Annotated in this window: 53 protein-coding genes and 1 pseudogene (1 of these 54 running past the window's edge); 11 read left to right on the top strand and 43 right to left on the bottom strand. The window is 40.6% G+C overall.

Features of this window, described 5'->3' with window-relative positions:
* A pseudogene (locus CSV68_RS12440) lies at window positions 1–772 on the top strand (tartrate dehydrogenase); it begins 305 nt to the left of the window's first position.
* A gap of 114 nt (window positions 773–886) precedes the next feature.
* On the opposite strand, the gene CSV68_RS12435 reads toward CSV68_RS12440, so the two are convergent.
* The 4 genes from CSV68_RS12435 to sda all read right to left on the bottom strand — a co-directional run bounded on the left by CSV68_RS12435 (window position 887) and on the right by sda (window position 4,333).
* Window positions 887–1,825: a magnesium transporter CorA family protein gene (locus tag CSV68_RS12435; protein WP_099662287.1), complete on the bottom strand. Its 939-nt coding sequence runs from the start codon at window positions 1,823–1,825 to the stop codon at window positions 887–889.
* A gap of 162 nt (window positions 1,826–1,987) precedes the next feature.
* Window positions 1,988–3,358: an MATE family efflux transporter gene (locus CSV68_RS12430; RefSeq protein ID WP_099662286.1), complete on the bottom strand. Its 1,371-nt coding sequence runs from the start codon at window positions 3,356–3,358 to the stop codon at window positions 1,988–1,990.
* A gap of 52 nt (window positions 3,359–3,410) precedes the next feature.
* Window positions 3,411–4,040 (bottom strand): helix-turn-helix transcriptional regulator, encoded by a 630-nt coding sequence (locus tag CSV68_RS12425; RefSeq protein WP_255407206.1) that lies wholly within the window; start codon window positions 4,038–4,040, stop codon window positions 3,411–3,413.
* Between the two features lie 176 nt (window positions 4,041–4,216).
* Window positions 4,217–4,333 (bottom strand): sporulation histidine kinase inhibitor Sda, encoded by a 117-nt coding sequence (gene sda / locus CSV68_RS12420; RefSeq protein WP_099634002.1) that lies wholly within the window; start codon window positions 4,331–4,333, stop codon window positions 4,217–4,219.
* 356 nt (window positions 4,334–4,689) lie between these two features.
* Between sda and CSV68_RS12415 the strand changes: the two genes are divergently transcribed.
* Window positions 4,690–5,949 (top strand): ATP-binding protein, encoded by a 1,260-nt coding sequence (locus CSV68_RS12415; RefSeq protein WP_158233523.1) that lies wholly within the window; start codon window positions 4,690–4,692, stop codon window positions 5,947–5,949.
* A gap of 96 nt (window positions 5,950–6,045) precedes the next feature.
* Here CSV68_RS12415 and CSV68_RS12410 read toward each other — a convergent pair whose 3' ends face one another.
* The 7 genes from CSV68_RS12410 to CSV68_RS12385 form a co-directional block, all read right to left on the bottom strand.
* Window positions 6,046–6,942 (bottom strand): AEC family transporter, encoded by an 897-nt coding sequence (locus tag CSV68_RS12410; RefSeq protein ID WP_099634000.1) that lies wholly within the window; start codon window positions 6,940–6,942, stop codon window positions 6,046–6,048.
* Window positions 6,943–7,164: 222 nt separating this feature from the next.
* Window positions 7,165–8,634, bottom strand: coding sequence for a methyl-accepting chemotaxis protein (locus tag CSV68_RS12405; RefSeq protein ID WP_099662283.1), 1,470 nt, complete (start codon window positions 8,632–8,634; stop codon window positions 7,165–7,167).
* Between the two features lie 151 nt (window positions 8,635–8,785).
* The gene (locus CSV68_RS17550; RefSeq protein WP_255397623.1) at window positions 8,786–8,917 is read right to left on the bottom strand and encodes a hypothetical protein; all 132 of its coding nucleotides are present in this window, start codon (window positions 8,915–8,917) and stop codon (window positions 8,786–8,788) included.
* Complete coding sequence (locus CSV68_RS12400; RefSeq protein WP_099662282.1) at window positions 8,914–9,384, bottom strand: hypothetical protein; 471 nt, start codon at window positions 9,382–9,384, stop codon at window positions 8,914–8,916. Before CSV68_RS12400 ends, CSV68_RS17550 begins: the two co-directional genes overlap by 4 nt.
* The gene (locus CSV68_RS12395; protein ID WP_158233522.1) at window positions 9,381–10,661 is read right to left on the bottom strand and encodes a replicative DNA helicase; all 1,281 of its coding nucleotides are present in this window, start codon (window positions 10,659–10,661) and stop codon (window positions 9,381–9,383) included. Before CSV68_RS12395 ends, CSV68_RS12400 begins: the two co-directional genes overlap by 4 nt.
* Window positions 10,642–11,448 (bottom strand): conserved phage C-terminal domain-containing protein, encoded by an 807-nt coding sequence (locus CSV68_RS12390; protein ID WP_158233521.1) that lies wholly within the window; start codon window positions 11,446–11,448, stop codon window positions 10,642–10,644. Before CSV68_RS12390 ends, CSV68_RS12395 begins: the two co-directional genes overlap by 20 nt.
* Before the next feature lie 205 nt (window positions 11,449–11,653).
* Window positions 11,654–12,409, bottom strand: a complete 756-nt coding sequence (locus tag CSV68_RS12385) for a helix-turn-helix domain-containing protein (protein WP_099633995.1) — start codon at window positions 12,407–12,409, stop codon at window positions 11,654–11,656.
* Between the two features lie 161 nt (window positions 12,410–12,570).
* Between CSV68_RS12385 and CSV68_RS12380 the strand changes: the two genes are divergently transcribed.
* Complete coding sequence (locus tag CSV68_RS12380; RefSeq protein WP_099633994.1) at window positions 12,571–13,680, top strand: class II histone deacetylase; 1,110 nt, start codon at window positions 12,571–12,573, stop codon at window positions 13,678–13,680.
* A 70-nt stretch (window positions 13,681–13,750) separates the two neighbouring features.
* On the opposite strand, the gene CSV68_RS12375 is transcribed toward CSV68_RS12380, so the two are convergent.
* From CSV68_RS12375 to CSV68_RS12265, 23 genes are all read right to left on the bottom strand, one after another.
* Complete coding sequence (locus CSV68_RS12375) at window positions 13,751–15,124, bottom strand: alkaline phosphatase (protein WP_369823507.1); 1,374 nt, start codon at window positions 15,122–15,124, stop codon at window positions 13,751–13,753.
* A 632-nt stretch (window positions 15,125–15,756) separates the two neighbouring features.
* Complete coding sequence (locus CSV68_RS12370; protein WP_099633993.1) at window positions 15,757–16,860, bottom strand: 2-keto-3-deoxygluconate permease; 1,104 nt, start codon at window positions 16,858–16,860, stop codon at window positions 15,757–15,759.
* 57 nt (window positions 16,861–16,917) lie between these two features.
* Window positions 16,918–18,075 carry a UxaA family hydrolase gene (locus CSV68_RS12365; protein ID WP_099633992.1) on the bottom strand — a complete coding sequence of 386 codons (1,158 nt, stop codon included), beginning with the start codon at window positions 18,073–18,075 and terminating at the stop codon, window positions 16,918–16,920.
* A 33-nt stretch (window positions 18,076–18,108) separates the two neighbouring features.
* Window positions 18,109–18,423, bottom strand: coding sequence for a UxaA family hydrolase (locus CSV68_RS12360; protein ID WP_099633991.1), 315 nt, complete (start codon window positions 18,421–18,423; stop codon window positions 18,109–18,111).
* A gap of 18 nt (window positions 18,424–18,441) precedes the next feature.
* Window positions 18,442–19,644, bottom strand: a complete 1,203-nt coding sequence (locus CSV68_RS12355; protein WP_099633990.1) for a UxaA family hydrolase — start codon at window positions 19,642–19,644, stop codon at window positions 18,442–18,444.
* 35 nt (window positions 19,645–19,679) lie between these two features.
* On the bottom strand, window positions 19,680–20,630 hold the full coding sequence (locus tag CSV68_RS12350) for a U32 family peptidase (RefSeq protein WP_085429064.1): 951 nt from the start codon (window positions 20,628–20,630) through the stop codon (window positions 19,680–19,682).
* Between the two features lie 45 nt (window positions 20,631–20,675).
* Entirely contained in the window at window positions 20,676–22,148 is a 1,473-nt protein-coding gene (gene gucD, locus CSV68_RS12345; RefSeq protein ID WP_085427971.1) for an alpha-ketoglutaric semialdehyde dehydrogenase GucD, read from the bottom strand.
* Window positions 22,149–22,168: 20 nt separating this feature from the next.
* Window positions 22,169–22,954 carry an IclR family transcriptional regulator gene (locus CSV68_RS12340; protein WP_099633988.1) on the bottom strand — a complete coding sequence of 262 codons (786 nt, stop codon included), beginning with the start codon at window positions 22,952–22,954 and terminating at the stop codon, window positions 22,169–22,171.
* Between the two features lie 198 nt (window positions 22,955–23,152).
* On the bottom strand, window positions 23,153–24,193 hold the full coding sequence (gene allD, locus CSV68_RS12335; RefSeq protein ID WP_099633987.1) for an ureidoglycolate dehydrogenase: 1,041 nt from the start codon (window positions 24,191–24,193) through the stop codon (window positions 23,153–23,155).
* Window positions 24,194–24,260: 67 nt separating this feature from the next.
* Window positions 24,261–25,220, bottom strand: coding sequence for a C-terminal binding protein (locus CSV68_RS12330; RefSeq protein WP_199168459.1), 960 nt, complete (start codon window positions 25,218–25,220; stop codon window positions 24,261–24,263).
* Between the two features lie 80 nt (window positions 25,221–25,300).
* Window positions 25,301–26,200 carry a dihydrodipicolinate synthase family protein gene (locus CSV68_RS12325; RefSeq protein WP_099662279.1) on the bottom strand — a complete coding sequence of 300 codons (900 nt, stop codon included), beginning with the start codon at window positions 26,198–26,200 and terminating at the stop codon, window positions 25,301–25,303.
* 19 nt (window positions 26,201–26,219) lie between these two features.
* Window positions 26,220–27,110, bottom strand: a complete 891-nt coding sequence (locus CSV68_RS12320; RefSeq protein WP_085427966.1) for a fumarylacetoacetate hydrolase family protein — start codon at window positions 27,108–27,110, stop codon at window positions 26,220–26,222.
* A 1-nt stretch (window position 27,111) separates the two neighbouring features.
* Entirely contained in the window at window positions 27,112–27,885 is a 774-nt protein-coding gene (locus tag CSV68_RS12315) for an IclR family transcriptional regulator (protein WP_099633985.1), read from the bottom strand.
* Between the two features lie 30 nt (window positions 27,886–27,915).
* Window positions 27,916–30,069, bottom strand: coding sequence for a dihydroxy-acid dehydratase domain-containing protein (locus CSV68_RS12310; protein ID WP_085427964.1), 2,154 nt, complete (start codon window positions 30,067–30,069; stop codon window positions 27,916–27,918).
* 21 nt (window positions 30,070–30,090) lie between these two features.
* Window positions 30,091–31,359, bottom strand: coding sequence for a TRAP transporter large permease (locus CSV68_RS12305; protein ID WP_085427963.1), 1,269 nt, complete (start codon window positions 31,357–31,359; stop codon window positions 30,091–30,093).
* A 13-nt stretch (window positions 31,360–31,372) separates the two neighbouring features.
* Window positions 31,373–31,885 carry a TRAP transporter small permease gene (locus CSV68_RS12300; RefSeq protein ID WP_085427962.1) on the bottom strand — a complete coding sequence of 171 codons (513 nt, stop codon included), beginning with the start codon at window positions 31,883–31,885 and terminating at the stop codon, window positions 31,373–31,375.
* An 80-nt stretch (window positions 31,886–31,965) separates the two neighbouring features.
* Window positions 31,966–33,006 carry a TRAP transporter substrate-binding protein gene (locus tag CSV68_RS12295; protein ID WP_233190419.1) on the bottom strand — a complete coding sequence of 347 codons (1,041 nt, stop codon included), beginning with the start codon at window positions 33,004–33,006 and terminating at the stop codon, window positions 31,966–31,968.
* A gap of 125 nt (window positions 33,007–33,131) precedes the next feature.
* On the bottom strand, window positions 33,132–33,800 hold the full coding sequence (rpiA, locus tag CSV68_RS12290) for a ribose 5-phosphate isomerase A (RefSeq protein WP_085427961.1): 669 nt from the start codon (window positions 33,798–33,800) through the stop codon (window positions 33,132–33,134).
* Window positions 33,794–34,942, bottom strand: a complete 1,149-nt coding sequence (dgoD, locus tag CSV68_RS12285) for a galactonate dehydratase (protein WP_099662278.1) — start codon at window positions 34,940–34,942, stop codon at window positions 33,794–33,796. Before dgoD ends, rpiA begins: the two co-directional genes overlap by 7 nt.
* A complete protein-coding gene (locus CSV68_RS12280) occupies window positions 34,924–35,583 on the bottom strand; it encodes a bifunctional 4-hydroxy-2-oxoglutarate aldolase/2-dehydro-3-deoxy-phosphogluconate aldolase (RefSeq protein WP_099633982.1) in 660 nt (219 codons plus the stop codon). The genes dgoD and CSV68_RS12280 overlap by 19 nt, the downstream gene beginning before the upstream one ends.
* Window positions 35,584–35,592: 9 nt before the next feature.
* Window positions 35,593–36,549: a sugar kinase gene (locus CSV68_RS12275; RefSeq protein WP_099633981.1), complete on the bottom strand. Its 957-nt coding sequence runs from the start codon at window positions 36,547–36,549 to the stop codon at window positions 35,593–35,595.
* Between the two features lie 7 nt (window positions 36,550–36,556).
* Window positions 36,557–37,480: a phosphogluconate dehydrogenase (NAD(+)-dependent, decarboxylating) gene (gene gnd, locus CSV68_RS12270; protein ID WP_368665183.1), complete on the bottom strand. Its 924-nt coding sequence runs from the start codon at window positions 37,478–37,480 to the stop codon at window positions 36,557–36,559.
* A 1,076-nt stretch (window positions 37,481–38,556) separates the two neighbouring features.
* Window positions 38,557–39,477: a DMT family transporter gene (locus CSV68_RS12265; RefSeq protein WP_099633979.1), complete on the bottom strand. Its 921-nt coding sequence runs from the start codon at window positions 39,475–39,477 to the stop codon at window positions 38,557–38,559.
* Between the two features lie 167 nt (window positions 39,478–39,644).
* Here CSV68_RS12265 and CSV68_RS12260 point away from each other — a divergent pair, with 167 nt between their 5' ends.
* Together CSV68_RS12260 and rpoN are read left to right on the top strand one after the other, a co-directional pair.
* Entirely contained in the window at window positions 39,645–40,070 is a 426-nt protein-coding gene (locus tag CSV68_RS12260; protein ID WP_099633978.1) for a DUF1284 domain-containing protein, read from the top strand.
* Window positions 40,071–40,187: 117 nt separating this feature from the next.
* Window positions 40,188–41,462: an RNA polymerase factor sigma-54 gene (gene rpoN / locus CSV68_RS12255; RefSeq protein ID WP_099634020.1), complete on the top strand. Its 1,275-nt coding sequence runs from the start codon at window positions 40,188–40,190 to the stop codon at window positions 41,460–41,462.
* A 180-nt stretch (window positions 41,463–41,642) separates the two neighbouring features.
* On the opposite strand, the gene CSV68_RS12250 is transcribed toward rpoN, so the two are convergent.
* Together CSV68_RS12250 and CSV68_RS12245 are read right to left on the bottom strand one after the other, a co-directional pair.
* Complete coding sequence (locus CSV68_RS12250) at window positions 41,643–41,909, bottom strand: DUF5839 family protein (protein WP_099633977.1); 267 nt, start codon at window positions 41,907–41,909, stop codon at window positions 41,643–41,645.
* 187 nt (window positions 41,910–42,096) lie between these two features.
* Window positions 42,097–43,350, bottom strand: a complete 1,254-nt coding sequence (locus CSV68_RS12245; protein ID WP_099662277.1) for an S-layer homology domain-containing protein — start codon at window positions 43,348–43,350, stop codon at window positions 42,097–42,099.
* Window positions 43,351–43,917: 567 nt separating this feature from the next.
* On the opposite strand from CSV68_RS12245, the gene tatA reads away from it, so the two are divergent.
* Together tatA and tatC are read left to right on the top strand one after the other, a co-directional pair.
* Window positions 43,918–44,148, top strand: coding sequence for a twin-arginine translocase TatA/TatE family subunit (tatA, locus tag CSV68_RS12240; RefSeq protein WP_099633975.1), 231 nt, complete (start codon window positions 43,918–43,920; stop codon window positions 44,146–44,148).
* Between the two features lie 8 nt (window positions 44,149–44,156).
* Window positions 44,157–45,068, top strand: coding sequence for a twin-arginine translocase subunit TatC (gene tatC / locus CSV68_RS12235; protein ID WP_099662276.1), 912 nt, complete (start codon window positions 44,157–44,159; stop codon window positions 45,066–45,068).
* A 263-nt stretch (window positions 45,069–45,331) separates the two neighbouring features.
* Here tatC and CSV68_RS12230 read toward each other — a convergent pair whose 3' ends face one another.
* Window positions 45,332–46,567, bottom strand: coding sequence for an S-layer homology domain-containing protein (locus CSV68_RS12230; protein WP_099662275.1), 1,236 nt, complete (start codon window positions 46,565–46,567; stop codon window positions 45,332–45,334).
* Window positions 46,568–46,900: 333 nt separating this feature from the next.
* On the opposite strand from CSV68_RS12230, the gene CSV68_RS12225 reads away from it, so the two are divergent.
* Window positions 46,901–47,680: a gluconate 2-dehydrogenase subunit 3 family protein gene (locus CSV68_RS12225; protein ID WP_099633972.1), complete on the top strand. Its 780-nt coding sequence runs from the start codon at window positions 46,901–46,903 to the stop codon at window positions 47,678–47,680.
* Between the two features lie 17 nt (window positions 47,681–47,697).
* Window positions 47,698–49,458: a GMC family oxidoreductase gene (locus CSV68_RS12220; RefSeq protein WP_099633971.1), complete on the top strand. Its 1,761-nt coding sequence runs from the start codon at window positions 47,698–47,700 to the stop codon at window positions 49,456–49,458.
* A gap of 97 nt (window positions 49,459–49,555) precedes the next feature.
* Here CSV68_RS12220 and CSV68_RS12215 read toward each other — a convergent pair whose 3' ends face one another.
* The 4 genes from CSV68_RS12215 to CSV68_RS12200 form a co-directional block, all read right to left on the bottom strand.
* On the bottom strand, window positions 49,556–50,248 hold the full coding sequence (locus CSV68_RS12215; RefSeq protein WP_099662274.1) for an acetate uptake transporter: 693 nt from the start codon (window positions 50,246–50,248) through the stop codon (window positions 49,556–49,558).
* A 162-nt stretch (window positions 50,249–50,410) separates the two neighbouring features.
* A complete protein-coding gene (locus CSV68_RS12210) occupies window positions 50,411–51,991 on the bottom strand; it encodes an ABC transporter permease (protein ID WP_099662273.1) in 1,581 nt (526 codons plus the stop codon).
* Window positions 51,991–52,890 carry an ABC transporter ATP-binding protein gene (locus CSV68_RS12205; RefSeq protein WP_099662272.1) on the bottom strand — a complete coding sequence of 300 codons (900 nt, stop codon included), beginning with the start codon at window positions 52,888–52,890 and terminating at the stop codon, window positions 51,991–51,993. Before CSV68_RS12205 ends, CSV68_RS12210 begins: the two co-directional genes overlap by 1 nt.
* A 136-nt stretch (window positions 52,891–53,026) precedes the next feature.
* Entirely contained in the window at window positions 53,027–54,505 is a 1,479-nt protein-coding gene (locus CSV68_RS12200) for an S-layer homology domain-containing protein (protein WP_099662271.1), read from the bottom strand.
* A 167-nt stretch (window positions 54,506–54,672) separates the two neighbouring features.
* Between CSV68_RS12200 and CSV68_RS12195 the strand changes: the two genes are divergently transcribed.
* Together CSV68_RS12195 and CSV68_RS12190 are read left to right on the top strand one after the other, a co-directional pair.
* Window positions 54,673–54,861: a DUF6440 family protein gene (locus CSV68_RS12195; protein ID WP_099633966.1), complete on the top strand. Its 189-nt coding sequence runs from the start codon at window positions 54,673–54,675 to the stop codon at window positions 54,859–54,861.
* Window positions 54,862–54,955: 94 nt separating this feature from the next.
* On the top strand, window positions 54,956–55,798 hold the full coding sequence (locus tag CSV68_RS12190) for a tyrosine-type recombinase/integrase (protein WP_099662270.1): 843 nt from the start codon (window positions 54,956–54,958) through the stop codon (window positions 55,796–55,798).
* A 138-nt stretch (window positions 55,799–55,936) separates the two neighbouring features.
* Here CSV68_RS12190 and CSV68_RS12185 read toward each other — a convergent pair whose 3' ends face one another.
* On the bottom strand, window positions 55,937–57,028 hold the full coding sequence (locus tag CSV68_RS12185; RefSeq protein WP_099662269.1) for an NAD/NADP octopine/nopaline dehydrogenase family protein: 1,092 nt from the start codon (window positions 57,026–57,028) through the stop codon (window positions 55,937–55,939).
* A 358-nt stretch (window positions 57,029–57,386) separates the two neighbouring features.
* A partial coding sequence (locus CSV68_RS17445; protein WP_233192919.1) for a hypothetical protein occupies window positions 57,387–57,671 on the bottom strand: 285 nt, incomplete at its 5' end.

Below are 57,671 nucleotides of genomic sequence, written 5' to 3'. Positions count from 1 at the left end.
CAATATCCGACCGATTCAGTTATTGAACGGTGCGCCTTGTCCTATTGAAAACGGAACGAAAGAAACGATTGATATGTTGTTCATCCGTGAAAATAGTGAAGGTGAATATGCGGGTGCTGGTGATTGGTTGTTTAAAGGCAAGCCGGAAGAAGTGGTGTTGCAGACGGGGGTGTTCTCTCGTAAAGGAACAGAGCGGATCATTCGTTATGCATTTGAGACGGCTTCGGGTCTCGGGAAGACGTTGACGAGTATTAGTAAAGCCAATGCATTGAATTACTCGATGGTCTTCTGGGATCAAGTGTTTGAAGAAGTAAGTCTAGAGTATCCACACGTGAAGACGGCGAGCTATTTGGTCGATGCGGCTGCGATGTTAATGATTAAAGATCCGGCACGATTCGAAGTGGTCGTTACGTCGAACCTATTCGGGGATATTTTGACGGATTTAGGCGCTGCACTCGCTGGAGGAATGGGACTGGCTGCCGGGGCGAATATTAATCCTGAAAAGACGTACCCTTCTATGTTCGAACCGATTCACGGATCCGCTCCTGATATAGCGGGCCAGCATATAGCCAATCCGTTAGCTGCGATTTGGTCAGCTAGTCAAATGTTCGATTTCTTTGGATTTGAAGATTTGGGCAAGTTGTTGTTGGATTCGATTGAAGAGTTATTGGTGACGAAGTCTGCATTGACACCAGATTTAGGTGGTAGTGCTTCGACTAGTGAAGTTGGGGATGCGATTGTGGAATTAATTGAATCGAAGTATGTGTCCTGACTACATACACATGATGGATTTACCTGAATATCAACTGATTATAAGTGCTATTCCGTTCTAGGATAGCACTTTTTCCTTTTGGATTGGCAGACTGCTAGCTTGTTATTCATCACTCTAGAAGTTTTTATCCTTCGAACTTTCCAATACGCTGCCGATCCACTTTTTCTTTCTTAAGTAATAATATAAACTCCACGTAGAGAGCGCGATGACGAGAATCGCACCCAAATAGCCGTATCTCCAATCGAGTTCCGGCATGAATTTGAAATTCATTCCCCATAAGGCACCCCAAGCCGCTACTGGCGTGAAGAGCATGGTGATGACGGTCAACGTTTTGACGATTTCATTGCCTCGATAGGAGGAAATGATCGATTCAAGATCGATCAGCTGCCCTATTTCTTCGTTATATTCTCGGATTGTCTGGCGGCAACGTCGGATCCGTCGACAAGTTCGTTTGTAGAAATAGCCTTCCAAGATGTTTTCTCCGAATGCCTCTACTGTGGCTTCTTGAATTTCTGTGAACGGAATGATGAGGTTTTTCCAAACTAGTATTTCGTACCGGTTATCCATAATCTGTTCAAAGACTGGCTCATTATTCTTTGCTTTGACGCTCCACAGCAGATCATGCATGCGGTCTTCAAAACATTCAATTTCTTGTAAGAACACGCTCGTAACTTCTCCGATCAGAACCATAAATCCTTCGATCGCATCCTCTGCTCTGTCCATGTAATTCAGTACTTGCTGTTTGGAAGACCCCGTAAAAAATGTAGAATCCATGCCGGATGTCAGCAGGATATCTTTTGTAAGGTAATAATGAAGGATGGCTTTTTCGCTGCGAACATCCACGTTCTGGGAATAGACGACGGACCCCCACATCGATTCCTTCCCATCTTCACACCCGTCCATTTTCAGATTATTGTTTTGATGTTCAGATAACGACAACGCCCAGCGCTTGCCGTCAAATGGAATATCCGGGAGCTCGTTAATCTCGTTTTGAGTGGCTGCGTCAATACGAATCCACGTCCAATTTTTATACGCAAGTACAGGTTCCATCATCGGACTCCCCCCTTTTCTTTCTAATTTTCCTTTTCAAGAAACAAATTAAACATTTGAGAGCTCATACCAGGTCCATCATTTTCATAGCCAAATGATTGATTATTATTATAATAGATTGCATTACTTCTAAATAATAGTGATTTTCTCTTTCATAAGAAAATATTAGCGTTCTTCACTGGGGCCACTTCTCGCTGTGTTAAAGAAGGATAAAGCCATCCCGAGAGTCAGTATATCTGCGAGCGGAATCGCAAAGAAGATAGAAAACGACGGGCTGATTGTGAAAATATCATATTTCTCGAAGATAGTCGGCAAGATGATCACAAGCGGTATGACGGAAACGACTTGTCTCGTTACTCCAATGATGACGGCTTTCATTTCGCTACCTGTCACTTGGAGCAGCGTCATGATCGTATACGTCACGCCGAGAATGGGAAACGTGATGAAGATCACTTGGATGATCGACATGACCGAGTCGATGATTGCTTGATTTCCTGTAAATAGCACGAGAATATACTTTCCAACTAAGAATACGATCGCTGTGATTCCGATTCCGTAGAAGAAGCAGTACTGTACGGTTTTCTTTACGACTACTAGCTTTTTATCTTCATCGCCTTTTCCGTTGAAGTACGCAATGATCGTTTGAACGGCTTGTGTGATCCCAATGATTGGCATCAACAGTAGCATGTACATTTTATTGGCAATATTCCACATCGCGATATGTGCATTGCCGCCTACTGTCAGCAATTGATAATTGACGATGAAAGCTGTTACGCCTGCCAATAGTTGAATCGTCGTTTGAGCGAATCCGACTTTGAACATATTATACGACATTGCGATGAACGCTTTTGGTGAAATGGGGTTGGAAGTAAACCAGTTATGGTTTTTCACGAGATACATGACAGCCAGCAGCGCGCACACTACTTCACTAATGAGTGTGCCGAGTGCGATCCCGACCATTCCGAGCTGTAAACCAAATGTGAGAATGACGTTACCTACTACGTTGATGACGACAGAGAGAACGATGATGACGGCTTCCGCTTTTGGATTTCCGAATGCGCGTATGACACTTGTTAGCGTATACCCGATCGCACTGAATATATTACTGATTAGGATAATGCGTAAATAATCTTGCGCCAGTTCGTATACTTCCACCTCGGCACCAAGCATCGACAATATGGAGTGCATGAATAAGTAGACGAGGAATGACGTACTGGCGCTGACGACGATCGTCATGATGAAGCCACTCTTGAAATAATTATTCAGTTTTGTTTTGTCGTTTCGACCTAAATATGTAGAAATCATAATAGCTGTAGAAATTGCAAACAGTGTTTGAAGTGCAACAAATACCGCCATCAGTGGGGATAATAACCCCATTGCGGTCAATGCACTTTCGCTTTGGCTACCTAAGTGCCCCGCAAAGGAAGTGTCCACAACCGCTGTCATCATTTCTATGAGTAAAGAAAAGATTGCTGGAATGGAGAATGTCAGGATGAGTCTATTGATTGATTGGCTTTCATATACGTTAGTTTTCATTGGATATCCCTCCGAAAATAACTATACCAATCGTAATAGGACACCTAATGTCTTATTTGAAAATGAACTGTGTATTTTCTTTGTAAGGAATAAATGTTCTTTCAAATTCTATGTCCGTACACTGCGCTTTTTTAATTGCAGAGATTTCAACCAATAGATAGTCCTCGTCGTGAGCATATAGGTATAACCCTTCCGGCCGTAATACATAACTTATGGGCGCGACCAGGATCTGTTCACCGCCGCATGTGATGGCAAGTAACACTTCTTCATCCAAGCAATGATTGATTTTCTTATAAACGCTTTCGGTCATGTCTATTTTTTCTCCTGCAAAATCCACAACGAAATAATCATTTGCATCCGTCTCCAATAAATCAATCAACTCCGGGGAAATAAGAGCCAGTTTTTTCATGACCTGATCTTTATTGCGGTTTGAAGAGATGCTATCGTACATCGACAATGCAATGGTGATGGTTTGCAAGTCTTCATTTGTGAAGAAGCTTTCGGTTAACTTGTAGCTCTCTTCTATATAGATTCCACCTTGATTTCCTTGTTTACACGTTACGGGTACGCCCATCATAGATAACTTATCCACATCTCGTTGAATCGTTTTGACACTCACTTCAAACATCTCGGACAATTCTTTATGGGTTACTTTTTTCACTTTCAATAAATACAGCAATATTTCAAATTGACGATTTCGTATGCTACTCCCTCCAATCTTTTTCTAGATTTGTCCTCTATGTATCGTAGCTTTTCTTATTATGTAATGAAAGTAATGGAGGGCATATCCTTAAAAGAGCGCACTTCCCCTCGTTCAACACACTCGATCTATTCGTCAATAAAAAAACGCCACGGCATCTATATACCACGACGTTGTATTTCTTCTTTAAGTAGCTCAATAAATGCTGGCTCTACACGTATTTCCTCTGTGCGCTCATAGGCTTCGAGCAATGCTTCGTTTGATAATTTTAGCATAAGGCACCTACTTTCTAGTTTATGGACTTATTTTGCTTACGATACCCCATATATCGTGCATGTAAACCATTTTATGAACTTAAGATAAAAGTTTTTTATAAACAGGTAATTGCTTGAATTAAAAGCACTACATTGGAACTATATATTTACATGTAAAGCGTGCTTCAGTACTCGTCCTTTCGCAAAATACACTAAATATACTAAAAGTTTACAAAATTATAGGTCGTTATAGTAAATAAGATGTTATAATTATAGTTGTTATACAGAGAGGAGTTTTTTATATTACACATTCAATCGATGCTAATAGAAAAATGGAACTTACTAAAGGCATAGAGTCTTTACTAGTAGGCCATGTGGTGTATACGTACACAGATCGTAGCATGTATATAGAACATGCTACTTCCTATGTAGCTGAAGGATTGGATAAAAACCACATCATTTTATATGTCGATCAACCCACGAGTTTCGCTGCCGTTAAGGAGAATCTTCGAAATGCGGGTTATACGGAAGAGCAAATGGATCATATTTATTTTGTCGATACCGATATGGCATATGAAACGCATGATAACTTTAATGCAGAAGCTGTTTTAAAGAATTTAAATGACTTTTTTGATCCGCATATTATAGAAGGAAATGTTCTCCGCGGGTGGGGCTTAGTGACATGGCGGCCTCAAAATATAAAAACATTGATTCCTTCTGTAGCTTTACATGAACAAAATTTTGATGACTTTTTCTCTAGAGTAGCGAATATCACAAGGAATTACATCAATGTATGTGCGTATGATAGTTTATCTTTATCTGGTTCACTCTTAATTGAACTTTTGCAAACGCATGAATACCATATGACAGACACTAATTTCTTACCTTCGCATTTATATAAAAAAGAGCCTGTTCATTTTAAAGGAGTTTCAAAACAACTCAAGTTTGAAAATGAACTACGAAACCATGATATCCGTAGAGATAAATTAGACATCACTGGAAAATTGGCTTCCATCATTGCACACGAACTTCGCAACTCTCTTACTGTTGTTCAAGGGCGTTTACAATTGTTGGATCTCACTGCTAGTGATCGTAGTGCAGCTAGTCAAGCACAATTTGATGGTATCAAAAATGGGTTAACAGAAATAGAACAAACAGCATCTAAATTTTTATCCTTAGCTGAAACACATGTGGTCAATCAAAAGGTGATCAATATTTCAGAATTAATCGAAGTTGTTAAGGTTCAGATGGAATCGGATATGGACATGAAAGCGATTAATATGCACGTGACATCGGATAACGACCAGATGACGATTTTTGGCGATGAACTGAAAATAAGACAAGTGTTTATTAACTTAATCAAAAATGCGATTGAGGCTATGGAAACTGGAACAATCATGCTTATTGTGAAAGATGATCTTGATCACGTTACAATCGATGTTTCCGATAATGGTAATGGTATCCCAGACGAAATTCTAAGTCAAATAGGTGACCCCTTCGTGTCGTCAAAAGTAGATGGAACTGGGTTAGGGTTGTTGATCTGTGAAAAAATCATTAGAGATCATAGTGGAAACTTATTACTAAATACTGAGATTGGCAAAGGGACAACCTTTACAATTAATTTGCCAAAGTCATAACTGAAGTTAATCTCAACGAAATAGAAGCTGAAGCCAGTTCCGGCTCCAACTTCTTTTTATTTTGGGATTTTATAAATCTATTGACCGCTAGTTCGTTCAAATAATGACATTCAACAAAATACTTAACGTGATAATACTCAGTAGCGTAGAAATTAACGTGATCATGGAAACCAGTTCCGGCTCGGTATCAAATTCAATCGCATACATCGTCGTTGTGGCCGCTGTAGGCATTGCGGAAATAATGATGAGGACCGTCCCTACTAGGGGATCCATTCCTACGAACAGCACGAAAATAAACGCAAGTATTGGTGCAATGACCATTTTCAAGACAACGCCTGAAATGACCACTTGCCAATTTGGCTTCTTACGAATAACCGATCCTAGTTGCATACCTAGCATAATCATCATGACCGGAATCGCAGCGTCCCCGACCATGGACGTCGTAGACATAATGGATTCCGGCACCGTAATGTGGAAATACTGAAAAACGAAAGCGAAAATTGCAGCATACGTTGTCGGCATTTTGAAGACCATTTTGATGGATCGACCGATGCCACTCGTACTGCGTGACGCATAATAGACGCCAAAGAAATTATTTTGCAGTGATTGTATGACCATGATGAATATGGCATACGGTAGTGCTTTTTCTCCTAAACTAAATAACACGACTGGTAAACCGTAGTTTCCAGAATTCATGAAACCTGTAGCTAGGATCGAGGCACTTTCTACTTTTTTATTCCATTTAAAGATTTTCGCCATAATTTTATTGAGTAACACCATCGCATAAAAAAGTGCAAACATATAAATCAGGATCGTCATATAGCTCGCATTGAAATCGGCCTTATATAAAGACGAAAAGACAAGAGCTGGCGATAGTATGTAAATTGAAAGTGAAGAAATTGATTTAATATGTAAGCCTTTGACTCTTTGTAATATGAATCCTACTATGAATACTGAAATAATCGGTAAAATAACCGTGAAAAACAATCCCATTTATACACCTCTAACGATACAATCATTTACATGTACGTCGCTTTGATGAACGACAAAGCCACCCTACAGATACAATACTAATGGTAATCTTAAGAATTGTCTCTATATATGGGAAGTTACTTTTAATTGAAAGAGAAAACTACAGACAAAAGAAGTTACATCTCTTGTTTTCGAGTGTAACTTCTTTTATGTGCTGCTGTGGTGTTAATTTGCAAATGCATATTATGTTCTACGAATGGCAATCGCTTCGTCATGTGTTTCATGAATATAGTTAGCAATTTCTTCTTGCTCCCCTGCCAATTCCGTCAGCGTGGCATTTAATTCTTCCACTGCCGCCGTACTCTGCTCTACTACCGCAGCGAATTCTACTGTGCGTTCACGAATCGTCAATGTTCGTCCAGTAATGATATCAAATTCACGGATGAATGTAGCTAACTCGTTTTGCAAAGTGGACATGACGTGATGCAACATACCAAAGGATGCACTGGATTCATCCGCCACACTGTTTTGCATCGTCAGTTGCTTCAAGCCTTCGTGTAATTTTCCAACCGCAATCGTATTTGTACTATTTAACTCCACTAAATTCGTGTCGATTTTCTTAAGTGTCTCATCCGTTAATCTCGCCAGTTTACGAATTTCATCCGCCACAACCGCAAAGCCTTTACCGTGTTCGCCTGCACGTGCGGCTTCAATCGATGCATTTAAGGCCAATAAGTTCGTTTGCTCTGTAATTTGTTTAATCGAACTGGCAAATGCATTTGTCTCGTCAATTTTACTAGAAAGAATACCGAATGTATCATTCAAATCTGTAAAGAATTCGGCAAATGTATCCAGACTGTCTTTCAATCGATTCATTTGAGCAGTTCCTGCTTCCGCTTTACTCCCTGCGTCGTTCGTTTTGTCACCAAGTTCAACAAGTCCTGTCGAGATCTCTTGAATCGCTTCATGTGTTTGTTCTGCGTTTTCCGCAATCTCCGCAATATGATCGGCTTGATGTTGACTGCCTGAACTTACTTCATTGACCGCCTCTAACATTTCACGCTGAGAAGTAGTGGATCTGGCCGCATTCGTTTGAATAAATGCTAGATTAGACGTGATTTTCGTCACCGCTGTATCCAGCTCCTCAAACAGCACTTGTTCCTCTTCGGCTTTCTGCGATGTCAGTGCTAATAGCTCTTCTACATGTTGAAAGACTCGATCATTCTGTCTAACCAATAAAAACAAACAAAGTGTTGTGAGAAAATGAAGAAGAAGCAAGTTGGAACCGCTTCCAATAATAATCTCAGGTGATATAAAATATTTATTGTTCACGAGTAATGCAAGTAAACTCAATACGTAGGCAAATCCAATAATACGCATTTTCCCATGCACGGCACCTAATACTAAGACCAAATAGATTACACCGATCGTCCCTAAGTTCGCACTCGAGAAGAGTATTAGACTCATGGAAATGCAAAATGTTAAAAAGACCAAAATGTACGGAAAGTATTTCGCGATGAAAGTGGATGTGTTCATAAATACGTAAAAAAGGATGGCGACGACGAACGGAATGGCAACCGATGTAATAATAATTATCGATGACTGAAGTAGAATTTGAGCAAGGAGTCCAAGTCCTGCCGCCAGTCCAAAGCTAAGCGCCATAATTTTGTTTTTGTTGATCCAATCGGTGTGCTTAAGTTCTTCTATTTTCATCTTATATTCTCCTTTGGTGGCGATAGCCTAGGAGGGTTATGGAATACCCTTATGTATAAGGTATCATTTTAAATTATCTAAATATATGGGTAATTAGATTCAATTATATTCATATAACTTTTACTTCCGCCTATGACGCAGCGGATTTCATTTACCACTCGGCTACAATCCTCTCGTACAACGCCGCCAACTCGTCGTCCCCCATCTGCTCTACATAACGCATCGAATAATTCGAGCGCAGGCAAATCACTAAGATCAGTACGCCCCGTTCTTCTTGCGTCATGCGCCCACCTCCGCCATATACAACACACGCTCTCCCGCTTTGGCGTGACCCACATACGCTGGGTACGTAATAATCTCTTTCCTATGCTCATACAGGCATTCTTCGACACCGGTTTCCGCAAAGGTCATGTAGGGGATCATCAGTCGGTCGGCTCGTGTGATATTGCGGTGCTTTTCTCGAAATAATTCTTCATGTAGTCGGAAGGCATCCAGTGAATGTTCTGCTAGGTAAAAGGCGTACCAGTCATCACGACCGTCGATCACAAATAATTTAACTGTGCCGAAATTCAATTCGTTTTTCTCCATCATTCGCTGAATTTCCACTTCATCGAATTCGATGGCTTGTAGTTTTTTACTGTCGTCGTAGAATGTCACATGATCTTTTTGTAAGGCCCAGTAAATGCTGTGGGCCAAGTGGGATAAATCCATTTCTAGTGCGTAGTCAAACATGTCTTGAACAGTGATCATCTGTTTTCTCTCCTTTTGTAGTGGTCTTGATCGAAATCGTATAGCTTGCCGGTTTCTTTGCTATAGATCGTCGTGATCGTGCCGGTCGGTCCGTTGCGGTGTTTAGCAATTTCAATTTCCATTAAATTTGTCGGTGCTTTATCTCTGTCGTAATAATCTTCACGATGGAGAAGCGCGATGACGTCAGCGTCTTGTTCAATATTTCCTGAGTCACGCAAGTCACTCATGACGGGATGTTTATCATGCCGCATTTCAGATGCTCTTGATAGCTGCGATAAAACGACGACTGGACAGTTGAACTCTTTTGCCATTGCTTTTAAATCATTGCTGATCTGTCCGATTGCTACCGTTTGATTGCTTACATTGCCTTCAGAACGAATGATTTGTAAGTAATCAATGAATATAATCGGTCGTTTTGTCGGATTGGTTTTAATGATATTCCGTGCTTTTGCTTTAATTTTTCTAACGGTTAACGTGCTTTGGTCGTCAATATGGATCCCCCCACCATTCAAGCGATTCAACGTGGATGTCCATCGATCTTTTTGTGGTTCGGTGAAATATTTATACGGATTGCGCATTCGTAAGCGATTGTATTCACCTGTCGAAGCGATCATTCGATCAATCATCGATTTACGGCTCATTTCAAGTGAGAAGATGATCGGCATATGTCCATCTTTGCTGGCCTGTAGTGCGAAATGGTTAAGCAGGTCCGTTTTTCCCATCGATGGCCGAGCCGCGACGATGACATATTCACAGTTTTGGAAGCCGTTCAAGATTTTATCCAAATCGCTAAGTCCTGTTGAGATGCCAGGCTTGGTTTCATCCGGTCTGAATGGTCTTTCATATTGTGTGAGTAGATGTTCCGTTAAAGTTGTCGCTTCTCTACTGCTACGGAGTTCTTCTAGTTCACCTAAAGCACGCAGTACGTCATCCGTGCTCCACTCATGTTCAATCGCTTGCTGTAAAATTCGTGCCGTTTCTTGCTTTTTCCATTGGTTGATAAGCATTTCTTCGTATTCATCAAAACGTACGACATTCGCAAATCGTTTGAGCCCATATACGTAATTGACTCCTCCGAGCTCGCTTGGTTCTCTTCCAGTCATAACGGTAATATAGTCTACCGGTTTTCCTTTCTGCGCCAAATCCCTCATGACCATGTAGATCATTTGATGAACATGCCCCTGGAAAAATTTCGCTTGCATGTGACTATCGAGAATTAAATAATTTTCTTCAAACATCGCACCTAGTAAGCTCTTTTCAGCAAGTTCGTAACTCATATGCATTCTCTCCTTTTTCAAAATCTAATGTGGGTGATACATAGGCTTCCAATACAATCGACCGAGCTATTTCAGCTGGGGCTTCATTCAAATAGTTTTCAAATTTCTCTGCTTTGAATAATGTGGATGGTTGTAAGTAGTGACGAAATTGTGGGTGATGGAGCCATTGCGCTGCTTTCGTATCGATCACTAATTTAAAGTCGGCCAGTGTGTAGCCTTCTTCGATCCGCTCATGAAGAAGGTCCACCGTCGTATTCGTATTATGCCTGAATCGTTTAGAAGCTTTTTGGTTTAAATAATCAATGACAGAAGAAATAGTGGCGAGATTTTTCTCGCTAGCTCTTGTATTCTTTGTCGTTTGTTTAAGTTCTTTGGTTATTGCTGGGAGCAAAACGCTCTTCTCTGACAGACGGTTTTGCTCTTCTGAGTAGACTGATTCCGTCTGCTCGAAGGGTACAAAACCACCCCCTTGCTGTGACAGCTTTTCGTAATCAATTCGATACCACTTCGTTCTGTCCATCGGCATTTTGTTATACTCGGATGTAATGATCAATCCTTCTTTTTCAAGTTTGGTGATGAGCCGTTTAATCAGATGAATCGTCCAGCAAGGAAACTCATCCGTCCATTGCTTGTAGGTGTTATACACCCACTTATGGCCTTGATTGATATTGGTTGAGATCTGTAATCGATAATGCAATTGTTGCAGAAATAATGCTTCGTTAATGCCGACCACTGCTGCGAATTTTGGCGAAAACGGTATTCTGACATCTTGGATTGGTCGTTTCAAATTCTCACGCCCCTGTCTGATTATTTTCTCTTTCATTAGTCATATAGAGAGTATTTTCAAAAAGGATACTGCTTTTTTATTTTTATTTTTTATTTGTTTATATTTGCGCACAAAAAAAGAAGTTACAGCTCGTGTTTTGAGCTGTAACTTCTTGTTTATGACGTTTTATTACTTCAGATTCAGGATAGCGCTTTCATATAGCTCGTCATGTATTTGACAATCCTTCCAACTTATAAATCAAACTTGTTCGACTATTGACTTCGTACTTCTCATACATATTTCGTAGATGTTTCTTTACAGTATTGATCGTGATCCATAATTGATTCGCAATCTCTTGGTTACTATATCCTTTGGTGACTAACTCGAAGACTTCTAATTCTCTATTGGAGAGATTCGCTTGATGTGTAGCAACTGTATCGATCATAGTATTCTTCGTCTCAGCTTTCCGTGTGTTTAATGTATTCTTCACTACGTGCTGCAGGTGTACGGAAAGTGTTTGTAGTATAGCTTTATCCCTCCGTGTGAAAGGCTTATCCCCTTTAAACCTCACAAAGCCAATACCGCCATATATGGTAGTGGATGTCGCAAAGTACATGACCATTTGATCAATTATTTGATGGCTTTCGAAAAACTGATTGTACAATGACTTGTCCAGTTCTCCAGGAGTGGTTACTTCTTTTATTCTATACACTGTTTCTTGAGTATCCGCTAGTTTAGATAAGTGCTTTTGGGGATGCATAACGTCATTCGTGTAGTGAACTTCCGTATAGTCAAGCATCATCTGTTCATCGAAATTATAGAATTTCAGATTATGCATATTACCTTTTGTATCCGCATGCCACAATAATGAGTGATGTAACGCAAATGACTTGGAGAGTGATGATTGTATAACATTGGAATCATAGTGAGTTTGATTAATTATATTAATAATACTTTGATAATCCTTCTTCGCTAAATTCATATAATTTCCTCCAGTACTACGATAAATTGGTCACCAACTACATCATGACGTTCTTTGAAAATGAGTAGAAATGTTATCCTTTTGTGTAATATACACTAATCTAATAATTCGGCATAATTAGTACAACACCAATATTACAGAGGTTAAGAGGAGGAAGTCAAATGAAGAAAACAGGATTTATTTACGATGAAAGCTATTTCTGGCATGATAATGGATCGGGTGCATTACATTTAGCATCTGGTGGCTATGTACAAAGCCACACGTACGGTGAAGATCCAGAAACAAAGAGACGCTTCAAAAATCTGATGGATATTTGCGGTTTGACTCCCCAACTAGAATCCATTGCTCCAAAACGTGCAACTAGAGAAGATATTGAGTTATTCCACTTACCAAGTTATATTGATAAAGTTCAAGAGCTAAGTGCAGCAAACGGTGGCGATGCTGGTCAAATCGCTATTGTAGGTAGAGGCTCTTATGAAATTGCCCTCTTATCTGCTGGTGGGGCCATGACGGCTGTGGATTCTGTTATGGATGGCGATGTACAAAATGTTTACGCATTAACTAGGCCCCCTGGTCACCACGCGGAAGCACAAGAAGGTATGGGGTTCTGCTTATTTAATAATGTGGCAATTGCTGCAAAACATGCTAAACGAAAGTATAATTTAGAACGCATACTCGTCCTTGATTGGGACGTACACCATGGTAACGGAACCGAACAAGCATTCTATGAAGATGACAATACATTGTTCATTTCGCTCCATCAAGATCGTTTATTCCCTGCTGGACGCGGATTTGTAGAGCATACTGGTGAAGGAAAAGGTGAAGGGTATAACGTGAATATTCCGTTGCCTGCCGGTACAGGAAATGCTGGTTATATGAACGCGTTTGAAAAGATTGTAAGGCCGATTGTTGATCAATTTAAGCCAGAGCTGATCATCGTATCTGCCGGCCAAGATCCAAACTTCTTTGATCCTTTGGCACGTATGATGGTGACATCGGATGGTTTCAGACGATTTGCTAATTTCATGAAAGACCTTGCAGATAAGCATTGTGACGGTCGTTTAGTATTATGTCACGAAGGTGGATATAGTGCAGCTTACGTTCCATTCTGTTCATTAGCAATTGTAGAAGCTTTAAGCGGAATAAAAACCGATGTAGAAGATCCGTTCATGGAAGGTTTTGATGTACCAGTAGAGACATTATTCCCTCATGAAGAAGAAGCTGTTCAAGCTGTTATCCGCCAGCACTCGAAGTATTGGAGTTTCGAGTAATCATAAGTAAACGCCTTCCCATCTTGACGATAGGAAGGCGCTTTTTTCATTCATTCCATAATACATAAACTTACTTCTTACCCGTAATCATGTCAAAAATGATATTCGCATGATCGGTATTATCTAACAAACCTGTAAAGCGCTCTTTAGACGGTCCATATGCATAAACAGGTACATCTTCACCAGTATGTCCACCGGTTGTCCACCCCGTATAGGAGCGTGTGTCGATGATGTGTTTGATAGCCGTTTCAATATCACCGGCCTCTGTACCTGCCGCTTGAACTGCTTCTATTTCTTTCTGTTCTAACGGAAAACTTTCTTGGTCAATGTAGCGTATCAATGTCTCTTCTACATCGTTGCCGTCTGCAATCTGTTGTGAAATGAATGCCGGTGTACGTTTCACTGCTTTGATCGCATCAGCTGACCAATTATATACGCCATCCGCCCCTATGGAGAATCCTCCAGTTGAATGATCCGCCGTAGCAATGACTATTGTATGCTCATCTTGTTCCGCAAATTCGATCGCTGTCTGGAATGCTTTCTCGAAGTCTTCCATTTCACTCATCGCACCGACAATATCATTGTCATGCCCCGCCCAGTCGATTTGGCTGCCTTCAACCATGAGGAAAAATCCTTCTTCGTTTTTCTTCAATCGCTCAATCGCCGCTTCTGTCATCTCTTCCAGCGAAGGTGTTTCTGCTGGACGGTCGATCATTTTGGGCATGCCGCCATCCGCGAACAATCCCAGTATTTTATCATTCTTATTTTCCACTAATTCTTCTTTCGTCGTGACATATCCATAGCCATCCAGTTCAAATGAGTGTGCATGACTCAAGTCTTCTCTGACAAAGTGTTTTTTCCCACCGCCGAGAAGGACATCGATTGTATGCTCGCCATTGATGCGTTCATTGTAATAATCATCGGCAATCTCATCCATATTCTTTCTACTTTCATTATGGGCACCGTAAGCGGCTGGGGTGGCATGTGTAATTTCAGAAGTAGCGACGAGCCCAGTCGATTTCCCTGCTTCTTTTGCCGCTTCAAGGACAGTTTGCACACGCTCTTTCTGTTTATCTACCGCAATTGCGTTATTGTATGTTTTGACACCAGACGACATAGCCGTGGCTGCAGACGCTGAATCTGTAATCGTTTCTTCGTCATCATCAGGATACGTCATTTGTTGTCCCACTAGATGTTGATCGAACGCTGTTAACTCTATCTCAGGGGTAGTCGGATCATCTTTGAAGTAACGATAAGCGGATGTATAGGAGCTCCCCATGCCATCTCCAATCAAGAATATGACGTTCTTGATCTCTGGCGCGTCATCTTGTTTCACTTCGTCAGCTGAACTCGCTGAATAATTCCCAGTCCAAACGGCTCCACCTATTAATGCTGCCGATAGTGCTACTACGGGTACGATGGTCTTACTCATCTTCTTCAACAATTAACAACCTCCTGTATTTGTAATCAACTTTACTCTACTAGAAGTTTATTAATATACGGAGAAGGCTGTGTAAATGTTTTGTAAGGAATGTGTTATTTATATAGTGTTTCTTCTCTAGATTTTCGGGTTATAAGGTAGGTTCGCATCACTTTTGAACAATGTGAATTATTCTTCTGTTAAGGAACCGTCTAGTGTCGTAGCCTGACGCTTGTCTTATGACTGTATAACTGTTCCAGTATAATTTCATCTAGTCTGTAAATGCCCAGTTCTCCTTTTCGAGCGTGCATTTTTTTGCATTTGTAAACTTATTATAGATTGCGACAAATGCATATCTAACACCGATCACAGATCGTTTAATCGACTATCATTATACAGATTTTGTGGTGGCACTTCATTTTGATGCATTGAAAAGGTTAAGACCAAAGCTTTGAATTATGAAATTCATTTGTATCTCTTTTGTTTATATTTCGATCATTCGAAACATTATTTTTCATAAAAAAAGACAGCTCACAATGAGTTTTCAAGATTAATACCTTGGTTTCATTGTGAGCCATCTTTTGAATAACTATAAATCAGCAAAACTGTTCCACACCATAAAAATATGTAAAAAATTATTATTAGAATGCCTAGTACTATTTTCTTAGAGGCGATCCTTTGTCATACGATTCTGTCGAAACCTTACTAACATCCATATCGGCAATCTTCCCTGCAAATGCAAATTCCTTATTCTCACTTATTGCACTATTTATTTGATGAACAGTTTCTTGATCTTCTAAAGCTATAGATTCACCTTCAACCTTTGTGTATTTCACTAATAATGCAAGTACAATCGGAATCAGAATTGCTGTTGTAACAGCCGAGGCTGCAACTTGAACAGTAGCCAGTGGTGCAACGCTCAAAAACGATGCATTGGCAGCAGCAATGACACCGGGTACCATGACTGCATTTCCCGCTGTAGTTCCTTCTGCGGCTCCGACGATGGGATTCCACCCCAACGCTTTAAATACCAGGTAAGCTGCTCCTCCAGTGAATACGACTGTAGCAACACCAAGAAGAATGCCGCTCGAGCCACCTTTTACAACATCCGTTAAGTTGATGCCCATACCCAATGCGAATGATAGGAAAGGGATGATGATATCTGATCCTTTCACCAACATATCCCTTAGTTCCATATCTGTATTACCGATGATGACTCCAATAACTAACGGAAGCAATACTGTAATGAAAGCAGTCGCGGAAAACATTCCTTCAACGAATCCCATAGCTCCGAATATTGATAAAGCTACCATAGTTAGAAGGGGCCCATCATTTAATACAAGTACAGAATAAGCAGCTTTATCTTCTTTATTACCATATTGTGAAGCTACTGCCATGTAGACAATTCCATTACTATTAGACATAGCTGCCATAACTGCAAGCGGAGCTAAACCGAGCCACAAACCGGTTGGACCAGCCAGGAAATATGCTAAGAAAGTAAAGACTCCGGCAACAAACCACTTTATCCCAAGAAGTGTAGCACCTTTTGCAACACTCACGCCAAAACTTCTAACATTTAATTGGGCCCCCGCGGTCAAAAGGTAGAGCGCTGCTAAAACTGGGACAGAATCTACGAACAACGCTTGAGTAAAGCCACCAATTCGCAGAAGTTCAGGGAAGAATGTGTTAATAACTGCTGCCAGAAGAAGAGGTACGACCATCATACCTCCAGGAATTCTCTCCAAGTTCTTTTTTATCATAAGTTTCCACACCCTCTAATATTTTACTTTAATTCTCTTCAGCTGCAATAAGGTTACTTATATACTTTCAGCTAGTCTCCAAATGGCAAATTCTTGATTTAGTTCATTCTCGGCTGCAGTCTTTTCCCCATTGGATACAGTAATGACTTTGTCAAAAATCTCTTTACCAATATCATTTATGCTTTTGTTTTGGTCTATGATTTTACCTGCATTAATATCGATATGTTCGGACATGATCTCATAAACTTTAGGGTTTGTACCGATTTTAATAACCGGAACTATTGGTGAGCCTGTCGGGGATCCTTTACCAGTAGAGAACAGCACTATCTGTGCACCACCTGCTGCTAATCCACATACCGACTCAACGTCATACCCAGGGGTGTCCATAAACACAAAACCTTTCTCAGTCGGTTTTCCTGCATATGAAATGACTTCTTTTAGAGGCGTGCCGCCCCCTTTCTTTATACAGCCAAGCGACTTTTCTTCAAGTGTAGTTAGTCCGCCCGCCATATTGCCCGGGGTTGGATTCGCGGAACGGATATCTTCCCCGGTCTGCTTTATTCGGTGCTCGTAAGTTCGAACAATATCCAAGAACTCTCTTCCCACTTCACGATTTATCGCGTTGCTTGCCAAAATATGCTCAGCTCCAATCGCTTCAGTAGTTTCTGCTAGGACGCTTGTACCACCCTCGCGGACAATCATATCGGAAAATGCTCCTATAGAAGGATTGGCTGTGATTCCGGACCATGCATCTGATCCTCCGCACTCTAATCCAACAATTAGTTCAGTAATATCACATTGCTCACGAACTTCTTTTTTACTATTTTCTAAAGCCGTCAACAACCAGGATCTGCCTTCATGCAGGATTTCCGGTATTTTCTGGTTCTTATTTAAACAAACTGTATGGACTGGCTTCCCCTTTTTCTTTAAAATTTTATAAATTTCTTGCGCTATTGGATCATTTTCTGTGCCTACTACCAGTGTGGCGCTTACATTAGAATGACCAGCAGTACCTACTAGCGTTCGTAATGTCTGTGTATGATCTTCCGGGAATTGAGCTACCCCTCCGTGATGAATAACTGGGATAACACCCGGAGTCAAATTGGCTATTTTCCTAGTAAGTGCACTTAATTCCCCAACTGTATTGATTACGATCACATGGTTTCTGACGCCAATGCTGCCGTCAGGTCTACGATATCCGTCGAATGTCTTCATGTTTGATTCCCCCGTATGCAGAAGATTATGATTCTAGGCTTCCATTACATGATTAATAATTTCCAGTCTTTCGTTTTCGTTTAGACCACGAACGTTATGTACATGAACATGAGAAGCTACAAGAATCTCATTTGTAGCCTTGCCCATACACTCTCCATATTTTTTAATTTCCTCGTTTTCGTTTATAACATGTAACGATATTTTATGACCGTAGGGAATTTCCTCCAAGGCAACTAGATTACTTTCGAAATTACTGATCAATACTATTTCACCTTCACTAATCCGCTTTAACGCAACGGCCACATTATCTTTTGGATGCAATTTTAAAGCGTTGTAACTAACTTCCATGCTTATCTCTCCCCTTCATCAGAACGTTGTACCAATATGCGGGATTGCAAATTCCCCTAATTCATATTCTTCTAATGCAGTTAGTTCCCCTGAGCTTACTTGAAGTAATTTTTCTAAAAGGGTAACTGTTTGTTTCTCTTCATTGCCTCGCGCTATATAAAAGTCTACATGATCACGATGAATCTGACTCTCATTACAGGGTGCTAGGCTAATACAAGGGATAACGTTGGAAGTTGTTAGGATTCCTTCTTTTGAAATAATGAGCGCCACATTGCATCCTACCGAAACGAAGTTGGAAATCGTTTCGACAATATTGTCAGATGATTTTAAAAGATATAATCCTCTATTGGACGGTTTTTCGTTGATATTTAAAAGTTCTACCAAATCCTTAGAGCCTAATAGTCTCGCTTCATGCGCAGCAAGGCTCTTCTCTTCATCAGAGAATACTGAAAGTGCATAGCCTTCATCATTTTCCCATCTACGGCGATTAAGACCTTCACTCAGTGTTTTCAGCATTTCCTTTGATCGCGTATCTTTAGTTTTTGTAGCAAGAATCTTGCCACTCGGTTCAAGTCTTCTGGTCAGACTGCAAATAACCGTCGAATCGTTTTCTAATAGTTCATCAATTAAAGCGCTTACAACTGGAGTAGTTATTGCTAATGTCTGTTCGTCCATATCCGTTGTAATGACCCCGATTTTCAGCTTAGAAATTGGTAGGTCCGTTCTTTGCTCATTAGTGATGTCTTTAGACCATTCGCTGGCAATCGCAACACCTTTAGCAACTGTATTAGTTCCACCCGCCATTTGCTGAATGCTAAATCCATCAATCGGCTTAACGTTAGGTATAGCCGCTAATAAACCAGTCACTTGATTGGTTTCACATCCTAAGCCTATTAATAGATTACTGTGGAAGTTTGGATTTTCTGCAACTCCCGATAACATACTTTTTGTGACACTGAAATCATCGCCTAATTGTGCACAACCATTAGAGTGAACAATCGGTACCGCATAATCAATCTTACTCGCAATTTCATTTGTCACAGTACTTGAGCAAATGACTGAGCTGATAATCCCTATATTATTTCTAGTTCCCGCTGAACCATCGCTTCTCATATAACCTTTAAAAGAATATCCCATAGCCACCTTCACCTTTCTTCCCGCTGTAATAGAAGGTATTAGTAAATGATCCTGGCGCAAATAGTTACCAGGATCATCTACCATATTTACTGTTTCATTCGCATCAATTATTCAGGTTGTTAATTAGAAACATTTGAAGTATTCACTTTGGCAATGCCAAGTCCCTCAGCACCTAGTTCTGAAGTTTTCGCTTCAGGGCAGTACCGCTCAATCATTTGAATGCCAATAGAGGCTCTTCTAACACGCTCTTTGACCAATGAATTATTCAGAGCCTCAAACTGCTGACCAGAAGGATAAACGTCTGGATGGTTACGTAGGCCAAACTTAATATATACAGGTGCAAGAACACGAATGATTTCTGGAATCTCGTAATAGCGAAGGAATCCTCCCAAATTATCCGGTGCTTCGATGTACAGATCAATCGGAATATCAATTGCCTGACGAATAGACGCTAACTTTGATAGAGTCAAAGCCGTTGGTACATTATACGTATCAGCTCCAATATCTTGCATTAATTTTACGGACACAGGATTTGCCGATCCAATTTGAACAGAAGCTTTTACAATGAAGTCCTCTGGCAGTTGTCCTGCCTTTTTCATTTCCTTCGTCAAAAGTACTAGTCCTTCATCTGCTACAAGTGCACCGCGCAGCCCTAAATTCGCACCACGCTTAAGATCTTCCATCGCATAAACGAGCTGATCCGCACCTTCATGGCGATTACCTATCGATTTCCCTCCCGAAGTGAAAGGTTGAGCACTGATATCCCATGTACCACGTGGACCTACAAACAAACTAAGTTCAATTCCACGCTCAGCAGTAAGTTCGCACATCTCTTTGATTTCTTCATCTGTTTGAAGCATTATACCGCTTCCTTGAGAAATTCTATGAACTGTAATCCCAAGACGGTCAAGTTCTTTTAAAGTCTCTTTTAAGGCAACAGGACCTTCAGTACTTGGTAGTTCGATTCTATACTGCGCCCCATCTGGGAACCGCTTCGTGGATGTCGGTAATTCCTTCGAGTCAGTGGACGGATAACCTAGACTTTCTAATAACTTCCGGGATTCATTCATCATAGTAAATACCTTCCTTTATGGATAATTTGGGTTCTATAACTTTTATGCCTTAATAAATACTGTCTTGATCTCCGTGTAAAACTCTTGTGCTGCTTCTCCTTGTTCACGTGACCCATAGCCTGAGCCTTTCATTCCGCCAAATGGTGCTTGTAGTTCCACACCAGCACTTTCAGCATTAATTCGAACTAGACCGACTTCAATTTCATCGATGAACTCCATCAATGAACCTATATTGGACGTGAAGATAGAAGCACTCAGTCCAAATTTTGTATCATTTGCAATCTTGATTGCATCTTCTACGTCGCTTGCCTCAATCAATGCGATAACTGGACCAAAAATTTCTTCTTGTGCAATTCGCATATCTGCTTTGACATTATCGAAAATTGCAGGTGTTAGATAGAATCCATTATCGAATTCATCACCGCTTAGAACTTCGCCGCCAGCAATCAATGTCGCACCTTCCGACTTACCGATTTCAATATAGTCTTTTACTGTATCGAATTGGCTCTGACTAGCACATGGTCCCATCCAGATTCCATCATTTAATCCGTTTCCTACTGTGATTTTTTCTGTTTCAGCGAGCAACTTCTTTTTGAATACATCATAGATAGCGCTTTCTACAATGACCTTACTAGTGGCAGTGCATTTTTGCCCTGTCGAACGAAAAGCCCCGCTTATTACTGCTTCTACCGCATTATCAAGATCCGCATCTTTGGAAACTATTACAGGGTTTTTTCCACCCATTTCAATTTGGTATTTTACGCCACTTTCTGCAGCCCCTTTAGCTACTGATTTCCCTACATTTTCTGATCCTGTGAAAGTAATTGCGTTCAAAGAGGAATGCTCAATCATCCCTTGTCCAATAACTGATCCAGAACCTACGATGAAGTTTAAGACACCTTTAGGTAGTCCGGCTTTTGCAAAACATTCGATAATCTTGGCAGCAGTAACTGAAGCTTCTGTCGCTGGTTTGAACACAACAGTATTTCCGTACACAAGAGCAGGTGCCAGTTTCCAAATCGGAATCGCTACTGGAAAATTCCAAGGAGTAATGATTCCCACTACGCCAGCTGGTACGCGCCTCGTGAACATCAAAGCATCTTTGTCAGAAGCAGGAATGACATCCCCATTCTTTCTCATGCCTTCTCCTGCATAGTATCTTAGGATTGCAACGCCACGAGCTGTTTCACCTTTTGCTTCTGGAAGCGTTTTTCCCATCTCCCTAGTAGCAGTTTCTGCGATATCATCAATATTCTGCTCGATGATATCTGCTACTTTAAACAAAAACTGCCCTCTTGCATGTTGACCAATCTTTCTCCATGCACTCTTAGCACCCTCGGCAGCTTTGAATGCCTTGTCCAGATCTTCTTGAGTTGATTTCTGTACGAAGCCTACAACCTCGTTCTTATTCATAGGGCTAATACTCTCTAGTACTTCATTCGACTGTGATGAAACCCATTCATTATTAATAAAGTTCTTAAACGTTGCACTATTATTTTTAGTAACCATTTCTATTCCTCCCAGTAGTTGTATAATTATAGTGTTGTAGCTTCCTTTGACACTTCTTGATATCCGGCTAGTTTCGATAAATTGGCTGCAAGTTTGATAATCTCTTCTTTTGCTGCCTCAAATTTATCTTCCCAGCTATTCGTTGGCATCGTAAAGCTGATACCTGCAATAATTTGTTTTTCAAAATTATAGATAGGCGCAGCAACACAGTGAAAACCTAAAGCAGACTCTTGATTCTCAACCGCATAACCTTTCATTTTTGCTAACGATACCTTGCTACAAAGTTCTTCAATATTAGAAGTTGTGAATTCAGTCTTTTTATCCCACGTTTTAATAGGAAATAGATCTTCTATTTCTTCTGCCGTGTGATTAATTAATTGAACTTTTCCTACAGCAGATGCATAAGCCGGGAAACGCATACCTGGCTCCGTAACAAGCTGAACCCTTGTCTTCGCCTCTACCTTTCCTAAGTACACAACATCATTACCTTCAAGCGTACCCAATTGAATGTGTTCTTGAATATTGGACACAGCCTCTTGTGCTTCTTTATAGAAGCTCTGTATCAAATTGAATTGACTCAAATACATTGAATTAAAAGTACCAAGGGTTGGACCTAGATTATAACTGTCTGTAGCAGTCTTGATAATCCACCCTAATGTTTCTAATGTGTTCAGTAAGGAATAAAGAGAACTTTTATTTATCTCTAGCCTTTTCGATAAATCTATTAACCGTAATTCATTTGGATGTTTACTAATTTCTCTAAGTAACAAATCTGCCCTTTCGATAGCAGGTACCCAGTACTTATTGCTCAATTCGATAACCGCCTTCCTGGTTTTATATAGAGAACCCAGTTCTTTATATAAAACCTTAAAACAACCTTATCACAAAAAAACTGAAGTTACAATAATTAATTTTGTTAAATTCAGAACATTTTGTCCGATTGGATATGTTGCTGTTATAATGGATGATCTTGAGAGACGAGATACTTCATACATCCACGCGAATCACGGTTATTTACACGCAGTATTTTTATTTGATCTTTTCTTTCCAGTCAAAATTTCGTACATATCTTCTTCAATTTCAATGCCTTCTAAATTTGCCCTCATCTGATTCTCAATCGATCTTTCTCCAGGAACGTATACTTTAGTGTGCCCAGGGGCTGGTTCACATGCATGCAGTTCTTCTACAAACCGCTTCATCATATCGAGGAAGTATTCTTGGCCAACAAAGAACTCCGGATTGATTGCCAGGAAAAACTGACCTAACCTTCTACTTTCCTTTAAATCCCCGTACATTGGTTTAATATGCTTACCAAATTGCCCTCCTGATAAAATACCAGAAAGAACGTCTACAAGGATAGCAAGTCCGTAGCCCTTCGCTCCACCCATAGGCTGCAAAGCTTTAACTTTGTCTGGATCATCTGTTGGAACACCGTGTTCATCAAGTCCCCAATCCATAGGAATCTTATTTCCTCGTTCCTTTTCAATCATGACTTTCCCGAATGCCACGTTACTCGTAGACATATCTAGTACAATCGGACGGTCTTCATGTGGGATTCCTACCGCCAGCGGGTTAGCCCCAAGAAATGCAGATCTAGCTCCATACGGTGCTACGAGAGCATCCGCCTGTGCGAAAGTGATACCAATCACTCCCTCCCTAGCTGCCTGATCTGCATAATAGCCGAGCGCTCCGGAATGACTCGAGTTAGAAGCTATAGATACACCAATGCCCTTTTCCCTAGAAATAGATATGGCTTCATTCATAGCAATTTTTGCCACGACATGTCCTAACCCATTATCACCGTCCACTTTAACGATTACATCATTCACTGCTTCTACAGTAATTTGGGCATCCTTATTAATGCCGCCTTCCTGTATTCTGTCAATATAATGCTGTAATCTCATAATTCCATGGGATTTCACACCACGTGTATCAGCGAAAGCCAACACATCGGCAACAATACTTGCATGCTCGAGTGATATGCCACTTTCAACTAAACGTTCAGTTATAAGTTGTTTCAATTGTTCCGACTCAATTTTAAAAGTTGCCATAAAAAGCTCCCCTATTCAAAAATAAAAGAGATATCTATGATAGAATAAATATCTCTTTTAATATTTTTCACACCACTTGGTATGTAAGTACTGATCCTTCCAAGGCTTCGACAATGTTCCTAGCAGTCTTAGTACGTAACTCCTCCACTGCCTCGACTGAGTAAAAGGCACTATGAGGCGTGATGTAGACATTGGAAAATTCCAATAATTCATGATCCTCTGGTACAGGCTCAATTTCTACAACGTCAAGCGCTGCTCCCGCAATTTTACCGCTACGCAAACCTTGGATTAATGCCTCTGTCTCAATAATTGGACCTCTCGCTGTATTTAGAATAAAGACACCATCTTTTAAATCATTAACATTACTGAGGTTAATCAAGTGATGTGTATCTTTTACAAGCGGAACATGAAGTGAAATAACATCAGATTGTGTTAACGCTTCATCAAGGTCTACTTTCTTTACATTGTATTTCGCCATTTCCTCTGCTGAAACAAACGGATCATATCCTACTAATGTGAAGCCTAAAGGTTGAACTTTCTCAATTACACGCCTTGGAATCTTGCCGAAACCGATCACTGCAAATACGCGATTTTTAAAACGATAAACAGGCGGACTAATACTGAAGTCCCAACTTCCGTTCTTTACCGCATTATTTAATTCCACGATCTTTCTTGACCAAGACATTAAGAGTGCCAACGCATGATTTGAAACCTCTTCTATTCCATAGTCCGGAACATTGCAAACTGCGATACCCTTCTGTTTAGCTACCTCAAGATCAATCGTATCCACTCCCACCCCGTACCTCGATATGACTTTACAATTCGTTAACTCATTCAGAACCTTAGCGTTTAGTGGAGCGTATTGGTTTATGATAGCATCTGCATCTTTAGCTGCTTCAATTACCTCTTGTTCTGTGCGGCACTGAGCTTTGACAAAATGTATATCAAGGCCGCTTTCCTTAAATACGTTTTCTTCATAATTCAATTTGTCAAATTCATAATCAGTGATAACTACTTTAAAAGCCATAATAATCTTCACTCCTTATTGGATATTTCTTCACAACATATAGTGAATATCTATCAGATCAGAAACCACTCCAGTCTATATTAATCTTCATTTCCAGCATACTCTGAAATAATAGACTTGATAGTATCAGATAAATGAGCTTCACTATTTATAAATGGTTTCCGATAACCAATCGCCTGATTCACAAACCAACGTTCATGTACAGCCAATTTCATCGTTAGGTAGAAGGAAGGATGCAAGCTATAAATCTCCATCAACTTGCAAATTAATATATGATGTCTCTTTACTTCAGTGAAGTCTTCGTTTTGTATAGCTTCATATAGATTCAATGAAATTTCGGGCAGAAAGACTGAAGATCCATTAATACTTCCTGAGGCTCCATACAGTTGAGCATCTAATAGATGCTCATCAAAAGCACTATACACATGGAAATTATTTACTTTGTTAGCTACTTCATCAATTACAGTCCGAATACGGGTCATGCTTGCTACGGTTTCCTTTATCCCTCGAATATTCTGTATATTCTCCGCGAGTTGTTTTACGACTTCCACCGGAATCTCTTGGCCAGTCAGTTGTGGAATATTGTATAAATACAGGTCTATGGACAATGAGCCTGCTACTTCATAGAAGTACGTGTACATTTGCTCATCCGACAGATTCCAATAGTACGGATTCACAACAAGCACTCCTTCAGCACCTAACTCTTGAACGAATTTTGACAATTCAATGGTTTCTTCCATTACTGTCCCGCCTGTCCCCACTAAAACAGGAATACGATTGTCAATATACGGAATAATCTGCTTCAGATATTGCTGTTTTTCCTCCAGTGAGAAGTGAGGAAATTCCCCAGAGCTTCCTAACAACACTACACCATGCACTCCGTGGCTAATTAATTTATCTATCGCTCTTTTATTCTTCTCCATATCAATTTGACCTGATTCGTCCAGTAACGTCACAACGGGAGGAATGATTCCCTTCATAGGCTTACCACCTTTCCTATTAATGAATCGAAATCATTTTCTTTTGAGCTTTGACACCGTTCCGCAAGATACCAATCTTTTCACTCGAGATTTCAATCGTGTCCCCATCCTGTAAAGTAAAATCGTTTGGCGGTACAATACAAGTACCTGTCATCAACGCTGTTCCTTCCAAGATATCGTTGTCATAGACTAAATAGTGAACCAGTTCATCAAGCTTCCGCTTTAATTGATTGACATAAGCAGTACCCTCGAACTTCAATTCATTATCCCTGTAAATTTTACACGTGATATCGATCGAGTAAGGATCTTCGATTCCTTCAGGCATTAAAATCGCGGGACCTATTGAACCCGAATTCTTCCACACTTTAGCTTGTGGTAAATAGAGAGGGTTTTCCCCTTCAATATCTCGGCAACTCATATCATTACCCAATGTATAACCGATAATATCCTCTTCCTTGCCTACAATTAGAGTCAGTTCCGGCTCGGGGATCTGCCAATTCGAATCACTTCTGATATAAACATCACTATTTGGCCCAATGATTCTGCGCGCCGTGGACTTAAAAAAGATTTCGGGACGTTTGGCGTCATACACTAGATCATAGAACGTTAGATCCTCCTCATCTTCTTTCTTCGTTTCAAAATTTCTTGCTTCTCTGCTCTTTTGATAAGTTACACCTGCCGCCCATACTTCGTCAGGTATAGTCGGCAATGTCAGTTCTAAATCGTCGAATGACAAGTCAGTCTTTTGAATGTTTTCATCCTTTAGATATTGATTCGCCGTTCGATTCGATTCTTGTAATTTATAATAGAAATCCGTATAGTTTTCTTCTTCGATTATATATACCTCTTCTTGTAATGTAACTAATGCCGTATGGATCTCTCCATTTTGATGGAATTTAATGTATCTCATATTAACTCTCCTTAGTAGTTAAATTTGCACCTAATTCTTGTGAAATGCTATCCGCACATAATTTTAATAACTTTAAGTATTCATTCTCTTTCTCTTTTGTAAAGTTGCTTTTTGGTGAAGATACGCTAACCGCTGCTACTACATCATACTTATGATCATAAATCGGCATAGCAAAACAAATGATTCCATACTCATTTTCTTCATCATCCACCGCGTATCCTTGCTTCTTAACCTGGGCTAGCTCTGTCATATAATCTGTATGGTTTTTTATGGAGTTTTCAGTAGCTTGAATGAATTCATATCCTTCTAATAGCTCTGTAAGGCTGTCTTTCGGCAAATACGCAACCAATACCTTGCCTACCGCACTACAGTGTAGCGGAACTTTCTTTCCGATTCTTGAATAGATGACCAATGTATTGTTACCGTTGATTTTATCGATATAAATAGCCTCTTGATCCAACCGCTTCACCAAGTGGACCGTTTCATTTGTAGCTCTGTTTAACGTATATAAATGACGGGACGAAACTTGCTTTAGACTTAGTTGACTAAGCAATAGGTTTCCACGCTCATATAGTTTCCACCCTAACGAATAATCTGCAGTTTGTTCATTTTGTGTGATATACCCATGTTCCTTTAAGGTCTTCAATAAAGCATGTACTGTACTCTTATTAAGTTCCAGTTTCGCACTAATTTCCTTTATACTAAGTTCTTTATTCACTTCATCAAAGACTTCCAAAATTTTAATTGCCCTAACTACAGATTGAACAAGACTCATCTATCTCACCTTTTCATTGCTTATTAGCAATTATTTCACGTAGGTTTCATCTGCTTCTTCATAGACTTGGATTGGAACTACACCTTTAGAAGCATCTGTATGTCCTACCATTCGATTTACCGCTGCTACTAACTTCTGACGTCGTTTCATATTGGTTAATCGTTCTTCGAATAATTGCTTTCGAGTCTCATTATCTTTGATATTATCTTCATATACAACTTGAGTATCGAGTTCTTTCACTAAGTCAATATAGTGCTTTCGTAATTGAAGATGCAAGATATCTCCAGTTTGTAGATAACCAATTCCACCACCGTCCATCGCTTCAGGTGTCATATGTCCAATGGCAGCACCGTACGTCACCCCTGAATAACGTCCATCACTGATAACAGTACAGATTCTCTTTAACGTGCGACTTGCATTAATATGTTGCATCGGTGTAAACATTTCAGGCATACCAAATGCAAGAGGTCCTTGTCCCGCAATGACGAGCGCAATCTTTAATATGCTTCTTTTTGTCATCTCTTCGAATAGCGCATTATAATCAAGCTCTTTTAGCTCTTCATATTCATCTGAAGCATTGTATTTAACTACTGACAATAGTTTTTCATAACTGAACAGTTTATTGTCTTTCATATTATCAATCAATTTGGAGTCTAAGAGACTTTGATTTGCATGATCTTCATTATCGAAGAACAAAACGAAAGCCATCTTATCGTCAAACTGATTTAGTTGAGGAGTTGGCATTCCACTAATTTTCACAACTGCGCTCTCGAAGAAATTCCCACGGAGTACATCTACCCCACTAAAAAGTCTTTTAGGATTACTAACAATGACAGCATTTTCTTTAATATTATCGGCTGGTAAACTTTCACTATATTCTAGTCGGTCTCTCCACGATGTACCCGTTACAGTCAACGTATCCTGATCCATATCTACACCGTTATTCAATAGCTCATAAAATAACGTTTCCATGCCACGGCTCGTATCGTCACAGCACTGCATCGCTAATGAGAAAATATCTCTTCCCTCTGTTAATGAATAATTAAAGAGGTCAGGTATAGGTTGTTCCTTGAGGATCTTTTCGATATCAAAAAGTGTAAACTCATAACCTGCATAAATCATGGCAGCTACCATATGCATCATTAAGTTTGTAGAACCACCGGATGCACTATGAATGCGTGCAGCATTTCTAATATTGGATTTCACCAGTCGTGACACACCAAATTCAGGTTTATTGATCATGGTAGCCATCGCATCGATTGCTTCATTGACCTGTTGCTGATTCGGTGGTTGTGTCAATAGCTCCAATGCTGGATGTACAAGTCCCATACCTGCAACCAGGTGGCGCGAACTGTTTCCTGTACCATTGAATGCACAAACTCCACCTTTTGTATCGCAAGTGGCAGCAGCTAAACGAATTTCGAGATATTTATGCTCTTTTTCTGTAATGATTCCTCTTTCAACTGCTCTCTCGAATACTCCTTGGAAAGAAGTGTTGGAAGAACATTGAAGAATGTAATTCATGGTGTCCCGTAAGTCTTCGGCAATCTCCTCATGTTTCATTTCAATTGCCTTGTCATATACAGCATTCAACTTTTTAAGAACATCTTCAGGAATAGTACCACCTTGTAGAACGTGTGCAGGTGCAAATGTTGCAAAGAATGGCGCATCACCTCTAAATTGTCTGAGTCGATCTAAGTGGGCTAAGCCACTAACAACGCCGAGAGGCTGTTTATCGCATCCTTGGATGACGAATGCTGCATGATAACTATGCGCTTCGAGCTGATTAACGATCATCTGGGCAACAGCATTTCTACTTTGCAATGAGTAACTCATACCTTGATTGGATTGAGCAGTACCATCGCACATGACTGGAGTTGAAAAGTAAAATGGGACACCACCGTTTTGCCAGATCCTGATAGCCGCGCGTGAGGAGGTCATATAGTCCATAATATGAGCTGGATGATCAGCAGAGCCCCCTATAATTGCAATTCGAGGAGCATCTTGTTCCAATCGTAGTACGACATTCTCTAACGACCAATCCGGTGTACCACCTTCATAAAGAGGACCTAGGATTTTCTTGGCGTTGTCCAAAAGACCTGCCACTGTTATGGGTTCATTCGCTTTCCCTTGCACGTTATCTTTGTAAGGATTTATTCTGCTACGCATTTGAGGAAATAACATATTGTTCACTCCTATTTAATATTAATCTAGAAATAGTAACGATAAACCTGGAATAAATGATACAACCAGTAAAACAAATATCATTGAGATGATAAACGGTACGATTGCTTTTGATAATGACTCCATACTAACTCCTGAAATACTAGAACCGACAAATAAGTTTACTCCCACAGGAGGTGTAATGAAGCCAATTGCCAATGAAATAATCATGATGATGCCAAAGTGAATCGGATCGAAGCCGACAAGCGTTGCTATAGGTAACAAGATCGGTGTCAGAATGATGATTGCTGCAATCGTGTCCATAAAACATCCTACGATTAGCAAAAGTACAATGATTAATAAAATAATGATGAAGGGTTCTGAAGAAAGTGATAGCATATAATCCGCAATTTTTATTGGGATTTGCTCCATTGCCAACAGCTTCCCAAACCCTGTTGCACTACCCACAATAACTAAGATGGTAGCAGTCATTAGCGCAGAATCGACGAAGATATCTGAGATGTCCTTGAACTTTAATTCTCTATAAACGAATGCGCCAATTATGAACCCAATAAACACTGCTATTGCAGCAGCTTCTGTGGGTGTAAAGATCCCACCATAGATTCCGCCCAAAATAATAACAGGAATCAACAATGACCATTTGGCCAGCCAGACTTGTTTCAAAATACGGCTGAAGGAGATTTTATCCGTACTACCTTTATAACCTGCTTTTTTGGAATAGTAATATGCGTAAACCATTAATCCTAGACCCACCATGATGCCCGGTACGATACCTGCCATGAACATGTCGCCTATAGATACGCTTCCGGAAACTCCATACATGACCATTGGAATTGAAGGCGGTATTATGACACCTATCGAACCCGCTGATGCAATAACGGCCGTCGAGAATTTGATATCATACCCCTTTTTAACCATGGCCGGTATCATCAGACCACCAACAGCAGCTACAGTCGCAGGTCCCGAACCTGAAATAGCTGCGAAGAACATGGACGTGACAATGGCCGTCATAGCTAAACCACCTGTAACAGATCCAACTAAGGATTCCGCTACAGCAATCAGACGGATAGAAATACCGCCCTTCCCCATAATTTCACCCGCTAAAATAAAGAATGGGATTGCTAATAGAGGAAATGAGTTTGTAGATGTTGTCAATTCTTTTATTATGAATTCTACCGGAATAGATCCGTCAATGAGAAGGGCAATTACTGCAGACAGACCCAGGGCAATTCCAATAGGTACGGTAAGTATCAGTAGGATTGCAAAAGATACAAATATTAAGACACCCATTCTATCACCCTCCTTATAATCTCGGTATATCGTTATCAATTATTTCTTCATTGGATCGATATAGCTTGGTTTCTATATATATTCTTTGAATCAAACGAACTGAAGTTAATAGCATTCCTATGGGCATCCCTAAATACATGATCGACATGGAGATTCTGATTGATGGTGCTACCTGACCTGTACCTTTAATAGCCTGGTAAATTGTAAAGCCATAGTAGACTGCAATTAATGCAAAGAACAAGAACATAAGATGCGCTATCATGTTAATGACATATTTACCTCGCCTTTTAAATACAGATAATAGCGCTTCCACACGAATGTGTCTTGCTCGTTTTACCCCATAACTAATCCCTATGTAAATGAGCCAGACAAAGCAAAATCGTGCTAACTCTTCAGACCATGTCAAAGAGCTTTCAACAACGTATCTCATAAAGACTTGCAGTATAATTACAATTGTCATGACTGACAACAACAAGAACAATATCACTCGTTCCACGTTATGATCGATCCATCTTAAGACTGGCATATCATAGCTCCTCCCACCTGCTTTTGAAAAAAAGCAAGTTAATAGTGATTAACTTGCTTTTTTCTTTGTGGACTTTTCATTTATTCAGCGTTATTGACTTCATTTAAATACTTCTCTACGAAATCTTCTCCAATACTCTCTTTATACTTTTCTATGACAGGCTTCACAGCTTCACGGAACTTTTCCAATTCAGCATCACTAACTTTGCTATATTCCATTTGCACTTTTAGTTCTTCTAGTGCGGATGCTGCTGTTTCACGCGAAAGCTTTCGGTTGTGCTCTCCAGCTTCTAGCGCTGCACTTTCTACAATTTCCTGCTGTTCTTCTGTCAAGCCGTCCCAAGTCTTTTGGCTGATCAAGAAAATAAATGGCGAATAAATATGATTAGTTTCCGTCACATGCTTTTGGACTTCAGGATATTTTTCCAATAAAATTGTTGGATATGGGTTTTCTTGACCATCTACTGTTTTCTGTTGCATCGCCGTAAACAACTCTGTAAATGCCATTGGAGTCGGATTTGCCCCCATTGCTTTCCAAGCACCTAGATGGATATCGTTTTCCATAGTACGAACCTTTAACCCGTTCAAATCATCCAATGTCTTAACCGAAGTTTTACTGTTCGTTAATTGACGGAATCCATTTTCCCACCAAGCCAGTTGCTTAACACCTTGTTCACTAGCTTTTTCTGCAAGCTCATCACCTATTTTTCCTTGCAATACTTTATCTACTACATCTGTGTTCTTCAGTGTAAACGGTAAGTCGAACACACCATATTCAGGAACGAACGAAGTAAATGGAGCCGTAGAAGGAATTGTTATATCCAACGTACCAAATTGCAACATCTCAATCGCAGAACGGTCATCTGCAATTTGACCAGAATGATAAATTTCTACGTTCAGTGAATCTGTTTTTTCCTCTACAAGTTCCTTAAACTTTTCAGAACTGTTATATAGAGGTGTTTTATCATTTAAACCAAGGCTTATTCTTAATTTCTTTGTTTCGCCAGAGTCTGCTGATGCTTCCCCAGCTCCTTTAGTGCTGTCGCTCTCACCATTTCCACAAGCTGCTACTAATACGCTCATTAGCAATAAAGTAAATATCATTATTAAATTCTTTTTCAATATAACTCCTCCTCATTTTGTAATAATGAATGGCATTCCAAGCTATCGCTTAAAGCAAGCGCTTTCATTTGATTCGTAATATTTGGTATTAGGTTCGGTTTTTAGGTTTATACTCACTTGATTAGTTAGGTTTTTAATATATGATAATCTTCATTTAGGAATAAACCAATTTCCACGACACCCGATATTAGTTTTAGCTGCTCATAAATATCTGCTGGTGATACACTTTTTTGTTTCGATACATCTACAATCCAGTTTCCATTGTCGGTAATAAAATTGTTGTCCCCATCTTTTCTTAATGCAATTTTGTACCCCAAACTTTCAATTCTTTTAATTGTAAACGATGCATTAAACGGTACAATCTCTAGAGGGATGATTTGACCCAAAAGACTATTTGTGAATTTTGAGGAATCCGCTAAAATATACCGTTGCTCAGCTTTCAGCAATACTTGTCGTTCACGAAAAAGTGACCCTCCACCTCCTTTAATTAGATTGCTATTCAGATCTACTCTATCTGCACCATCAAATGCCTGATCAATAAAAGGTACATCCTCAATCTCAATAAGTTGAAGGTTCAGTTTTTTCGCTTGCTTTGCAATCTTATTAGAAGAAGCAATGAATTTCAGCTCCAATTTTTCTTCTTTCATTCGCAATGCTAAATGCTCTAGAAAAAAACCGATGGTTGAGCCAGATCCTAAACCTATTACAGTTTTATTTTCAACTAATGAAACCGCCAAATTTGCCAACGCATTTTTTTCTTCATTATTTATATTCTTTTCGTAAGGGCTTACCATTCCGCAACCGTCCCATCTTCATGCCGCCAAATTGGGTTTTTCCAGTTATGCCCTTCCTTTTGTTTCTCCCTTACATAGGACTCATTAATACTAATTCCCAGTCCTGGTGCTGTAAGATTCTTGGCATATCCATCCTCGAATTTGAAGACAGATTGATCATTCAGATAATCCAACACGTCATTCCCCTTATTGTAGTGAATGCCCAGGCTTTGTTCTTGAATAAAAACATTATAGCTTGTCGTATCAACTTGTAAACATGCCGCAAGAGCTATTGGGCCTAAGGGACAATGAGGAGCTACTGCTACATCATAGGCTTCCGCCATCGAAAATATCTTTTTACATTCGGTAATTCCACCCGCATGTGATAAGTCCGGCTGGATAATATCTACATATCCTTCCTGCAAGATTTTCTTAAAATCCCATCTAGAGTACATTCTCTCACCTGTTGCAATAGGGATGTTACTATGTCTAGCAACTTCCTTGAGCGCTTCATTATTTTCAGCTAAGACAGGTTCTTCTATGAACATTGGACGAAATTGTTCAAGCTCTCTCGCCAAAATTTTTGCCATCGGTTTATGCACACGTCCATGGAAATCTATTCCGATTCCAAAATCAGAACCTAACCCTTCCCTAATCAAAGCCACCCTTTCTAGAACATTGTCAATTTTCGAATAACTATCTATAATTTGAAGCTCTTCAGTTGCATTCATCTTAATTGCCTGGAAACCATTTTCTTTCGCCTTTTTTGCTTGTTCCAGTACATCTGAAGGACGATCTCCACCGATCCAAGAATATACTTTCACCTTGTCTCTACAAGCACCTCCCATAAGTTCGTATATAGGAGCATTATAGAATTTCCCTTTAATATCCCAAAGAGCCTGATCAATTCCCGCTATTGCACTCATCAGGATAGGACCACCACGATAAAATCCCGAACGATATAGCGTGTTCCAAATGTCTTCAATTCGCATTGGGTCATTCCCTATCAAATATTCACCTAGTTCATGAACGCATGCCTCTACGGTTGATGCACGGCCCTCTACTATTGGTTCACCCCAACCAACCAAGCCTTCATCAGTTGTAATCTTCAAGAAAAGCCATCTCGGGGGAACTCGGAACGTTTCTATTTCTTTGATTCGCATGCTTTCACCTCATTAAATCGGTTTACGAAGCTTTTTGCTTTCTCACTAAGCTCCTCGTAGTTTCCGGTGTCAATAAGCTTTTTGTTCAAAAGTGAGCTTCCTACCCCAATAGCTATAGCTCCATTCGCTAGGAATTCACCCATATTCTCCAACCCAATTCCACCTGTTGGCATCATAGGAATATGTGCTAGTGGACCTTGTAAATCTTTAAAGTAGCTCGGCCCTAATGTTGCAGCGGGGAAAACTTTAACTAAATCTGCCCCTGCCGTATATGCTGTTACGATTTCTGTAGGAGTATATACACCCGGGATGGAAATACAGCCATATCGATTCGCTGTCTGAATCACTTCTACGTCTAAATTTGGTGAAAAAATGAAGTCAGCTTGTGCATCGGCTGCCAATTTCGCCGTTTCTTTGTCTATCACAGTCCCGGCACCGATTAGCACTTGATCTCCATATCTCTTTTTCATGTCACGTATAGTATCGTAACTATTTTCACTATCAGCTGTGATTTCCAATACCTTGATTCCACTGTTAACCAACGTTTCAATCACTTTGTTAATACGTTCAGGATGAATTTTTCTTAACACCACCACTACACCGTTTTCTTCAATAACTTTAAGTTTATCCCATTTTCTCAATATAACGAACTACCTCCTTACGTCTGATGTGAAGCCGCCTTTAAGTCCTTCATTGAACTCTTCCAGTGTAGGTAAACCGTCTATATCACCAAACTGCTGGATAACTCTTGCGCCGAGGCTATTTCCATATCGTACACTTTCTTCATGATGACAGTTTAATAAAAGGCCGTGCACGAATCCCGCCGCAAATGCATCACCTGCACCTACCGGGTCAACTATATTAGCAACATTCAAAACAGGAATCTCACTATAATGTCCACTTTCATACAGCACTGTACTCTCTTTTCCACGCTTAATGACTATGATTTGCTGTGCATTTGTTTGTAAAGTTTGGCAAATCTCGCGGATTCCAGTTTGATTTGTCAGAAAAGCCGCTTCTTCCATACCCGCCAAAATATAATCTGCTTTTACAGCAATCGCATTTAAGACTTCAAATGCCTCTTCCTTGTCCCAAAGCTTAAATCGAATATTGGGATCAAAAATAATTTTAACGTCATGTTTGCGTGCTAATTCTATCGCTTTAAATACAAGTTCTTTACAAGAGCTGCTTAGAGCCGGAGTTACTCCTGTAACATGTAGATATTTCAGTCCTTCAAAGATGTCTTCAGGAAGTTCTTCCTTTTGCATGTGGCTTGCCGCAGAATCTTTTCGGTAATAGTATACGTTCATGACATCGCTGAATTTTTGTTCTTTAAATAAAAGACCCGTTTGGGCATTTTCTATCATCTTGAGATGAGTAGTATCAATCCCTTCTGATTTAATACTTTTTAGGATACGACGACCAAATGGATCATTTCCCAATTTGCTCATATACGAAACTCGATGACCTAGACGTGCTAGACCAGTAGCAAAGTTGGACTCTGCACCTCCGATCTTCTGATATATCTGTGGAAGATCTTCTAAGTTACCTATTGCTTGAGACTGAAATATCACCATCGTTTCGCCAATTGTAAATACATCTGTCACTATAAGTTCACTTCCCCTCTACCTCATGACCACCGAATTCTTTTCTTAATGCAGCCACGACCTTTCCACTGAAAGTATCTTCCTGCATTGATCGGTTCCGTACCATTAACGATAAGGCTGTAACTGGAACCGGCACCTTCAAATCCATTGCTTCTTCTACCATCCATTGTGCTTCTCCCGACGCATTCATCTTACCTACAATGGATTCCAATCTGGGATCCTTCCTGAATGATTCCTCTACAAGCTCCATCAGCCAACTTCTAATGACTGATCCATTATTCCAAAGTCGCGCTACTTCCTTATAATCAAATGGATATGGACTTTCATTCAATACTTCAAATCCTTCTGCAATTGCTTGCATCATTCCGTATTCAATACCGTTATGGATCATTTTTAAATAATGTCCACTACCTGTTTTACCGGTATACAAAAGTCCACCTTCACAGCAAATCTCGATTAAAAATGGTTCAATTCGTTTATAGCTATCATGGTTTCCGCCTATCATTGCGCAAAGTCCTTCTCTAGCACCGTCTATCCCACCACTTGTACCAACATCAAGTAGGTTCAGACCAGCTTTTAGATATACCTCATTCCATTTTTCAATTTCTTTATAATAAGAATTCCCGCATTCTAGTACTGTAGAACCTTTTGGAAGGGCTTTCAAAAGTTGTTCTAACATTAATTCGGTTTCTTCACCATGCGGAATGAGTATTAAGATTATGTCTTCAGGCTTAATTTCCTGTATAAATGATTCCCATTCACTAATAAACTTGAACTTTTCAGTCTGAAATATTTCTTCTCGTAACAATTGATCCTTTACTTGGGGAAGTATATCGTAACCGGTTATAGAATAGCCTTTTCGTAAAATATTAATCGCCAGATTTCTTCCCATCTTTCCTAAACCAATTAAAGCGATCTTCAAAGCTCTCACTCCCCGTTATTTCATCTTCATTATTACTAAACAACGTTCTTAAACCACACCGTTGTTCAGCATTGGTGAACGGCGTTTTGATAGAGAGTTAAAAAAACATCATTAATAAAACCTGAAGCAAGTATATTTCTTTTTCCAGTTAGTAGATACATAACTCAAGTTTTTATTTAGCATTGAGAGCTTTAATGTTTCTACCTCCCTATATTGATTAAAAGTATATTCAATCTTATCTGTTAAATCAAGGTTTATTTTTCTGTATTTTCTAACGCGTAATATAAAAATTCACTTTTTTGAAACTTTGACACTTTAATATTAACTCCAGTGCCTTTCAATTCTACTAAACGAATGGCTTCAAAGTTGATCTTTTAAGACATTGACCCTTTTCATTACCTGAGGAATTACAGTACTTTTCCATTCTTTATTTTATTAATAGCAATACAAAAAAATCCAGAGCTTTGTACTATAACTGCAATAAATATCAATTCAATAAAATGTGCTGGATAACTGCTTCCCTTAAGAATAAATTCTATCCCATCAGTAAGAAATAGTGTTTAAGTTTAACATGATGCAAGAACGCGCAGTACTTATTTATCAAATACTGAATTATATGCCATATAACCAACAGCTATTGCTAACAAACCTAAAATGAATATTGCTCAAACTGAGAGATTTCCTCTATATAAATCACTTAATTCCAATAGATACTATAAGAGCGTAATAACAAATGGAATAATTGAACCAATAAGGAATGTATATCCTGCGAGAAGCTCCGCATTCATAAAGTCAATACCTAATGGGATAGATAAATTCTCGCCATTACACGATGAATTTTTTTATGAGGTCGGCAAAGTATTGAATATAAATGACTCTATACTTTCCGTCTATGATTCTCTCATAGACAACTTTCTACACTCACTTTAATGTCACCACTTCCACATATTCCGCAATTCTATATAAATGCTACACGAATGTCCTCTATTATTTTTGTTCTCTATGCACGAAGTAGAAACAAGCTCCATAACCAAAATGCTGGTTAACAGATTATTAGTGTTCGTGTATTTAATTAATATCTATAGCTAGCCAACAGGCGGGACGTGTTTATTCCGGTTCCTAATAATCGCCTCCAATGACCCAGAGCCGAATAGCACACCCGCGATAATTAATGCTAGACCTATATAATGGGCCAGGTAGATTGTTTCACCGAGAAATAGACTAGCTGCGATTAAAGAGAAGAACGTATTCAAGTTTAAGAAAATCGACGAGCGTGCAGCACCAATTTTTTCGATGGCGGAGTTGTATAACATGTGCCCGACAGCTGTAGCTAATAGAGCTGAGAAAAAGAAAATTGCCCAGATGGATGGTGTTCCGCTATCCAGGCGCCCCAAGCCACCTGGTTCCTTTACGAGCGAAACTATAAAAAGAATCATGGAACCGAACAGAAACATATATCCTGTCAGCAACTTCGCGTCCATCGTTTGGGACGCTTTTTTAATCAGTATGAAGCTGAGTGCCTGGGACGCAATCGACAGAAATATTTCAATATCGCCAAACGAGATTTTGCCAATTGTCCCGCTACCCGCCAGGACGATGACACCGACTCCGATACCGCCAAATAGGAACCCGAGTGATCGTACGAATGTAACACGTTCCCTCAGAATCAGAACGGATAACGTAGCTGTCAGCAACGGTCCGAGGCCTAATATCAATCCTCCGTTGGCCGCGCTGGTCCTCGACAATCCCTCAGCTAGAAAGTAATGATGTAATACAACATTGGTCATCGCACCGCCAAGGATATAGAGCCACTCCTTATTTTTCGGCAAACGGATTTTCTTCAGTACGAACAAGATAATGAATACTGATAATGCGGCGACCATGATCCGCAATGAAGTAATAGTAATTGGATCGAAATAGGTCACAAGATATTTGAGTGCTGAAACGTTCATTCCCCATGTGAACATAACGAGCACTAATGTGATAATTACTTTTATGTCTTTCATAGTCCACTAGCCCTTCTTTGCAGAGTATTTTCGTATTGGCTAATTATAGAAGGTACACACATAAAGTCAATGTCACATAATTCTCACTTCCCTGCCGCACGCAATTATGTGTATACTGAATAATAAAATTAGTTAACTACTATACAGTTCAGAAAAGGCGGGTTTCTATGATCAAACTACGTGGGCACCATATCTTTTGTTTGCTTGGGTACCGTGGCATGGGCTATTCAGAAGAGTACACAGCCAATATGACGCAGATCCATGACGTATTGCGAGAGCGGCCCGATACATTGATTCAGATCATGAAAGGGCCTGATTATTTATGCGCAAAGTTTCCTGAAGGGCAACCATACCATTGTCAGGATGATGGAATTTATGAACGTGATACGGTTATTTTACGTAAGCTCGGATTGAAGGTCAGTGATGTGCTCCCTTGGCGCGAAGTCGAGAGAAGGATTCGACTCCATGTCGTGCCCGATGATATTGTCGTTGTGTGCGAGACGTGCTCTTGGCGTTCGTATGGGTTTTGCCAGGAAGGTGTTGACGACGTGGTGGAGTCGAGAGGATTGCGGCAAGTTCTTCAGGAAAAATAAACTTTTTCGAACAATAGTCCAAATTGAAAGTGCATGCTATGATAAGTACATAGAAATGAAAGCGCATTCATATACTTTCACTATGTAACTTATTATGAGGAGGAGATTTCGTTGAATATGTCTCTCCAACAAAAACAAGAACTCAGTTTACGGATGACGACTGAACTCCGTCAAGCGATCGAGCTATTGCAATTATCGACTTATGATCTGGAGCTATATATACGGGAAAAAGAGTTAGAAAATCCTGTGATTGAGATACAAGAAGCCAAAAGAACAGATTCATTTCAAGAACGTCAGTCGCTAAACTACTCACGTCAGGAAACAGATTCAACAGAATGGGCGAAGCAGCAAGAAGTCAGTATGCGTGATCAAATGCTTCGACAAGTTGAGGTCGATTTCAAAGATCCGAAGACGAAGCAATTACTGAAGACGTTGATTCATAGTTTGGATGACAACGGGTATTTATGTGCCGAGATGCACGCTGTAGAAAATGTAGACAAAGGTATTGAATTACTACAGCAAATTGGGCCGCCTGGCATAGGTTCTCGGACATTGCAGGAGTGCTTGTTGCTGCAAGTTAGAAGTTGCGAAGCGTGTCCCGAGTTAATGGAAACGTTCATATCAGAGTATTTACCCTATGTCGCCGAACGTAAATGGCAACAGATCGCGAATGGTATGAATAGCACGCTGGCGCACGTAAACGAACTGCATGAATTTCTGCTGACGCTCCATCCGAGACCCTGTCCAGAACTCGGTCATAGTGAAACAGAATTCATGATGCCCGATGTGATCGTAGAGGAAAAGCACGGGAAGTTGTCATTTCATTTGAACGATCGGGATCTTCCGAAAATCGGACTACGCAAAGAGTATGTGTCTTCTCTAAAAGGGACATCCGATCTGTCTTCTTATTTGCGTGACTATCATAAACAAGCACAATGGTTACTAACGAGTATCGAACAGCGACGCAATACGATCATTCGCATTGTGACGGACCTTCTCGAAAAACAAGACGCGTTTTTTCGAGAAGGAAGAAAGGCTTTGCAACCGATGACGATGAAAGAAGTGGCGGATCGTATTGACATGCATGAGTCGACCATCAGCCGTACTGTATCCAACAAAGTAATCCAAACACCTGCTGGAACGTTCGAAATGCGCTCTTTATTCACATCCAAACTGGCTGCACAGGACGGCGACAGTGTATCGCAGTCCGCTGTGAAAGCATCGATCCAGTCACTGATTGCAAAAGAGGATAAACGTAAGCCTTTATCCGATCAAAAGATTGTCGATTTGCTATTAAAAGAACAAGGGATTACTATTTCGCGTAGGACGGTTAGCAAGTATAGAGAAGCACTTCATATTCTGTCGTCTAGTAAGCGGAAGTCGATTTTGTAAGCTGTACTTTTTCATCTTCAGTTTGCGAATGTTGACCTAACACTTATGTCGTTGCAGTAATTCAATGAAGCTTAGCTAGTCAAGCACAATAGGATGACCTTCCTAGAATACCCGTCTTCAAGTAAAAACAGCTCATCCCCAGTTCAAGACAGGGATGAGCTGTTTTTATTTTCTCAGTACTTATTTCTGTGGTGCCCTCTCAAAAATCTTGATCACACGTTTGTATCTTTTTTGTGTTTCTTCAAATTCTTCACGATATACGTCCATTACGAGAACCGACTTGAGACCCAATTTCGTACGCACGAGAACGATATCTCCTTTTTGAATCGGTTCTTCCCTTAACTTTTTCGGTATATGCCAAGTAAAGAATTTCTCTGTGTTGAGTTTTAAAACCCCGTCTTCATTTCCAAGTATATGAAGGGCTTTAATCGTATTATTCATGTCCATGCAGTCATTCTACTCCTTTGTCAAATGTCATATATTGCAAGTCTAGCATAAATTCATACTATTTCATCAATAAATTCATAAGACTTTTCACAACTGCTTTTTGAAAGTGGGTCGGTTGAATAGTACGGTATCAACTCATATAAAAACGTGCAATCCATCCTTATTGACGGGTTGCACGTTTCTTTATTCAATTCACAAACGAGGTGAAGCCATCCGAAGAGTTGAATTTCACTTTGAAGCGTCCATAATCAGAATCCAAGTTAAATGTATATTGATCAAATGTGTATTTGGCGTCTGTTACCGGATCCAATTCGATTTGTTGAGTAGTGGTGACATATTTAGCTACAATATTTTTATGCCCATAGGTTATAAACTCGGCTTCCAATACTTTTTTGGCTTCATTGATCGTCAGCTGGAAGTTCTTTGTCCCAACCTTTGTATACTGTAATGAATTCATCTTCCATTTGTTGTCTTGTTTTTTAAATTGATAGGCTACAAACCCGCCAACCGAATAACCATTTTGGAATTCCACTGTGTTTACATTCAGTGTATTGGAATCGGGTTGTGTAAACTCGAACCGTACCAACGGCTCATTATTAATAAATGGCAAGACGTTAACGTAGCAGTCCTCGCATTTAGGATTATAGTAACCTTTCAGATTGCCATCTACAAATGCTTTTGTCGCACTCATACGTAGAGTAGACGTAATATCCGAATATCCCCACTGATACATGCGTGCATCACGCATAGTCTTCTCCAGTTCAAACGTTCTGCGATTGACGAGATCCCACGCTTTGCCTTTTGTTACTTTATCAGTCGCTGGTCGAGCTTCCTTGACCTTGATGGATGCGTATAAGAACTGTGCATAGTGCGCGCGCGTAACGGGTTCATTCGGCTTAAATTCACCGTCAGGATAACCGCTCGAAACACCACTTGCTTTTAACGCATTGGCGTGTGTGTAGCCCCAATGCTCAATATACACATCGTAAAATGAATTTTGTTTCGTCATATACAAATCAAATGCGATATCGAGTACTTTCGCCATCTGAATGCGTGTGATCGGTGCCTCCGGGTTGAAGTAGCCATCCATACCGCCACTAAAGATACCAGCTGCAGTCAATTTCATGATGGAGCTATAGTATGGATGATTCTTCGGTACATCATAATACGTCACTGCCGTTGTCGCTTGTGGTAGTTTCAGTGCTTGATCCAACAACTTCGCCACGTGTTTACGTGAGATCTGTTCCTGTGGCCGGAACGTGTCGTCTGGATAGCCCCCTATAAAGCCTTGATCCTGTAAATATTGGATTGCTTCATAGTTCGGGTGATTCTTCGACACATCCTTGAATTCCTTCGTTGCCGCTTGCGTGGAACCAAATGATACAAATGAAAGCATAACGAGCAGTACCGTCCAAACGAAAATCCGACTAGTCTTGTTCATAATCTTTCCTCCTCAGTGAGTTATTTTGTCGGCTGTGGGTTACTTGTTATTAATATTCTACCAAGTTTCAAATGATTCGTATATACTTATTTTCGCAATATTGCGAATAATTTAACTATATTTTTAATATTTTGTAGCTTTAGAATTTTTACGTTATAAAAGTCTTTGTATTCATCATCTCTAAGAAATAGACTTCTCACGAAAACACCATTTGACCTATTGTACGAAGTTTGGTAGCATGAAAAGATTGTTACACTTTCGACAAATTTCGATTTTGTTTAATGAAATTGTCGAAGGATTTATAATACTACAACGAATACGTTCATGGCCTCAAGCCTCCCAGTGTGACAATTAATAATTCCACTGGGGATAATTTCGACTATAGTGGTCTAGACTTCATTCAATGTGGAAAACTTATTTGTTGTGAGTGCAAGCAATTTCACTCATAATAGTGGTACAACCCTACTGCAACAGTCGGTGCACTTGCCTACCGTACTGCGGAAGGCATTCAGAAATACCGTAAACAAGGCGGATCACTCGTATAAATTAATAGGAAAGGATGGATGGATGATGAATATAGCAGCAATCGGTGTACCTGGGCTCATTATTATCCTAGTAATTATCTTGATTCTTTTCGGACCTCGTAAATTGCCTGAAGTCGGCTCAGCAGTCGGTAAAACTTTAGCAGAGTTCAAAAAAGCTACAAAAGATATTATGGGCGATGATGAAGAGAAAGACAAGACAACTGTTACGCCTCCAAAGGCAATTGAAACAGACAAAAAAGATATGAATAAGTAGGTGACAAGATGGATCCGTATAGTGATCACAACCGTAAAATCCTTAGCCCGTTAGATAAAAAAGCAAAAGATGAAGAAGCTGCGCTACCCGATCACTCTGCGGAGACTTCTTCCACTGAACAGCAGGCTGTGCCTGAAAAGCTGAAACCCGAACCACAACCGGAAGAACCTAGAATGCCACCGCCAGAAGAACCAAAAGATGAGAAGGCTGATGCAGATCCTGCATTAATCGAACATCTCACGGACCTTCGTAAGCAGCTTATCAAAAGTGCAGTGGTGTTCTTGATTTTCTTCATTGCTGTCTTCAGTACGATCAATCTGTGGTTCCCGTACGTTACACGGGGCTATACACTGATCGTCCTAAGTCCGCTTGAAGTCATTTCGTTCTATACAACAATTTCCGCTGCGATGGCGTTTGGTTTATCTGTCCCGTTCGTCTGTCATTTCCTCTGGCAGTTCGTCAAACCGGGTCTGACGCAGAAAGAAGGACGTTTCTTAAGTCTGTACTCCCCTGCAATCCTAATCCTGTTCGTTGGCGGTCTCGCGTTCGGTTATTACGTAGTCAATCCACTGAGCTATAACTTCTTAGTGAAGCTCGGTAAGATGAATTTCGATGTCATGATTACGGCAAAGGAATATGCACGTTTTCTATTAATGACGACGATGCCAATCGGCTTGCTGTTTGAGCTTCCGATCGTCGCACTATTCCTGTCCGCTATCGGTATTCTGACATCTGAAACTATGAAAAAAGTGAGAAAGTGGTCATACGTAACGCTCGGTGTAGTGTCTGCGTTAATCACCCCTCCTGATTTCTTAAGCCAGTTGATCATCCTCATTCCAATGATCGCTTTATATGAAGCAAGTATTTTCATTGTCATGAAAACGGAAAAACGACTAGTACCGGATGCAGATGCATCGTAATAAATATGAAAAAGCGTCCCACTTTACAAAGTGGGACGCTTTTTTCGTGTCTCTAAGAGGTTTTATTTCATTATCCGCTCATTAAACACCCTGAAGCGCTCTATGACACTACGTATTCGCTCTATCTGGACGTGTTAACGCTCTATCCCGCCTCACGACCGCTCTATGCATCCGTATCTCCGCTCTATCCACTTCTTCAACCGCTCATTAAAGCGCTCTGCCAAAACGGCAGAGCGCTTTAATGGTTATATTATGACTGCTTATTAGTAAGCATAGCCATCGTCTGAATTAACCCGAATCGTCTCACGGCCATTTTCGGAGTCTACATTAAATTTGTACTGCGTAAATGAATACTTCTCTTTCGTAACAGGGTCTTCTCCTGTTTCTTTAGTTTGTGAAACATATGTTATTTTAACCTTTGAAGAATAGGCATAATTCAATTTCACCACACGCTCGGCTTCTTGTCTTGTCAGCTCAAAATTCTTTTTCCCGACAGCAGCGCCGGAAAAATCATCCATCTTCCAACTACCTGATTCTTTCTTAAACACGTAGTCAACAAAGCCGCCACCTACTAAAAGATTACTAAATGAAACGGTATGGATACGAAGTGTGTTGGCGTCTGGTTGTGTATAGTCAAAACGCATGGAAGGTTCGATTGTTAAACCAGGAAATAAAAACGAATCGCAATGTGTACAAACACTTGGGTAATCTTCTTTCAATAAGCCGTCCACAAATGCTTTTGTAGCGTACGGTAGTTGTTTTGAACGCAGTTGACTGTATGATTGTTTATCCATTTTCCCTTGGACGCGGATTCCCTCGATTACATTAGGAAGGCGCATAGTCAAATCGACCGCTTTTTCTTTGCTGACTACACTGCCGGAAGGTGTTTTCCCCACTTTCATTGCACGATACAAAAACTCTGAATAATGCGCACGTGTAACGGATTGATTGGGAAGAAACTTTCCGTGATCCCCTTTTGTTACGCCGTTAGAATACAACGCACTGGCATGTACGTATCCCCAATGCAAGAAGCTGAGATCTTCAAACTGGGCTGGTTCCTTCATATTGAACTCAAACGCCAAATCTAGCATCTTCGCCATCTGGATTCGTGTGATGGACGCATTCGGATTAAATTTCTTGTCGAGTCCCCCACTGACGATCCCCTTGTTGTATAACTTCATGATCGGTTTATAATACATATGGTTTTTCGGCACGTCGGAAAAGACCAATTTATCGGTAGGTGGCTGCGGAAACTTCAACACTTGATCGAGCAAAGACGCTACGTGCTTGCGACTCACTGGTTCACTTGGACGGAATGTTCCGTCTGGATAACCATTGATATAACCCGCTTTCTGCATTTCTTGAATCGCGGTGTAGTTCGGATGCTTCTTTGATACATCTTTAAAGTCTTTTGCTGAAGCTTCGTTTAAATCTGCAAAAACAAACGATAATACTAGCGCGAATGCCGTCCATAGTAGAACTCGTACGGATTTTTTCATACTTTTCCACTCCTCCTGTAGTTAGCAGACTATAAAACTATCTACACTTATATTACCAATAAATTACCTGAAAACATAGACACTTTTATTCGACAAAAAAACTATCCCATCTAGTCTATACTTTTTTAGATCTTTGTTGCATCTTTTTACTTCCATCCGTTGAATAAACTTCCATTCATTATTGACTGATCTCAGATTGTATTTTCACGATTCCTAGCGAATAGGGGTTGCCATCTTTCACTCCTGATGACCACGAGCCATTGACAAAATGTCGCATTGTGGATAGTATTGTCAAATTGCTAGCTAATCGTTTTAAAACTAGGGGGATGGAAAATGGCCGATGAAAAAGGGTTGAAGCCAGGCGAATCCAAAGCTTCACAAGCACCGGATACTAGTCGTCGTCGATTTATGAAAAATTCCGGTATGATCGTCGGAGGAGTTGCAGGTGGTTCTTTACTAGGTGGACTATTAACTAACCAATTTAAATCAGAAAATAGCACGCCCGTAAAAGAGGAGAAGAAAACAGCGGAGCCTACACAAGCGCGCATGTTCTTTGAAAGATACGAGGACTTTGTTGTTCTTGAACAAGCTACTGAACGCATACTACCTGAAGGCGCAAGTGGTCCAGGAGCAATTGAATTAGGTGTTCCGTATTTTATTGATAAACAAATGGCGGGCATTTGGGGGATAAATGGAACCGATTACAGACAAGGTCCATTTACAGTTGTAGATCCACCGGTTGATCAATCGAGTTTGAACAGAGGCCAGATTATGGTAACAGGACTTCGGAAAATGAATGACGAAAGTAAAAAACGTTTCGACGTTACATTTGATAAAGCTGAAGAAGATCAGCAAATTGAGATTATGCAAGACTTTGAGAGTTCTAAAGTGAAATTACGTGGCGTGAGTTCTGCTGGTTTCTTCGGATTGCTTCGTGAACTGACGATGGAAGGCGCTTATTCTGATCCACTTTACGGTGGTAATCGCAATATGGCTGGCTGGAAAATGCAAGAGTTCCCAGGGGCTGTACCTTCCTACGCTGATATCATTGAAAAAGATGAATTCGTTCAACGTGATCCAATGAGTCTAACAAGTTATCAACAAAAATCGTAATATAAGGGGTTACTTACATGGCTGAAAAATTAGATAAAGTGGACGTAGTCGTCATTGGAAGTGGTTGGGCTGGAGGAATAGCTTCCGCTGAACTGAGTAAAGCGGGCTATAAAGTTGTCTGTTTAGAGCGAGGTAAAGAGCGAAGCACGAAAGATTTCATTGGTTCAAAAGATGAACTTCGTTATACAAAGCGTCATGAATTAGCGCAAGACTTAACGAAACAAACGATGACTTTTAGAAATAATGTCGGAGATGACGCGATTCCGATGCGTAAACATAATGGCTACCCGATTTATGATGAAGGTACAGGCGGCACATCGGTTCACTGGTCAGGCTGGTCATATCGTTGGCTTCCATTTGATTTTGAAATTCGCACTAAAATCATTGAAAAGTATGGTGAAGAGCGTATTCCAAAAGATATGATCGTACAAGACTGGGGTGTTACGTACGATGATATGGAACCCTACTATGATAAGTGGGAAAAAACGGCTGGAATTTCTGGTGAAGTGAATCCTTTAGGACCGCCACGTTCTGATGCCTATCCAAATCCGCCAATGAAAGAATCACCTGCTATTCGATTGTTTACAGAAGCTACGGAGAAACTAGGCTACCATCCATTCCGTATGCCCGCTGCAACGATCTCACAACAATATGTCAATCCAGATGGTGAAACGATTAATGCGTGTGTATTTTGTGCATTTTGTTCCATGTACGGCTGTGACTTTGCGGCGAAAGCCGACCCGATCGTAACGGTTCTGAAGACAGCACAAAAAACAGGGAACTTCGAATTACGTAACAACGCACACGTTAAACGAATTCTTCATGACGGCAAAAAAGCGACAGGTGTATTGTACGTAGATCCATTGACACTTGAAGAATTTGAACAACCGGCAGACTTGGTTGTATCGGCAGCCTTCTTCTCCGGAAACAATCGATTAATGATGTTATCTGGAATCGGTGAGCCCTACAATCCCGAAACTGGTAAAGGCGTAATCGGTAAAAGTTTCACTTCCCATTACACGGGAATCGGTGGAAATTCAGCCACTGCCTTTTTTGAAGAAAAGAAATTCAATACATTTGCAGGAGCTGGCGCACTAGGTTCTGTAATTGATGATTTCAATGGGGACCATATCGATAATACAGATACAGACTTCCTTCACGGATTTAATATTAGTATTTTCCAAGATGGTGCTGCAGCCATTGCCAATAACCGTGTTCCACAAGGCACACCATATTGGGGTAAAGAGTTTAAAGAAAAATCCGTTCATTATGCGCACCGTTATTTAAATATTGGTGGGATGCAAGGCACTATGCCGCATACTCATAACTATATGGACTTAGATCCAACGTATAAAGACATATATGGCGATCCTCTTCTTAGAATCACAGCGAAGTTTACGGATCAAGAACGCAATATGGCCAAGATGATTGCGGAAAAATGTGCAGACATCGCGGAAGCAATGGGTGCCGATATTGTTAACACTCCACCTGTAGCAGACGATGCAGAAATGACTTCTTCAAGCGTCAATACACACGCAGCAGGCGGTGTGATCATGGGTGAAGATCCAGAAACCTCAGCTGTTAACACGTATTCACAAGTATGGGATATGGAAAACGTATTTGTTGTCGGCGGCTCTTCATTCCCACACTTTGGTAACTCCAATCCAACTGAAACTATTGGTGCATTTGCTTACCGCGCTGCAGAAGGTATGATCGACTATCTTAAAGGCGACGGCGGTTTACTAGTTGAAAGTAAGACACGTAAAGAAACGGTTTAATAGAGAAAATCCACACAAAAAGCATCTGCGTAAACGTAGATGCTTTTTGTGTGGAATATATCTTGTATAAATGTACTGGTGTCTGGTTGGATATTGTTTAGCTAAACGTGTTTTTTACTTTTAAGTCCTTACTTGTTTTCACAGAACGTGCCGATGGTGCCTTCGCTTCATCCGATTTCTTGAAGATGCCAAACGGCTTTCCTACCGGTATGAATTCTCTGCCGAAATGTTCGTTTAGAACTGCTGCACCCGCTCCGTAGAACGATAGCAATGAAATAATCATTTCTGAGTAGGCCGCCAATTGCTGAGGGAATGCACCGAACAAGCCGAAACTATCGAGCGCCAAGCCGATAAACAGAAAGTTGATGAAGAAAAATATAGAAAATAAGACCTTATGTGTTTCCATGGCACCGATCGTCAAAAATAGCGTCAGAATTAGATAGCCGACGAATGCGAAGCCTAATTGATGCGGATCCACTCCTGCTGCCAGTGTTTCTCCGAAGATCCCTCGTTGCATCATCCAAGAAGCTGCAACTGCCAGCCAGAAAAGTCCGTATGCACCGAATGCCGTAGCACCGAATGTGTTATTACGCTTCGTATCGATCACGCAAGCAAATAATTGAGCGAAACCACCTAGAAGTATCGCCCAAGGGATAACAAATGAAACATCTGTCGTAATGCCCAGTTTTTGTGACGACGCGACGAGTGTTACCATCGCCAAACCGAACAAGCCTATTGCAGAGGGGTCTGCGTTAACTATTTTTGTTTCTTGATTTTGATGTATACTCATGACAACCTCCTGAAAATCCAACCAAACCTCACTCATAATAGCACTAATTATTATTTCAGGAAATCATTTTCCACAATTCCTTTCAATAAAACTAGTGCTAGTTTCAATTTGTGCTAAATTAGTCAAAATTGGAAGTAAATTTCATCATTAGTAGACGATTACTTATCCTTCTATATCCCGTGCATTATAGCGATGAAAACCGAAAATAAGCAAAACACCTGCTACTGCCACCAATCCCCCCGCATGCAGCCAGTTCATATCTTCAATCGGCAACTTGGAAACAAAGCCAAACGGCGAAAGCTTTTCCATCCATTTCGGAAACTGAAACAAGCCACCTAAATACAGCGTTAGGAATCCGTAAAATAAATAGAGCCAAACGAAGCCCGTCGCCTTTTGTGCGATGCCGATTAAACATGTGCTAATTGCAATCATCACGACTACAGCAGGAAAATGAACGATACTAGCTTGCCATACAGTTACGAACGTAAAAGGTTCATCCATCGATGTAGTGCCGGCTAACCATAAACCGAGTGCCGAGAAGCTCAACATCATAAATCCAGTGCACAATGCCAACACCAAGTAAGAAGCTAGTAACTTATTTCTCGAAACTGCGCGACCTAGCACATTATCAACACGCGATTTCCGTTCCTCGCCCACTATTTTATGGATAGAAAGCAATGCAGGAATTGTACTGATAAATGCGAGTACCGCCATCAACATGGGCAAGAACTGGGCAGTCAATGAACTGTTTTCATCCGCTACAATCATTGCAGCAAGCATTTCATTATCTTTAAAAAATGAATCTAAATCGCCTAGGACGGAACCGTAAGACAACCCGAGCACTAGCATGCCAACCGACCAAGAAATGAACGCGGTTCTTTGCAGTCGCCAAGCAAGTCCGATCGGATGGCGCAATATAACCGAAGCATGCGCGCGTCCACTTCTTGACGGAAGATAGCCCGAGCCGATATCGCGTTTTCCCTGCAGTATGACGGCTAGTGCGAACGCTAAAAGACTTACGACCAGTAATCCACCTACTGGCACCCAGTTGTTGTCACTGTACGGCTGAACCTGCGTAAGCCAGCCAAACGGTGGAATCCACTCAGTAACTGATCGCAATACATAACAGCCGATCATCACGGTAAACGATAGACCTACCGCACCCCGCGAACTTTCCGAGAGTTGTGCGCAAACCGCTGTCACACCTGCAAAAAACAAGCCGATCGCACCAAGCGATGCACCGTAAATAAGTGATCCAGCTAATCCCATACTGTCGAATGAAAGACTATATAATCCGACACCGATTAGCAACGCGAGTAGCAAATTGACACCGCATAGCGTAAGCATCGAAGCCGTTAGTTGCGAATGTCGAGCAACGGGTAACGAACGCAGTAATTCCGCCTGCCCCTCTTCTTCCTCAGCTCGCGTATGGCGCACCATCAATAAAATATTCATGATGGCAACTGCAATGGCAGTCATCAACAACATCTGATGTGAAACCATAGCGCCCAGCGTGTAATTTGCTAGATCTCCAGGACCTACCATTGCCTCCATCGCGGGATTTTTCATCGTTTCCGCCAGTAGATTACGATCTTGCTCGGTCGGATACAATTCCTTGAAAGCAGGCGGTACAACAAGCGTCATGGCGGTGATACCAACGAGCCACCACATATAGCGCATGCGATCTTGCCGGATTATAAATCGGGATAGACGAAGAACACCTGCAAATAGGGCCCCCTTCATCACACGTCCCTACTTTCTACGTTTTCTTCATAATGCCGCATGAATAGATCTTCAAGCGTAGGCGGCGCACTTTCGATCTTCCGTATACCGTATGCGCTTAACTTGTGCATAATCGCTTCCATTTCATCTGCATCCGCGTGAAACGTCCAGCCGGCTTCTGTCGGTACTACATCATGGACACCTTGCCACGAAGCGAGCGACTCAATCGGAATTCTTGTTTCCACCGTTAGCTGCATCCGCGTCAAATGTCGTAGTTCATCCAACGTACCGCACTCAATCAGACGTCCTTGACGAATAATTCCCACGCGATCGCAAAGCCTCTCGACTTCCGACAAAATATGGCTCGACAGCAACACTGTCTTCCCTTCCGCTTTCACTTCCGCGACACATTGCTGAAATACTTTCTCCATTAGAGGATCGAGTCCAGACGTCGGTTCATCTAGCAAAAACAATTCCGCGTCGGAAGCAAACGCCGCCACTAAAGCGACTTTTTGTCGATTTCCTTTCGAATATGTTCGGCACTTCTTCGTCGGATCCAACTGAAAACGCGCAAGTAACTCTTCACGCCGTTGTTGATGTACATTCCCTTGCAAACTCGCGAATAAATCAATCACCTCGCCACCCGTTAGTTGCGGCCACAAATTCACGTCTCCCGGCACATACGCAACACGTCGATGAATATCCACTGCGTCTCGCCATACATCCTTGCCGAAAATCGTTGCCGTTCCCTCAGTAGCACGAAGCATACCAAGTAGAACCCGAATTGCCGTCGACTTCCCTGCGCCATTCGGTCCGATGAAGCCAAACACTTCACCGTTCTTCACAGTTAAATCCAGTCCATCTAACGCCTGATGCTTACCGAAAGTTTTCGTCACTTGATTCATCTCAATCACATTCATCTGCATGCCCTCCCTTAGTTTGAGTTAGAGCTTGTTATTGATTGTAGTGTAGCATATGTCGAGCCTACTGAAGACATTTTTTTCGTACCAAAAAGCAGACATGTACTGCATGCCTGCTCTTCGTATATCTATTCAATTAATCAAACACCATATCATCTTCTTCACTAACAACCGCATCTACATGTAGATAACTCCCCAATTTACTCACTCGGACCGTCATACCGTAGTAAACCCTATGGCTACCCGGTGCCACTTTACTATCCGGGAAACCCACAAAAAATTCTCCTGTTTTTTTCGGCGTTATGCGGAACACATTCGTTCCCGGATCTCGGGTGACGGTCGCAATTTCCTCACTCCCCTTAGGCAACACATGCTTGCCGAGAATAGCACCATCCCAAATCTGCAACACTTCATTCGGCTTGATCGGCGTGATATGCGTGTAATAATAAAATTGATCTTTGTGCTCAGTAGACGTTACGTAATAACGCATTACTTCGCCACCCTCATACTTGACTGTCGCAATGAATGTCCCTGGTTGATCAAAATAGATCACATGGCAATATTGAAGCGTGGAATTTTCGCATCGTTCAAATTCCACACGTTCATTCACCAGTTCACCTAGTTCTGTAGATAAAGAAATCGACTCTGCATCTATGAATGCCTCGTTGTTTTCTCTTCTTTCATAATGCTTCCATAGTTGTGCTGGCGTTGAATAGATATCAGTTGTCTCTTCCAATGAAATATCCCATGCACCATTGACCTTTTTAACATGCACATAGTATTTTCTGTAGTTTTGATCATCTGTATCGGATGAAGCTACTCCTGAAAATGTCAGTGTCGCCGTTCCTTCTTTCTTCGGCACAATATGAATCTTCGTTTTTAAATTGACTTGACTCGGTATTTCACTGTCTCCCACAATATCAACTATATCCGAGTTCGTTTTGCTGACGTCGTTGAATCTCTTCCATTTAAAATCTTTCGCACGGATCGTCAAAATCCCTGGCTTCACATCTTCTGCCGCTTTCAGTAATTTCGCTGCTTGACCTCTCGTAATGGAAGCATTCGGACTAAATGTGGTAGGTGAAGTTCCCGTTGTCAGCCCGAGTTGATACAAACTATAAATCCCATCTCTATGGCCGTTTTTATGCACAACGTCTTTAAATCCATAATCCGGATCGCGATACAACGGCAATTCGAACGCTTTGATGATGATCGAAGCCATTTGCGCGCGCGTAATCGAATCGTTCGGCCCGAATCGTCCGTCACCATAGCCGTTGATGACTCCTTTTTGCGCTAATGCCGCAATCGCCTTATAGTAACCATTTGCAGTCGAAACGTCTTTGAATTTTGGATCTTTTATATGCGTAGTGGGAAGTTTCGTCATCTTCACGATAATGGCAGCCGCCTGCCCTCTCGTAATGGACTCGCTAGGACGGAAAGTTCCGTCTGGATAGCCTCCAATTATATGACGTGACGCCAAGTCATTCACCGCTTTCGCGAAATGCTTCGAATCTGGAACATCCGGAAATTTCGCTTTGTCTGCTGCTGCACTTGATACAGGCAAACCGCATACTAGCAAAATCGCACCGAGTATCGCTATGATTATATTCTTCATTCGACTTCATCCTCTCCGTAGTCTAGTCATGTGCCGTACAGACGAAGAATTATAGAAATAGTTTCAAATGCTCTTTAGATTATTACATTACTTATTAGGCGTTAAAAGAATTTTGAATAATCAAATAGCCGACGGTATAGTAATACTAATACAAAGGAGGGTCTGCTATGGATAAAAAACGTTTTGAAATTATCGAGAAACAAGGGAAATTGATGCAATTCCAAGTGATACGTGACAATGAAACGGGCGTGCTTTATATGTCGCAAGCACAAGGCTACGGTCTTGGAATGACAGTCCTCGTCGACGCGGAAGGAAAACCACTCGTGGATGAAGAGTATTTGCGATCGGGTCGCTAAACTATGTAAACATCTACACTCTCTCAATGAATAAAATTCTTTCATACGGACATACTGGCTACTACTAGATTGCTAATATGGGAGTGTGAATAGGATGTTGATTTGCGAAGCTTGGACAAAATATGAAGCAGATAAACGCATTGAAGGATATTCTCCTCTGACACTGAAAATGTACAGTTATCAATGCGATATGTTGAAACGATTTGTCGGTGATGTATCGATGGAGGATATCACGACGGACGAACTGAAAACCTATCTAATCGAATGCGGCAGTCACTTAAAACCTTCGAGTCTCGGACACCGTGTTCGATTCATCCGATCATTATTCAAATGGACACATGAAGAAGGATTTATGGCGAAAAATCCAGCGTCTAAATTAAAAGAGCCTAAAATGGGTCAACGCATTCCAAAGTTCCTTTCCAAACATGAAATAGAACATTTACGCGAAGCCTGCGACACCTCGATGGAGAAAGCCTTATTCGAGTTTTTCTATTCAACCGGTTGCCGTATAGGAGAAGTAGCTACACTCAATCGGCGAGATATTGATTTCATCGGCAACTCGGTCATCGTGCTCGGTAAAGGCGACAAAGAACGCGAAGTGTATTTCAATGTACGGTGTGCGATTTGGCTAAAACGATATTTAGAAGAACGCGACGATCAAGACCCCTGCCTATTCGTCACCGAGCGGAATCCGAAGAAACGTATGAGCATCGATACACTGCGTTATACTCTCAAGCGTGTATCGAAACGCTCAGGTATTAATAAATGTATACACCCTCATCAGTTACGGCATAGTTATGCTACGCATCTGATTAACAACGGTGCCCCGCTTGAAGTAATCCAAAGTTTACTCGGACACGAAAAAAGTGAAACTACACGAATTTATGCGCACTTGAGCGGGAAACTACGCCATGACTTGTATAGTAAGTATTTTTAATGTGGATCAACGTACAGATACTTTTTTCTATTCGTCAATGCTACGCTCGCTAGGAAAACAGTATACATCCATTTAAAGACCCCCTCACAGAATTGTAAGGGGGTCTTTACCATTTGAATTTGTGTATTTGGCAGTTTCTTACGCTGGTATCATAAAGTCATGATTCGTAAAACCAATTATTTTCTCCAGATTTCCCTTGCCAAGTAACTCCACCGTTCTGGCGTTCTTTCTGAAGTCTACGTTTAACGCTGCAGAAGCGATATCGATCAAGCTACTGCAAGTAGGTGTTTTAATACCCAACATTTGTCCAAGAGATTCTAATAAAACTAAGCCTTCGGGTACGTCTTCTGTAATAAATCGGGAATCTGCTACAAGCGGACCTTCTGGCGAACTGTTCTTTGCATACGTCAGAAACGCTTCTTTCGCATCAATAGTTAGATCTTCAGAATTACGGTACCTACACGCTTCCACATAAGGTAATCTTTCTGCCCCAATTGCCTCAAGAACATTCATCTTTTCATCGTCTAAACTGTTGACGATGTTCCAAACATGCGGTGTAAATACTTCTTTATACATCCAATAATCGCCTTTTGTATGTTCAATGCGAGGAATACTCATAATTCCACCGATTGTATGAACAATTAAATTAGGATTATGAAGAGCTGCTTCGATAATCGAATTCAGATAAACAAAGTTATATTCTAATGTGTTCAGCTTCTCCTGTATTACTTTTTCATTGCAATTAGTAAATATCGCTACAGGATTTCGCACATTCTTGAATAAAACTTTTACTTTCCCAGGTTCTACAATTCGACAATCAATTGGAGAACTTTGTGCTTCCACTATAGTGAAACTTTTCTCTTTTTCGTGTTTTAAGAAATAGGCAGTAGATAAGTAACCTGGTTCCAGCAACACAATTTGATCTTCATTCATGAATGGAATAATACGTTTGATTACGTCCTCATGGTAATTTGTTTGCACATATATAATAATAATTTCAGCATTTGTAATAGCCAATTGTACATCCGTCGTGACTAAATCGAGATGCACAGTAGTTTCTACAGAATGATCTAGTAATGTGATTTCGCCTTTATTTCGCGCAATATGGTCGAAATGTTCAGTATGCAGCCCCTTGGACGTTTTCAATAAGGTGACCAAGTGACCTTTCATTTTTAAATCTGCTGCAATGGTTGTACCTCCGTGCCCTGCTCCTACTACTGTTATGTTCATAAAGTTCCCTCCAATGATTTGATATAAAGATTCATCAATTTCATAGTTACGGGCCCATTTTATATAAACCTTCAAGAGTGTTTACAAAGAGTCTATTATAAGGTTTTTTAGAATACATTTTCCCTCATTAAAATGAAGACAAGTTTCTACCAAAAAAGACTGCTTTCTTTTTTCTATTTATTAACTTTTCTGTATTACTTCTCTAGTATACACCCTATTTGAAAATTTAGATAATTATAGCAATATTTAATTAATTATTAATTAGACAATGATAGCTGAATTAAAAAGTGTGGTTACGTTATATGAAAGAGACTTCCTCCACTTGCACAAATGGCATGTTCAGAAAAATGCTGAACCATTATTTATTAAAGGACTTTGAAAAGGCATTGAAATAGTATGAAAGGTTGAGTAGTATTGTAAAATATAGACAGATACAAAAAGCACGAATTGAAACTTCAAATCCATAGCGATGGAAATATTTTAGTAAGTAGTTGCTTATTTGTTTACTGTGGGTTTGGGTTTGGGTTTGGGTTTGGGTTTGGGTTTGGGTTTGGGTTTGGGTTTGGGTTTGGGTTTGGGTTTGGGTTTGGGTTTGGGTTTGGGTTTGGGTTTGGGTTTGGGTTTGGGTTTGGGTTTGGGTTTG

This window comes from Sporosarcina sp. P29 (assembly GCF_002743265.1).
Lineage (GTDB): Bacteria > Bacillota > Bacilli > Bacillales_A > Planococcaceae > Sporosarcina.
The sequence above is the reverse complement of the archived record's forward strand: the minus strand, read 5'-3'. Positions and strand labels throughout refer to the sequence as shown.

Bases quoted from the DNA above. Each gene is read 5' to 3' on its own strand.
- CSV68_RS12435 (WP_099662287.1), bottom strand. From the start codon at position 1,825: ATGATGGAACCTGTACTTGCGTATAAAAATTGGACGTGGATTCGTATT.
- CSV68_RS12430 (WP_099662286.1), bottom strand. From the start codon at position 3,358: ATGAAAACTAACGTATATGAAAGCCAATCAATCAATAGACTCATCCTG.
- sda (WP_099634002.1), bottom strand. From the start codon at position 4,333: ATGCTAAAATTATCAAACGAAGCATTGCTCGAAGCCTATGAGCGCACA.
- CSV68_RS12410 (WP_099634000.1), bottom strand. From the start codon at position 6,942: ATGGGATTGTTTTTCACGGTTATTTTACCGATTATTTCAGTATTCATA.
- CSV68_RS12405 (WP_099662283.1), bottom strand. From the start codon at position 8,634: ATGAAAATAGAAGAACTTAAGCACACCGATTGGATCAACAAAAACAAA.
- CSV68_RS17550 (WP_255397623.1), bottom strand. From the start codon at position 8,917: ATGACGCAAGAAGAACGGGGCGTACTGATCTTAGTGATTTGCCTGCGC.
- CSV68_RS12400 (WP_099662282.1), bottom strand. From the start codon at position 9,384: ATGATCACTGTTCAAGACATGTTTGACTACGCACTAGAAATGGATTTA.
- CSV68_RS12395 (WP_158233522.1), bottom strand. From the start codon at position 10,661: ATGAGTTACGAACTTGCTGAAAAGAGCTTACTAGGTGCGATGTTTGAA.
- CSV68_RS12385 (WP_099633995.1), bottom strand. From the start codon at position 12,409: ATGAATTTAGCGAAGAAGGATTATCAAAGTATTATTAATATAATTAAT.
- CSV68_RS12380 (WP_099633994.1), top strand. From the start codon at position 12,571: ATGAAGAAAACAGGATTTATTTACGATGAAAGCTATTTCTGGCATGAT.
- CSV68_RS12370 (WP_099633993.1), bottom strand. From the start codon at position 16,860: ATGATAAAAAAGAACTTGGAGAGAATTCCTGGAGGTATGATGGTCGTA.
- CSV68_RS12365 (WP_099633992.1), bottom strand. From the start codon at position 18,075: ATGAAGACATTCGACGGATATCGTAGACCTGACGGCAGCATTGGCGTC.
- CSV68_RS12360 (WP_099633991.1), bottom strand. From the start codon at position 18,423: ATGGAAGTTAGTTACAACGCTTTAAAATTGCATCCAAAAGATAATGTG.
- CSV68_RS12355 (WP_099633990.1), bottom strand. From the start codon at position 19,644: ATGGTAGATGATCCTGGTAACTATTTGCGCCAGGATCATTTACTAATA.
- CSV68_RS12350 (WP_085429064.1), bottom strand. From the start codon at position 20,630: ATGAATGAATCCCGGAAGTTATTAGAAAGTCTAGGTTATCCGTCCACT.
- allD (WP_099633987.1), bottom strand. From the start codon at position 24,193: ATGGCAACTTTTAAAATTGAGTCGGAACAATTGAAACAACTTATAACT.
- CSV68_RS12330 (WP_199168459.1), bottom strand. From the start codon at position 25,220: ATGGCTTTTAAAGTAGTTATCACTGATTATGAATTTGACAAATTGAAT.
- CSV68_RS12325 (WP_099662279.1), bottom strand. From the start codon at position 26,200: ATGAAGGGAATCATTCCTCCCGTTGTGACGTTACTGGACGAATCAGGT.
- CSV68_RS12320 (WP_085427966.1), bottom strand. From the start codon at position 27,110: ATGAGATACATTAAATTCCATCAAAATGGAGAGATCCATACGGCATTA.
- CSV68_RS12315 (WP_099633985.1), bottom strand. From the start codon at position 27,885: ATGAGTCTTGTTCAATCTGTAGTTAGGGCAATTAAAATTTTGGAAGTC.
- CSV68_RS12310 (WP_085427964.1), bottom strand. From the start codon at position 30,069: ATGTTATTTCCTCAAATGCGTAGCAGAATAAATCCTTACAAAGATAAC.
- CSV68_RS12305 (WP_085427963.1), bottom strand. From the start codon at position 31,359: ATGGGTGTCTTAATATTTGTATCTTTTGCAATCCTACTGATACTTACC.
- CSV68_RS12300 (WP_085427962.1), bottom strand. From the start codon at position 31,885: ATGCCAGTCTTAAGATGGATCGATCATAACGTGGAACGAGTGATATTG.
- rpiA (WP_085427961.1), bottom strand. From the start codon at position 33,800: ATGGTAAGCCCTTACGAAAAGAATATAAATAATGAAGAAAAAAATGCG.
- dgoD (WP_099662278.1), bottom strand. From the start codon at position 34,942: ATGCGAATCAAAGAAATAGAAACGTTCCGAGTTCCCCCGAGATGGCTT.
- CSV68_RS12265 (WP_099633979.1), bottom strand. From the start codon at position 39,477: ATGAAAGACATAAAAGTAATTATCACATTAGTGCTCGTTATGTTCACA.
- CSV68_RS12260 (WP_099633978.1), top strand. From the start codon at position 39,645: ATGATCAAACTACGTGGGCACCATATCTTTTGTTTGCTTGGGTACCGT.
- rpoN (WP_099634020.1), top strand. From the start codon at position 40,188: ATGTCTCTCCAACAAAAACAAGAACTCAGTTTACGGATGACGACTGAA.
- CSV68_RS12250 (WP_099633977.1), bottom strand. From the start codon at position 41,909: ATGGACATGAATAATACGATTAAAGCCCTTCATATACTTGGAAATGAA.
- CSV68_RS12245 (WP_099662277.1), bottom strand. From the start codon at position 43,350: ATGAACAAGACTAGTCGGATTTTCGTTTGGACGGTACTGCTCGTTATG.
- tatA (WP_099633975.1), top strand. From the start codon at position 43,918: ATGATGAATATAGCAGCAATCGGTGTACCTGGGCTCATTATTATCCTA.
- tatC (WP_099662276.1), top strand. From the start codon at position 44,157: ATGGATCCGTATAGTGATCACAACCGTAAAATCCTTAGCCCGTTAGAT.
- CSV68_RS12230 (WP_099662275.1), bottom strand. From the start codon at position 46,567: ATGAAAAAATCCGTACGAGTTCTACTATGGACGGCATTCGCGCTAGTA.
- CSV68_RS12225 (WP_099633972.1), top strand. From the start codon at position 46,901: ATGGCCGATGAAAAAGGGTTGAAGCCAGGCGAATCCAAAGCTTCACAA.
- CSV68_RS12220 (WP_099633971.1), top strand. From the start codon at position 47,698: ATGGCTGAAAAATTAGATAAAGTGGACGTAGTCGTCATTGGAAGTGGT.
- CSV68_RS12215 (WP_099662274.1), bottom strand. From the start codon at position 50,248: ATGAGTATACATCAAAATCAAGAAACAAAAATAGTTAACGCAGACCCC.
- CSV68_RS12210 (WP_099662273.1), bottom strand. From the start codon at position 51,991: ATGAAGGGGGCCCTATTTGCAGGTGTTCTTCGTCTATCCCGATTTATA.
- CSV68_RS12205 (WP_099662272.1), bottom strand. From the start codon at position 52,890: ATGAATGTGATTGAGATGAATCAAGTGACGAAAACTTTCGGTAAGCAT.
- CSV68_RS12200 (WP_099662271.1), bottom strand. From the start codon at position 54,505: ATGAAGAATATAATCATAGCGATACTCGGTGCGATTTTGCTAGTATGC.
- CSV68_RS12195 (WP_099633966.1), top strand. From the start codon at position 54,673: ATGGATAAAAAACGTTTTGAAATTATCGAGAAACAAGGGAAATTGATG.
- CSV68_RS12190 (WP_099662270.1), top strand. From the start codon at position 54,956: ATGTTGATTTGCGAAGCTTGGACAAAATATGAAGCAGATAAACGCATT.
- CSV68_RS12185 (WP_099662269.1), bottom strand. From the start codon at position 57,028: ATGAACATAACAGTAGTAGGAGCAGGGCACGGAGGTACAACCATTGCA.